Origin of the sequence: Salmonella sp. SAL4457 (assembly GCF_046548235.1) — a bacterium.
GTDB lineage: Bacteria > Pseudomonadota > Gammaproteobacteria > Enterobacterales > Enterobacteriaceae > Salmonella > Salmonella enterica.
Genome location: NZ_JBGDZO010000001.1, coordinates 975,859 through 1,032,377, shown reverse-complemented (window position 1 = coordinate 1,032,377; position 56,519 = coordinate 975,859). Strand labels below are relative to the sequence as shown.

Annotated in this window: 58 protein-coding genes, 1 pseudogene and 1 other annotated feature (2 of these 60 only partly in view); of the genes and pseudogenes, 40 read left to right on the top strand and 19 right to left on the bottom strand. The window is 51.0% G+C overall.

Translation table 11 applies throughout. From position 1 onward, the window contains the following. Positions 1-14, bottom strand: the 5' portion of a protein-coding gene (gene gapA / locus ACLJNW_RS05305) for a glyceraldehyde-3-phosphate dehydrogenase (protein ID WP_000153505.1). Its footprint begins 982 nt before the window's first position; 14 of the gene's 996 nt are visible here — the first part of the coding sequence; its start codon is at positions 12-14; its stop codon lies off the left edge, out of view. A 341-nt stretch (positions 15-355) separates the two neighbouring features. Between gapA and msrB the strand changes: the two genes are divergently transcribed. Continuing rightward, complete coding sequence (gene msrB, locus ACLJNW_RS05300; protein ID WP_001519539.1) at positions 356-769, top strand: peptide-methionine (R)-S-oxide reductase MsrB; 414 nt, start codon at positions 356-358, stop codon at positions 767-769. A gap of 41 nt (positions 770-810) precedes the next feature. Then, positions 811-1,089, top strand: a complete 279-nt coding sequence (locus ACLJNW_RS05295; RefSeq protein WP_001046864.1) for a YeaC family protein — start codon at positions 811-813, stop codon at positions 1,087-1,089. Positions 1,090-1,264: 175 nt separating this feature from the next. Here the strand turns inward: ACLJNW_RS05295 and ACLJNW_RS05290 are convergent. Next, a pseudogene (locus tag ACLJNW_RS05290) lies at positions 1,265-1,686 on the bottom strand (glycosyl hydrolase family 18 protein); the annotation flags it as partial. 295 nt (positions 1,687-1,981) lie between these two features. Here ACLJNW_RS05290 and ACLJNW_RS05285 point away from each other — a divergent pair. The 8 genes from ACLJNW_RS05285 to ACLJNW_RS05250 all read left to right on the top strand — a co-directional run bounded on the left by ACLJNW_RS05285 (position 1,982) and on the right by ACLJNW_RS05250 (position 10,703). Further along, entirely contained in the window at positions 1,982-3,058 is a 1,077-nt protein-coding gene (locus ACLJNW_RS05285; RefSeq protein WP_000645180.1) for a zinc-binding dehydrogenase, read from the top strand. 26 nt (positions 3,059-3,084) lie between these two features. Further along, positions 3,085-4,464, top strand: coding sequence for an MFS transporter (locus tag ACLJNW_RS05280; protein ID WP_000435326.1), 1,380 nt, complete (start codon positions 3,085-3,087; stop codon positions 4,462-4,464). A 10-nt stretch (positions 4,465-4,474) separates the two neighbouring features. Then, positions 4,475-5,518: an NAD(P)-dependent alcohol dehydrogenase gene (locus ACLJNW_RS05275; RefSeq protein WP_001624385.1), complete on the top strand. Its 1,044-nt coding sequence runs from the start codon at positions 4,475-4,477 to the stop codon at positions 5,516-5,518. A gap of 21 nt (positions 5,519-5,539) precedes the next feature. Beyond that, on the top strand, positions 5,540-6,376 hold the full coding sequence (locus ACLJNW_RS05270; RefSeq protein ID WP_024154530.1) for a ketose-bisphosphate aldolase: 837 nt from the start codon (positions 5,540-5,542) through the stop codon (positions 6,374-6,376). A 4-nt stretch (positions 6,377-6,380) separates the two neighbouring features. Further along, entirely contained in the window at positions 6,381-7,328 is a 948-nt protein-coding gene (locus ACLJNW_RS05265) for a sugar kinase (protein ID WP_000343332.1), read from the top strand. A gap of 9 nt (positions 7,329-7,337) precedes the next feature. Next, entirely contained in the window at positions 7,338-8,321 is a 984-nt protein-coding gene (locus ACLJNW_RS05260) for an aldo/keto reductase (protein ID WP_000782142.1), read from the top strand. A gap of 129 nt (positions 8,322-8,450) precedes the next feature. Beyond that, entirely contained in the window at positions 8,451-9,209 is a 759-nt protein-coding gene (locus ACLJNW_RS05255) for a DeoR/GlpR family DNA-binding transcription regulator (RefSeq protein WP_000719104.1), read from the top strand. A gap of 135 nt (positions 9,210-9,344) precedes the next feature. Beyond that, positions 9,345-10,703, top strand: coding sequence for an MFS transporter (locus tag ACLJNW_RS05250; RefSeq protein ID WP_000389924.1), 1,359 nt, complete (start codon positions 9,345-9,347; stop codon positions 10,701-10,703). Between the two features lie 102 nt (positions 10,704-10,805). On the opposite strand, the gene pncA is transcribed toward ACLJNW_RS05250, so the two are convergent. The 3 genes from pncA to sppA form a co-directional block, all read right to left on the bottom strand. Beyond that, positions 10,806-11,462 (bottom strand): bifunctional nicotinamidase/pyrazinamidase, encoded by a 657-nt coding sequence (pncA, locus tag ACLJNW_RS05245; RefSeq protein ID WP_024154529.1) that lies wholly within the window; start codon positions 11,460-11,462, stop codon positions 10,806-10,808. Positions 11,463-11,488: 26 nt separating this feature from the next. Continuing rightward, positions 11,489-12,505 carry an asparaginase gene (gene ansA / locus ACLJNW_RS05240; protein WP_224475876.1) on the bottom strand — a complete coding sequence of 339 codons (1,017 nt, stop codon included), beginning with the start codon at positions 12,503-12,505 and terminating at the stop codon, positions 11,489-11,491. Positions 12,506-12,600: 95 nt separating this feature from the next. Beyond that, positions 12,601-14,457: a signal peptide peptidase SppA gene (sppA, locus tag ACLJNW_RS05235; RefSeq protein ID WP_024154528.1), complete on the bottom strand. Its 1,857-nt coding sequence runs from the start codon at positions 14,455-14,457 to the stop codon at positions 12,601-12,603. 173 nt (positions 14,458-14,630) lie between these two features. Between sppA and ACLJNW_RS05230 the strand changes: the two genes are divergently transcribed. The 3 genes from ACLJNW_RS05230 (at position 14,631) to topB (ending at position 18,297) form a co-directional block, all read left to right on the top strand. Then, positions 14,631-15,182, top strand: a complete 552-nt coding sequence (locus tag ACLJNW_RS05230) for an NAD(P)H nitroreductase (protein ID WP_000339313.1) — start codon at positions 14,631-14,633, stop codon at positions 15,180-15,182. Positions 15,183-15,299: 117 nt separating this feature from the next. After that, positions 15,300-16,343 carry a selenide, water dikinase SelD gene (selD, locus tag ACLJNW_RS05225; RefSeq protein ID WP_024154527.1) on the top strand — a complete coding sequence of 348 codons (1,044 nt, stop codon included), beginning with the start codon at positions 15,300-15,302 and terminating at the stop codon, positions 16,341-16,343. Positions 16,344-16,347: 4 nt separating this feature from the next. After that, positions 16,348-18,297, top strand: a complete 1,950-nt coding sequence (gene topB, locus ACLJNW_RS05220) for a DNA topoisomerase III (RefSeq protein WP_001235866.1) — start codon at positions 16,348-16,350, stop codon at positions 18,295-18,297. A 29-nt stretch (positions 18,298-18,326) separates the two neighbouring features. Here topB and gdhA read toward each other — a convergent pair whose 3' ends face one another. Then, positions 18,327-19,670 carry an NADP-specific glutamate dehydrogenase gene (gene gdhA / locus ACLJNW_RS05215; protein ID WP_000372873.1) on the bottom strand — a complete coding sequence of 448 codons (1,344 nt, stop codon included), beginning with the start codon at positions 19,668-19,670 and terminating at the stop codon, positions 18,327-18,329. A 238-nt stretch (positions 19,671-19,908) separates the two neighbouring features. Here gdhA and ACLJNW_RS05210 point away from each other — a divergent pair, with 238 nt between their 5' ends. Beyond that, positions 19,909-20,184 (top strand): YnjH family protein, encoded by a 276-nt coding sequence (locus tag ACLJNW_RS05210; protein ID WP_001254682.1) that lies wholly within the window; start codon positions 19,909-19,911, stop codon positions 20,182-20,184. Here ACLJNW_RS05210 and ACLJNW_RS05205 read toward each other — a convergent pair. Both ACLJNW_RS05205 and xthA read right to left on the bottom strand, forming a co-directional pair. Then, complete coding sequence (locus tag ACLJNW_RS05205) at positions 20,144-20,560, bottom strand: pyrimidine (deoxy)nucleoside triphosphate diphosphatase (protein WP_000592135.1); 417 nt, start codon at positions 20,558-20,560, stop codon at positions 20,144-20,146. The genes ACLJNW_RS05210 and ACLJNW_RS05205 overlap by 41 nt on opposite strands. Positions 20,561-20,632: 72 nt before the next feature. Next, positions 20,633-21,439 carry an exodeoxyribonuclease III gene (gene xthA / locus ACLJNW_RS05200; RefSeq protein WP_000673954.1) on the bottom strand — a complete coding sequence of 269 codons (807 nt, stop codon included), beginning with the start codon at positions 21,437-21,439 and terminating at the stop codon, positions 20,633-20,635. Between the two features lie 445 nt (positions 21,440-21,884). Between xthA and ACLJNW_RS05195 the strand changes: the two genes are divergently transcribed. The 6 genes from ACLJNW_RS05195 (at position 21,885) to spy (ending at position 28,733) form a co-directional block, all read left to right on the top strand. Further along, entirely contained in the window at positions 21,885-23,111 is a 1,227-nt protein-coding gene (locus tag ACLJNW_RS05195) for an aspartate aminotransferase family protein (protein WP_023204089.1), read from the top strand. Continuing rightward, positions 23,102-24,136 carry an arginine N-succinyltransferase gene (gene astA / locus ACLJNW_RS05190; protein WP_024154526.1) on the top strand — a complete coding sequence of 345 codons (1,035 nt, stop codon included), beginning with the start codon at positions 23,102-23,104 and terminating at the stop codon, positions 24,134-24,136. Before ACLJNW_RS05195 ends, astA begins: the two co-directional genes overlap by 10 nt. Continuing rightward, the gene (gene astD / locus ACLJNW_RS05185) at positions 24,133-25,611 is read left to right on the top strand and encodes a succinylglutamate-semialdehyde dehydrogenase (protein WP_000177277.1); all 1,479 of its coding nucleotides are present in this window, start codon (positions 24,133-24,135) and stop codon (positions 25,609-25,611) included. The genes astA and astD overlap by 4 nt, the downstream gene beginning before the upstream one ends. Further along, positions 25,608-26,951: an N-succinylarginine dihydrolase gene (gene astB / locus ACLJNW_RS05180; protein WP_023203746.1), complete on the top strand. Its 1,344-nt coding sequence runs from the start codon at positions 25,608-25,610 to the stop codon at positions 26,949-26,951. The genes astD and astB overlap by 4 nt, the downstream gene beginning before the upstream one ends. After that, positions 26,944-27,912 (top strand): succinylglutamate desuccinylase, encoded by a 969-nt coding sequence (gene astE, locus ACLJNW_RS05175; RefSeq protein ID WP_023209899.1) that lies wholly within the window; start codon positions 26,944-26,946, stop codon positions 27,910-27,912. The genes astB and astE overlap by 8 nt, the downstream gene beginning before the upstream one ends. A 335-nt stretch (positions 27,913-28,247) precedes the next feature. Continuing rightward, a complete protein-coding gene (gene spy, locus ACLJNW_RS05170; RefSeq protein WP_001229001.1) occupies positions 28,248-28,733 on the top strand; it encodes an ATP-independent periplasmic protein-refolding chaperone Spy in 486 nt (161 codons plus the stop codon). Positions 28,734-28,807: 74 nt separating this feature from the next. On the opposite strand, the gene cho is transcribed toward spy, so the two are convergent. Next, on the bottom strand, positions 28,808-29,689 hold the full coding sequence (gene cho / locus ACLJNW_RS05165) for an excinuclease Cho (protein ID WP_023204674.1): 882 nt from the start codon (positions 29,687-29,689) through the stop codon (positions 28,808-28,810). A gap of 120 nt (positions 29,690-29,809) precedes the next feature. Next, positions 29,810-30,637 carry an ammonia-dependent NAD(+) synthetase gene (gene nadE, locus ACLJNW_RS05160; RefSeq protein WP_000174981.1) on the bottom strand — a complete coding sequence of 276 codons (828 nt, stop codon included), beginning with the start codon at positions 30,635-30,637 and terminating at the stop codon, positions 29,810-29,812. 218 nt (positions 30,638-30,855) lie between these two features. On the opposite strand from nadE, the gene osmE reads away from it, so the two are divergent. From osmE to chbG, 7 genes are all read left to right on the top strand, one after another. After that, complete coding sequence (osmE, locus tag ACLJNW_RS05155; protein ID WP_001039301.1) at positions 30,856-31,197, top strand: osmotically-inducible lipoprotein OsmE; 342 nt, start codon at positions 30,856-30,858, stop codon at positions 31,195-31,197. A gap of 300 nt (positions 31,198-31,497) precedes the next feature. Beyond that, positions 31,498-31,818: a PTS N,N'-diacetylchitobiose transporter subunit IIB gene (chbB, locus tag ACLJNW_RS05150; RefSeq protein WP_000412161.1), complete on the top strand. Its 321-nt coding sequence runs from the start codon at positions 31,498-31,500 to the stop codon at positions 31,816-31,818. Positions 31,819-31,900: 82 nt separating this feature from the next. Continuing rightward, positions 31,901-33,259 carry a PTS N,N'-diacetylchitobiose transporter subunit IIC gene (chbC, locus tag ACLJNW_RS05145; protein ID WP_000073064.1) on the top strand — a complete coding sequence of 453 codons (1,359 nt, stop codon included), beginning with the start codon at positions 31,901-31,903 and terminating at the stop codon, positions 33,257-33,259. Between the two features lie 50 nt (positions 33,260-33,309). Next, positions 33,310-33,657, top strand: coding sequence for a PTS N,N'-diacetylchitobiose transporter subunit IIA (chbA, locus tag ACLJNW_RS05140; RefSeq protein ID WP_000459883.1), 348 nt, complete (start codon positions 33,310-33,312; stop codon positions 33,655-33,657). Positions 33,658-33,667: 10 nt separating this feature from the next. Continuing rightward, positions 33,668-34,510 carry a transcriptional regulator ChbR gene (gene chbR, locus ACLJNW_RS05135; protein WP_000983393.1) on the top strand — a complete coding sequence of 281 codons (843 nt, stop codon included), beginning with the start codon at positions 33,668-33,670 and terminating at the stop codon, positions 34,508-34,510. Between the two features lie 124 nt (positions 34,511-34,634). Next, entirely contained in the window at positions 34,635-35,990 is a 1,356-nt protein-coding gene (locus ACLJNW_RS05130; protein ID WP_000078778.1) for a 6-phospho-beta-glucosidase, read from the top strand. A gap of 12 nt (positions 35,991-36,002) precedes the next feature. After that, positions 36,003-36,761 (top strand): chitin disaccharide deacetylase, encoded by a 759-nt coding sequence (gene chbG, locus ACLJNW_RS05125; RefSeq protein WP_023204675.1) that lies wholly within the window; start codon positions 36,003-36,005, stop codon positions 36,759-36,761. Positions 36,762-36,804: 43 nt separating this feature from the next. On the opposite strand, the gene katE is transcribed toward chbG, so the two are convergent. Continuing rightward, complete coding sequence (gene katE, locus ACLJNW_RS05120) at positions 36,805-39,057, bottom strand: catalase HPII (RefSeq protein ID WP_023204676.1); 2,253 nt, start codon at positions 39,055-39,057, stop codon at positions 36,805-36,807. A 364-nt stretch (positions 39,058-39,421) separates the two neighbouring features. On the opposite strand from katE, the gene cedA reads away from it, so the two are divergent. Next, complete coding sequence (gene cedA, locus ACLJNW_RS05115; protein ID WP_000977510.1) at positions 39,422-39,664, top strand: cell division activator CedA; 243 nt, start codon at positions 39,422-39,424, stop codon at positions 39,662-39,664. Positions 39,665-39,765: 101 nt separating this feature from the next. Here cedA and tcyP read toward each other — a convergent pair whose 3' ends face one another. The 3 genes from tcyP to hxpB form a co-directional block, all read right to left on the bottom strand. Next, positions 39,766-41,157: a cystine/sulfocysteine:cation symporter gene (gene tcyP, locus ACLJNW_RS05110; RefSeq protein ID WP_024154525.1), complete on the bottom strand. Its 1,392-nt coding sequence runs from the start codon at positions 41,155-41,157 to the stop codon at positions 39,766-39,768. Between the two features lie 136 nt (positions 41,158-41,293). After that, the gene (locus ACLJNW_RS05105; protein ID WP_000505804.1) at positions 41,294-41,893 is read right to left on the bottom strand and encodes a metal-dependent hydrolase; all 600 of its coding nucleotides are present in this window, start codon (positions 41,891-41,893) and stop codon (positions 41,294-41,296) included. A gap of 137 nt (positions 41,894-42,030) precedes the next feature. Next, positions 42,031-42,699, bottom strand: a complete 669-nt coding sequence (gene hxpB, locus ACLJNW_RS05100; protein WP_000106854.1) for a hexitol phosphatase HxpB — start codon at positions 42,697-42,699, stop codon at positions 42,031-42,033. A 148-nt stretch (positions 42,700-42,847) separates the two neighbouring features. Between hxpB and ACLJNW_RS05095 the strand changes: the two genes are divergently transcribed. After that, entirely contained in the window at positions 42,848-43,384 is a 537-nt protein-coding gene (locus tag ACLJNW_RS05095; RefSeq protein WP_000222158.1) for a YniB family protein, read from the top strand. Positions 43,385-43,426: 42 nt separating this feature from the next. Here ACLJNW_RS05095 and ACLJNW_RS05090 read toward each other — a convergent pair whose 3' ends face one another. From ACLJNW_RS05090 to pfkB, 3 genes are all read right to left on the bottom strand, one after another. Continuing rightward, positions 43,427-44,287, bottom strand: coding sequence for a fructosamine kinase family protein (locus ACLJNW_RS05090; RefSeq protein ID WP_000267686.1), 861 nt, complete (start codon positions 44,285-44,287; stop codon positions 43,427-43,429). Between the two features lie 106 nt (positions 44,288-44,393). Continuing rightward, entirely contained in the window at positions 44,394-44,684 is a 291-nt protein-coding gene (ghoS, locus tag ACLJNW_RS05085) for a type V toxin-antitoxin system endoribonuclease antitoxin GhoS (protein WP_000253438.1), read from the bottom strand. Between the two features lie 96 nt (positions 44,685-44,780). Then, on the bottom strand, positions 44,781-45,713 hold the full coding sequence (gene pfkB / locus ACLJNW_RS05080) for a 6-phosphofructokinase II (RefSeq protein WP_024154523.1): 933 nt from the start codon (positions 45,711-45,713) through the stop codon (positions 44,781-44,783). A gap of 288 nt (positions 45,714-46,001) precedes the next feature. Between pfkB and ACLJNW_RS05075 the strand changes: the two genes are divergently transcribed. Next, positions 46,002-46,760 carry a YdiY family protein gene (locus ACLJNW_RS05075; RefSeq protein ID WP_000770981.1) on the top strand — a complete coding sequence of 253 codons (759 nt, stop codon included), beginning with the start codon at positions 46,002-46,004 and terminating at the stop codon, positions 46,758-46,760. A gap of 48 nt (positions 46,761-46,808) precedes the next feature. Here ACLJNW_RS05075 and ACLJNW_RS05070 read toward each other — a convergent pair whose 3' ends face one another. Further along, complete coding sequence (locus ACLJNW_RS05070; RefSeq protein WP_001046438.1) at positions 46,809-47,768, bottom strand: lipid A deacylase LpxR family protein; 960 nt, start codon at positions 47,766-47,768, stop codon at positions 46,809-46,811. A 142-nt stretch (positions 47,769-47,910) separates the two neighbouring features. Between ACLJNW_RS05070 and ACLJNW_RS05065 the strand changes: the two genes are divergently transcribed. The 3 genes from ACLJNW_RS05065 to ACLJNW_RS05055 all read left to right on the top strand — a co-directional run bounded on the left by ACLJNW_RS05065 (position 47,911) and on the right by ACLJNW_RS05055 (position 49,455). Next, positions 47,911-48,225, top strand: a complete 315-nt coding sequence (locus ACLJNW_RS05065; RefSeq protein WP_000916616.1) for a hypothetical protein — start codon at positions 47,911-47,913, stop codon at positions 48,223-48,225. Next, on the top strand, positions 48,222-49,076 hold the full coding sequence (locus ACLJNW_RS05060) for a DNA/RNA non-specific endonuclease (protein ID WP_001044093.1): 855 nt from the start codon (positions 48,222-48,224) through the stop codon (positions 49,074-49,076). The genes ACLJNW_RS05065 and ACLJNW_RS05060 overlap by 4 nt, the downstream gene beginning before the upstream one ends. Positions 49,077-49,248: 172 nt before the next feature. Next, positions 49,249-49,455 (top strand): hypothetical protein, encoded by a 207-nt coding sequence (locus tag ACLJNW_RS05055; RefSeq protein ID WP_011233063.1) that lies wholly within the window; start codon positions 49,249-49,251, stop codon positions 49,453-49,455. Positions 49,456-49,776: 321 nt separating this feature from the next. Here the strand turns inward: ACLJNW_RS05055 and rfc are convergent, their stop codons facing one another. Next, positions 49,777-51,000, bottom strand: a complete 1,224-nt coding sequence (gene rfc, locus ACLJNW_RS05050) for an O-antigen polymerase Rfc (RefSeq protein WP_000905563.1) — start codon at positions 50,998-51,000, stop codon at positions 49,777-49,779. A gap of 891 nt (positions 51,001-51,891) precedes the next feature. Here rfc and thrS point away from each other — a divergent pair. From thrS to pheT, 7 genes are all read left to right on the top strand, one after another. After that, positions 51,892-53,820, top strand: a complete 1,929-nt coding sequence (gene thrS, locus ACLJNW_RS05045) for a threonine--tRNA ligase (RefSeq protein WP_001144226.1) — start codon at positions 51,892-51,894, stop codon at positions 53,818-53,820. A 3-nt stretch (positions 53,821-53,823) separates the two neighbouring features. Next, positions 53,824-54,366 carry a translation initiation factor IF-3 gene (gene infC, locus ACLJNW_RS05040; protein WP_001574431.1) on the top strand — a complete coding sequence of 181 codons (543 nt, stop codon included), beginning with the start codon at positions 53,824-53,826 and terminating at the stop codon, positions 54,364-54,366. Positions 54,367-54,461: 95 nt separating this feature from the next. Beyond that, the gene (rpmI, locus tag ACLJNW_RS05035; protein WP_001124225.1) at positions 54,462-54,659 is read left to right on the top strand and encodes a 50S ribosomal protein L35; all 198 of its coding nucleotides are present in this window, start codon (positions 54,462-54,464) and stop codon (positions 54,657-54,659) included. 50 nt (positions 54,660-54,709) lie between these two features. After that, on the top strand, positions 54,710-55,066 hold the full coding sequence (rplT, locus tag ACLJNW_RS05030; protein WP_000124850.1) for a 50S ribosomal protein L20: 357 nt from the start codon (positions 54,710-54,712) through the stop codon (positions 55,064-55,066). Positions 55,067-55,181: 115 nt separating this feature from the next. Continuing rightward, positions 55,182-55,305, top strand: a sequence feature (Phe leader region). Further along, positions 55,187-55,231 carry a pheST operon leader peptide PheM gene (pheM, locus tag ACLJNW_RS05025; RefSeq protein ID WP_001386830.1) on the top strand — a complete coding sequence of 15 codons (45 nt, stop codon included), beginning with the start codon at positions 55,187-55,189 and terminating at the stop codon, positions 55,229-55,231. It overlaps the preceding feature by 45 nt. 62 nt (positions 55,306-55,367) lie before the next feature. Beyond that, positions 55,368-56,351 (top strand): phenylalanine--tRNA ligase subunit alpha, encoded by a 984-nt coding sequence (pheS, locus tag ACLJNW_RS05020; RefSeq protein ID WP_000018570.1) that lies wholly within the window; start codon positions 55,368-55,370, stop codon positions 56,349-56,351. 15 nt (positions 56,352-56,366) lie between these two features. After that, positions 56,367-56,519 carry the 5' end (the start) of a phenylalanine--tRNA ligase subunit beta gene (pheT, locus tag ACLJNW_RS05015; RefSeq protein WP_000672402.1) on the top strand. 2,235 nt of this gene lie beyond the right edge of the window, so 153 of the gene's 2,388 nt are visible here — the first part of the coding sequence; the start codon lies at positions 56,367-56,369; its stop codon lies off the right edge, out of view.

Here is a 56,519-nt window from a genome sequence, read left to right as displayed (position 1 = left end):
ACTTTGATAGTCATATATTCCACCAGCTATTTGTTAGTGAATAAAAGGTTGCCTGTAAAATTACAAAAACCTTACGCAGCGTCAAGCGGAATCGTGTCAATCATTGCGACAAATCAATCCTCTGCACAACCTTTGCGCGGCTGATTCGCCTCACTCTTCCTTTCGGCTTGAAACCACATGGGGGCGCCGCCCCGAATTTTAAAGGGCAACCGAGATAATAATGTGACATCAGTCACGATTCGTGAGCCGCCATTTCGCAATGATCAAGTTTAGAACAAAAGTTGGTACTGAGGTGTTAATGTTTTGTTAGAATCGGTCAGGCAATGTGAGCACGTTTAAAGTGAGATGTGAGCAAATGGCTAACCAACCTTCAGCAGAAGAACTCAAGAAAAAATTGTCCGAAATGCAATTCTATGTGACGCAGGATCGTGGCACAGAACCGCCATTTACCGGACGCCTGCTACATAATAAACGCGATGGGGTTTATCACTGCCTGGTCTGTGATACGCCGCTTTTTCACTCCCACACCAAATACGATTCAGGTTGCGGCTGGCCTAGCTTTTACCAGCCTGTCAGCGAAGAGGCGATTCGTTACATAGACGATTTTTCTCATGGAATGCAGCGTGTCGAAATTCGTTGCGGTAACTGCGATGCGCATCTCGGACACGTTTTCCCGGACGGGCCGCAGCCAACCGGTGAGCGCTATTGCGTTAACTCGGCCTCGCTGGCCTTTTCTGACGAGAAAAACGGCGATCAACTGAAAGGCTGAAAAAACGATTCAGCAAATTATTCCACAGGAGCGGACACATCATGAATCTTGATGAGATCATTAACAGCATGACGCCGGAAGTGTATCAACGTTTATCCACCGCCGTTGAGCTGGGTAAGTGGCCGGATGGCGTGGCGTTGACGCCGGAACAGAAAGAAAACAGCCTGCAACTGGTGATGCTATGGCAGGCGCGGCACAATACCGAAGCGCAACATATGACGATCGATACTCACGGTCAGATGGTGATGAAAAGCAAGCAGCAGCTCAAAGCGGATTTCGGTATTACGTCAAAGCCGATTGCGACATTGAAAATGCAGTAACGGCAGCCGGATAAGAGGTAGCCGCCATCCGGCGGTTTCATTGCCAATGCGTTGTGCTTACCGGGCCTGCTCATTGCTGCCAGGCACAGGCCCGCCATATTTTTACCCATTAACGCTTAATGTACATCGAGTCCGCCAACTGTTTCGCTAACTGATTATTGTCATCGGCGGCCTATTCCCAGAACTTGCGCCAGCCAGCCCGCGCTTTTTAATCTGGTCCGCGTTGATCGCCACCGAGCGCGGATTTTCATAAGGGAGGGCAAACAGCGCTTTCCCCCGGCAGACTTCACTGACAGCAGCAGGCCAGGCGTTTGAGTCATACGGATTGGCGTTGAAATACTGCGTGCCGTAGGCCATGTCGTAAGTCATCAAATTGATAAAGTCGAGCTACGGGGCTATAGCTTTCACGTCCAGCCAGCTTTTCGGACTTTCCGCATTCGCGCCGACGGCGAGGGTGACCCGTTTTTGGGGCCTATTAGCTGACGAAGCGCTTTTAAATGCGACGTTAAACGAATATTCCCAGTCAAGATCGATCCCATCGAGACCATATTTGTCGACAATCTTCTGCGCCGGTTTAATAAACACCGCGCGGGCTTCTTTAACGATCCTCTTCGACATCTAAAACAGAAACACGCCACAGAATGGAGTGACGAAAAAATAACCGCAGCAGATTAGCGTCTTCATCCATGGAAACCTGCGCAGGCGTTCACGCCGTCTTTCGCGATACGGCTTCCATCTTTTTGGTTTTATCGCCGTTTGTTTCGTTGAGTTTGTGATCTTGGTTGGTAAATACAGATCATTATCTGTGTTTTAAAGATTTATCGTTGACCTTAAAGATTTTATGGTTAAGTATGATGAGCATTGATGCACACCAAACACAAAGGAAGATGCAATGAAAGCACTGGCGAGATTTGGCAAGGCCTTTGGCGGCTACAAAATGATTGATGTCCCGGAGCCGGTATGCGGTCCGGAAGACGTGATTATCGAAATCAAAGCGGCGGCGATCTGCGGCGCGGATATGAAGCACTATAACGTTGACAGCGGGTCCGACGAATTTAACTCCGTTCGCGGTCATGAATTCGCCGGACGTATCGCGCGGGTGGGCGAAAAAGTGAAAGACTGGAAAGTCGGCCAGCGCGTGGTTTCTGACAACAGCGGACACGTTTGCGGCGTTTGCCCTGCCTGTGAACAAGGCGATTTTCTGTGTTGTGCAGAAAAAGTGAATCTGGGTCTGGATAACAACACCTGGGGCGGTGGATTTTCCAAATACTGCCTGGTTCCGGGAGAAATCCTGAAAATCCATCGCCATGCCCTGTGGGAGATCCCGGAAGGCGTGGATTACGAGGAAGCCGCAGTACTGGACCCTATCTGCAACGCCTATAAATCTATCGCCCAGCAATCCAAATTTTTACCCGGCCAGGACGTGGTAGTCATCGGCACCGGTCCGTTAGGTCTGTTTTCGGTCCAAATGGCCCGCATTATGGGGGCGGTAAATATCGTGGTGGTTGGCCTGGATGAGGATGTTCCTGTCCGTTTCCCTGTGGCCAAAGAACTCGGCGCGACGGCGTTTGTTAACGGCTCCACGGAAGATGTCGTCGCACGCTGCCGGGAGATTTGCGGTAAAGACAACCTCGGTCTGGTGATCGAATGCTCCGGTGCCAACATTGCGCTTAAACAGGCCATCGACATGCTACGGCCAAATGGTGAAGTGGTTCGCGTCGGTATGGGATTTAAGCCGCTCGATTTCTCCATTAACGACATTACTTCCTGGAACAAAAGCATCATTGGGCATATGGCCTATGACTCCACATCCTGGCGCAATGCGATTCGCCTGCTTGCCAGCGGCGCTATCAAAGTAAAACCAATGATCACCCATCGTATCGGTCTTTCTCAGTGGCGCGAAGGGTTTGACGCAATGGTCGATAAGACAGCCATTAAAGTGATCATGACCTACGACTTTGATGAATAACCCTTCTGCTAAAGGAACGTTATCGCATGGAACAGATAACAAAACCGCACTGCGGCGCCCGGCTGGATCGCCTGCCAGATTGCCGCTGGCATTCATCAATGTTTGCCGTCGTCGCCTTTGGTCTGCTTGTTTGCTGGAGTAATGCCGTCGGCGGATTAATTCTTGCCCAGCTTAAGGAGTTAGGCTGGACCGATAATTCCACGACAGCCACCTTTTCCGCCATTACTACGGCGGGGATGTTTCTCGGCGCGCTGGTGGGCGGCATTATCGGCGATAAAACCGGACGCAGGAACGCCTTTATTCTTTATGAAGCGATTCACATTGCCTCGATGGTCGTGGGCGCATTTTCACCGAATATGATGTTCCTGATTGCCTGTCGTTTTGTGATGGGCGTGGGATTAGGGGCACTACTGGTCACGCTGTTCGCTGGTTTTACCGAATATATGCCGGGCAGAAATCGCGGCACCTGGTCGAGTCGTGTTTCGTTTATTGGCAATTGGTCATATCCATTGTGTTCCCTGATTGCAATGGGGCTGACGCCGCTAATTAGCGCGGAATGGAACTGGCGCGTGCAGTTACTGATCCCGGCTGTGCTGTCGCTGATTGCTACCGCGCTTGCCTGGCGATACTTCCCTGAATCTCCCCGCTGGCTGGAATCGCGCGGGCGTTATCAGGAAGCCGAAAAGGTTATGCAGGCCATTGAAGCAGGCATCGAACGTCAGACAGGAAAACCGCTGCCGCCGGTTGTTATTGAAAGCAGCGGCAAGCCGCCGCGTTCCGTGCCGTATTCAGCGTTGCTCACTGGCGTATTACTGAAACGCGTTATTTTGGGTTCCTGCGTGCTGATTGCCATGAACGTTGTGCAATACACGTTAATTAACTGGCTGCCCACCATCTTTATGACACAGGGCATCAACCTCAAAGATTCGATCGTTTTAAATACCATGAGTATGTTCGGCGCACCGTTTGGCATATTTATCGCTATGCTGGTAATGGATAAAATTCCGCGCAAAACCATGGGTGTCGGTTTATTAATTCTGATTGCCGTGCTGGGATATATTTATTCGCTGCAAACCAGCATGTTGCTCATCACCTTAATTGGCTTTTTCCTGATTACCTTTGTCTATATGTATGTCTGTTATGCCTCGGCGGTCTATGTGCCGGAGATCTGGCCAACAGAAGCGAAACTTCGCGGTTCCGGCCTGGCGAACGCTGTCGGCAGAATCAGCGGTATCGCTGCCCCCTATGCGGTGGCGGTATTACTCAACGGTTATGGCGTGACGGGCGTTTTCGTCCTGCTGGGCGCTGTCTCGATTATCGTCGCCGTCGCAATAGCGACTATCGGAATCGAGACCAAGGGTGTTTCGGTCGAAAGTCTGGGCATTGATAAGGTCACGAGTAAATAAAGGAATAAAAATGAAAAATTCAAAAGCGATATTAAAAACGCCGGGCACCATGAAAATTATCGCAGCGGATATTCCGGTGCCAAAAGATAACGAGGTGCTGATCAAAGTGGAATATGTCGGTATTTGCGGTTCAGATGTTCACGGTTTTGAATCCGGGCCATTCATTCCGCCGAAGGATCCAAATCAGGAAATTGGCCTGGGGCATGAGTGTGCCGGAACGGTCATTGCGGTCGGCAATCGGGTAAGCAAATTTAAGCCAGGCGATCGGGTTAATATCGAGCCGGGCGTGCCGTGCGGCCACTGCCGCTATTGTCTGGAAGGAAAATACAATATTTGTCCGGATGTTGATTTTATGGCGACGCAGCCGAATTATCGCGGGGCCTTAACGCACTATCTGTGCCATCCGGAAAGTTTTACGTACAAGCTTCCGGACAATATGGACACTATGGAAGGTGCGCTGGTGGAACCTGCTGCTGTTGGAATGCACGCGGCAATGCTGGCGGATGTTAAACCGGGTAAGAAAATCGTCATTCTCGGCGCGGGCTGCATTGGTTTAATGACCCTGCAAGCGTGTAAGTGTCTGGGGGCGACCAATATCGCGGTAGTGGATGTGTTGGAAAAACGGCTGGCAATGGCTGAACGACTGGGAGCGACAACCGTTATCAATGGGGCGAAAGAAGATACTGTCGCGCGCTGCCAGCAGTTCACCGACGATATGGGCGCCGATATTGTGTTTGAAACCGCTGGTTCCGCCGTCACTACTCAGCAAGCGCCGTATCTGGTCATGCGCGGCGGGAAGATCATGATTGTCGGCACTGTCGCGGGAGATTCAGCGATTAATTTCCTCAAAATTAACCGTGAAGTCTCCATCCAGACGGTATTCCGCTATGCCAACCGCTATCCGGTGACTATTGATGCCATCTCCTCCGGGCGTTTCGATGTGAAATCAATGGTGACGCATATTTACGATTACAAAGACGTGCAACGTGCATTTGAAGAATCGGTGAATAACAAACGCGACATTATTAAAGGCGTTATTAAAGTTTGCGATTAATAAAAAACGGGAGAAACAGCGATGTTGGCAGATATAAAATATTGGGAAAATGATGCACAAAATGAACATTACGCGATTGCGCACTTTAACGTGTGGAATGCGGAAATGTTGATGGGAGTGATTGATGCGGCGGAAGAGGCAAATTCGCCGGTTATTATCTCCTTTGGTACCGGATTTGTGGGCAATACTTCATTTGAAGACTTCTCTCATATGATGGTTTCCATGGCTAAAAAAGCCTCTGTGCCGGTAATTACCCACTGGGATCATGGACGTAGCATGGACATTATCCATAATGCCTGGGCGCACGGCATGAACTCGCTGATGCGTGACGCTTCATCCTTTGATTTTGAAGAAAATATTCGCCTGACCAAAGAAGCCGTTGATTTCTTTCATCCGCTGGGTATTCCGGTAGAGGCGGAGTTAGGGCACGTAGGGAACGAAACGGTGTATGAAGAGGCGTTGGCGGGGTATCACTATACCGACCCGGATCAGGCGGCGGAATTTGTAGCGCGCACCGGTTGTGACTCGCTGGCGGTCGCCATTGGCAACCAGCATGGCGTGTACACCTCTGAACCAAAACTGAATTTTGAGGTCGTGGAGCGCGTGCGCCAGGCAGTTTCCGTACCGCTAGTGTTACACGGCGCTTCCGGTATTAGCGACGCGGATATCAAAAAAGCCATTTCGCTGGGCATCTCGAAAATCAATATCCACACCGAACTGTGTCAGGCCGCGATGGTAGCTGTAAAAGAGAATCAGGATCAGCCGTTCCTGCATCTGGAACGCGAAGTACGCAAAGCGGTAAAAGCCCGTGCACTGGAAAAAATCAAACTGTTTGGTTCAGATGGTAAAGCGGAATGATGATATGGACGAAATCGAAGTTCTTTGCATAGGGGCGGCCATTGTCGACATTCCTTTGCAACCGGTTAGTAAAAATATCTTTGATGTCGATTCGTATCCATTAGAACGAATTGCCATGACCACAGGGGGAGATGCGATTAATGAAGCCACGATTATTTCGCGTCTCGGGCATCGCACTGCGCTAATGAGTCGCGTTGGCGACGATGCGGCAGGATATTTTATTCTCGACCACTGTCGGAAGGAGAATATCGATATTCAGAGCCTGAAGCAGGATGCTGATATTGATACCTCAATTAATGTTGGGCTGGTGACTGATGATGGTGAGCGCACCTTTGTCACTAACCGTAACGGCAGTCTGTGGAAGCTAAATATTAACGATGTCGATTTTGACCGTTTTTCTCAGGTCAGGCTGTTATCACTGGCAAGTATCTTTAACAGCCCGCTGCTGGATGGCAAAGCATTAACGGCTATTTTTACGCAGGCGAAAGCGCATCAACTGGTTATCTGCGCTGACATGATCAAACCGCGGCTGAATGAAACTCTGGACGATATTCGCGAAGCGCTAAGTTTTGTCGATTATCTGTTTCCTAATATTGATGAAGCCAAAAAGCTGACCGGGAAAGAGACGCTGGATGATATTGCCGATTGTTTTTTGCAATGTGGCGTAAAAACGGTGGTGATTAAAACTGGCAAGAAAGGCTGCTTTATCAAAAGCGCCGATATAAAAATGGAGGTGCCTGCGGTGGCAGGCATTACCGCCATCGACACTATTGGCGCCGGCGATAATTTTGCATCGGGATTTATCGCCGCGCTGCTGGAGGGAAAAACGCTGCGTGAATGCGCACGGTTCGCCAATGCGACGGCCGCGATATCGGTACTCAGCGTGGGCGCCACAACGGGCGTGAAAAACAGAATGCTAGTGGAACAACTCCTGAATGAATACGAAGGGTAATAGCGGCAGATGAAAATGATACCTTTAGGTAATACAGATATAGCGCTTTCCCGTATGGGACTCGGCACCTGGGCTATCGGCGGCGGTCCGGCATGGAATGGCAACCTCGATATGCAGGTTTGCATCGATACTATCGTTGAGGCGCACCGTTGCGGTATTAACCTGATTGATACGGCGCCGGGCTATAACTTTGGCAATAGCGAAGTGATTGTCGGCCAGGCGCTGAAAAAATTACCGCGTAACGAGATGGTGGTGGAGACCAAATGCGGGATCGTCTGGGAGCGGGAAGGGAGCCTGTTCAATAAAGTCGGCGATCGCCAGCTTTATAAAAATCTTTCTCCGGACTCTATTCGTAAAGAAGTTGATGCCAGTCTCCAGCGACTAGGGATTGATTATATCGATATCTATATGACCCACTGGCAGTCGGTACCGCCGTTTTTTACGCCGATTGCGGAAACCGTTGGCGTGCTCAATGAGCTGAAAGCAGAGGGGAAAATCCGTTCTATCGGGGCGGCGAATGTAGATGTCAGCCATATCCGCGAATACCTTAAACATGGCGAGCTGGACATCATACAGGCGAAATACAGCATTCTTGACCGGGCGCTGGAAACGGAGCTGCTGCCGCTATGCCGCGAGCACGGCATCGTGGTACAGGTTTATTCGCCACTGGAGCAGGGATTGTTAACCGGCACCATTACCCGTGACTATGTTCCCGGCGGGGCGCGCGCGAATAAACTCTGGTTCCAGCGTGAGAATATGTTGCGGGTTATTGATATGCTGGAGCAATGGCAGCCACTGTGCGACAAATATCATTGCGCCGTCCCGACGCTGGCGCTGGCGTGGATATTGCGACAAAGCGAACTGATTTCAATACTGAGCGGCGCCACGTCGCCGGAGCAGGTACGAGAGAATATCGCTGCGCTGTCCATCACCTTAACGGATGACGATGCGTTATTGATGAGACAAATGGCGGAAGCGCTGGACAATCCATAAGCAATACATTACACCTCTTTTTTGGCGAAATACAGATAAAATCTGTTATTCAAACGGCTTATTTTGAAAGTAAACATAGTCTGTGAGATACTCAACGTTTATCATGACGTCGAAAACAGAGGTGTAATCGTGGCGGCGAAAGACAGGATTCAGGCGATCAAACAAATGGTCGCTAATGATAAAAAAGTAACAGTCTCTAACTTGAGTTCAATTTTTCAGGTAACCGAAGAGACAATTCGACGCGATCTGGAAAAACTCGAAGATGAAGGCTTTTTGACTCGAACTTATGGCGGTGCGGTATTAAATTCGGCGGTGCTGGCTGACAATATCCATTTTTATAAGCGTGCAAAATCGTTCTATGAAGAGAAGCAAATTATAGCCCGTAATACGCTTCCGTTTATTAAAAACAAAACAACGATGGCCGCCGACTCCAGCAGTACGGTAATGGAATTGCTAAAACTGCTGAAAGACCGAAACGATCTTACTTTGTTAACTAATTCAGCGGAAGCTTTCCATGAACTGGCGCAATCGGACATTAATCTTGTTTCTACGGGCGGTGAGTTAAATAAAAATACGCTATCGCTGCAGGGGCGTATCACTAAAGAAATAATCAGCCGTTATCATGTTGATATTATGGTAATGAGTTGTAAAGGGCTGGATATGGCGAGCGGGGCGCTTGATTCTAACGAGGCGGAAGCTGAAATCAAAAAAACGATGATTCGCCAGGCCACAGAGGTGGCGTTATTGGTGGACCATTCAAAATTTGATCGCAAAGCGTTCGTGCGGTTGGTCGATTTTAGTCATATCCATTACCTGATAACGAATAAAACGCCAGGTGATGAATGGATCGCATTTTGCGATAAAAATAATATCCAGCTTGTCTATTAATCGATAGATTATCCTTGCCTGGATTGTTTTCGCCTGGACTATGCCAAAAAAAACGGCAGATGATAGCAAGTGCGGCAAATACCCCTTTGCCGCGAGACAATAATTTATTATTTTGCTGCGTTAGAGGCCATCCAGATGGAAGACAATGATCATATCGGCGCCAGACTAGACCGCTTACCTTTATCCCGGTTTCATTTTCGTATTTTTGGAATAATTAGTTTTGGCCTGCTATTAACGGGGTTTTTGAGTTACTCAGGAAATGTGGTTCTGGCCAAATTGATAAACAATGGCTGGTCGAATAATTATCTTAATGCCGCGTTCACATCGGCACTGATGCTTGGCTATTTTATTGGTTCGCTTACCGGCGGTTTTATTGGGGATTACCTGGGGCGTCGAAAAGCGTTTCGCATTAATTTGTTGCTTGTGGGCATCTCCGCAACGGCTGCCGCATTTGTTCCCAACATGTACTGGCTGATTTTCTTTCGTTGTCTGATGGGGACAGGCATGGGAGCATTGATTATGGTTGGGTATGCTTCTTTTACCGAGTTTATCCCTCCCATTGTACGAGGAAAATGGTCCGCGCGTCTCTCTTTTGTAGGGAACTGGTCACCGATGCTGTCTGCGGGAATTGGCGTAGTGGTCATTGCGTTTTTAAGCTGGCGGATGATGTTTCTTCTTGGTGGGATAGGGATGCTGCTGGCGTGGTCTCTTTCGGGGAAGTACTTTATCGAATCGCCCAGGTGGTTAGCAGGTAAAGGGCGGCAACGCGAGGCTGAACAGCAGCTTCTCATGATTGAATCGCAAATAGAAAAAGAAAAAAGTATTGTTTTGCCGCCGCATCAGGAAAGCAATAAATCCACGGAATCGCGCTTTGAAAACGGTACATTCTGGCTCTTATTCAAAGGACAAATGTTGCGGCGCACGTTAGTGGCGATCACTGTATTGATTGCGATGAACATTTCGCTTTATACCATTACGGTATGGATCCCGACAATTTTTGTTAATTCAGGAATTGATGTTACAAAATCCATTTTCATGACCGCCATCATTATGATTGGCGCGCCGGTGGGCATATTTATCGCCGCGCTCATTATTGATCATTTCCCCAGACGGTTATTTGGTTCGCTGTTGCTTATCGTTATTGCGGTAGTAGGATATTTTTACTCAATACAGACTGAGGAATGGGCCATTCTGGTTTATGGACTAGTCATGATTTCCTTTCTGTATATGTACGTCTGCTTCGCCTCGGCGGTTTACGTTCCCGAATTATGGCCTACGCACCTTAGACTACGTGGATCGGGTTTTGTGAATGCGGTAGGGCGGATCGTCGCTGTCTTTACCCCCTACGGCGTGGCGGTTTTATTGACCCGCTATGGATCTGTCACCGTTTTTGTTGTGCTGGGTATGCTGCTGGCGGCGTGCGCGCTGATATTATTTTGTTTTGGCATTGAAACGAGAAGAGTTTCGTTAGAAGCGCTCTCCAGCCTGCGTTGAGCTTTGCCTGGTAGCGGCGCTGACGTGACGTATCCGGCCCAAAGATCTATGCAATGGTCTCACCGTTGCGTGATGTATTGACCGGATACGATACCTGCTCCGCTACCTGGCGACAGCCTGGCCCTGCGTCTCTTCCCTGTCTGCCAGCGTATACAGCGTCGCGCCTGCCGCCGCCATCTCCATAAACGCGTGTGCGCTATCCTGCGGGTGAATATTCACGCCGCGACAGCCATCGGTGATAACGTTAACGGCATAGCCCAACTCTAGCGCATCCAGCACCGTAAATTTTACGCAGTAATCGGTCGCCAACCCCATCACGATAAGCTCGGTAACGTCATGCTCGCGAAGCCAGGTATCAAGGGTAGTTTTCTGCCGATGTTCGTTGTCAAAAAACGCGCTGTAGCTATCAATCAGCGGGTTTTCACCCTTATAGATACAGGCGTCAATCGCATGTTGGTTAAGCAGGGGATGTAACGCCGCACCGTCGGTATGTTGAACGCAGTGATCCGGCCAGAGCGTTTGCGGCAGCCCGTCCAGCTTTCCCTGACTATAGGGTTCCGCCTGATGCTGGCTGGCGAAGCTGCCATGCTGCGCGGGATGCCAGTCCTGGCTGGCCAGCACCGGAATCTGCCGGGGCTGGCACCAGTCAATAAGAGCGTTGGCGATGTCGATGGTGCTGTCGCCTTCCGCTACAGCCAGCGCGCCGCCGGCGCAAAAGTCATTTTGCAAGTCGACCAGTAATAAGGCCCGGTTTGTCATTATCTTCTCCTTGTCGTCGGGATTTTTTAATCATCCGGCGTCAATTCACCACGCAAGTTTTGCGCCATCGCGCTACGAATCGCCTGAGTGTCCAGACCCTGGCTTAACAAATAATGCAGTTTGGTTAAGGTGGCTTCGACGGTCATATCGGCACCGCCAATCACGCCAGCGTGCGCCAGCGCATTACCGGTAGCGTACCCGCCCATATTGACTCGCCCTGACATGCATTGCGTCAGGTTAACCACCACGATGCCGCGCGAACTGGCCTCTTTCAGCTCCTGTAAAAACGCTTTATTTTGCGGCGCGTTGCCTACGCCATAAGAGCGCAGAATCAGCGCTTTTACCGGCTGATGCAGAAAGTTACGTACTACCTCGGCGGAAATCCCCGGATAAATCGTCACTACGCCTATCGGCTGCGGCGTAATAGGGTGAACGATTAATTCACCAGAACCGTAGGGCGCGGGAGGCGTATTTAAACGGCGAATGTGAATTCCTGCTTCCAGCAAGGGCGGCAGATTGGGAGAGGCAAAAGCGTCAAACCCATCCGCATGGGCTTTGGTCGTGCGATTACCGCGGAACAGACGATTATTAAAAAACAGCGTTACTTCATTAATAGGGTAGTTGGCGGCGACATAAAGCGCATTCAGCAAATTAATTTGCCCGTCGGAGCGCAGCTCAGCCAGCGGAATTTGTGACCCTGTCACAATAACCGGTTTACCCAGATTTTCCAGCATGAAAGAGAGCGCCGATGCGGTAAACGCCATCGTGTCGGTGCCGTGCAGAATAACAAAACCGTCATACTCATCGTAGTGCGCTTTGATATCTGCAGCGATATGCTGCCAGTCTTCCGGCGTCATATCTGATGAATCCATCAGCGGGGCATATTCATGGATGGTAAAATCCGGCATCTCCGGGCGGTGGAATTCCGGCATCAGCGCCAGCTGCCGCTGAAGGTGCCCGGACACCGGGATATACCCTTTATCTGAGCGCTGCATACCGATAGTACCGCCGGTATAGGCAACGTAAATTGATTTCTTTTGCATGATAATGTTCAGTCGTGTCGCGAAGGACGTATTAATGATTATCGGATGGCGGCTATGAGCAGACGCCGCCATCCGGTATGGCTATTGATGAAGCATTAGCGAACGTTCGCGCAAGTCAAACAGAACGCATAACGGTTTTGCGGATCGTTAAATGCCGCCAGTTTATCCCCCTCGGCCTTCACCGTGTTGGCGGCGGAAACGAGCGGCGCCGGGAGCATCGCCTGAATGGTCTCCGGCAGCATGGCGCGTACTGATCCGGTCATACTGTCCATGACCATATCAAGGACCGTCGGTTCGTCCTGATAGTAATCAAGATGCCACTGTTTCAGTTTCGCCAGCTCCGCCGCTTTGGCGACGGCGTCGTCAAAGTCGCCGAGACTGTCCACCAGACCATTGGCTTTCGCGTCTTCTCCGGTCCAGACATGGCCTTGCGCGATTTTATCAATCTGCTCCGGCGTACGCTTACGCGCGTCTGCCACCAGTGTGATAAAGCGTTTGTAGCCGTACTCAATACTGAGTTGCATCATCTGCTGCACTTCCGGTGACAGCGCTTTGGTCATCGAAATATCCGCCAGCGGCGAGGTGGAAACGCCGTCGCTGTGTACGCCAATCGACGACAGGCTGTTTTCTACCGTATTGATGACGCCGAAGATGCCAATTGAACCCGTCAGCGTGCTGGGGCTGGCCACGATATAGTTTGCCGGCGTAGAGATCCAGTAACCGCCGGAGGCCGCTATGCCGCCCATTGAGACCACCACCGGTTTGCCAGCCGCTCTTGCCGCCGCCAGTTCGGCACGGATAACTTCGGAGGCGTTGACGCTACCGCCTGGGCTATTGACGCGCAGCACAATCGCTTTCACTTTAGGATCAAGGCGTGCGTCGCGGATCTGCGATGCCGTAGTGTCGCCGCCGACATTCCCTGGCGTTTCTTCGCCATCCATAATCGCGCCATTGGCGAAAATAACCGCAATAGTACCGCCGGTATCCGCAGGCGTTTTCAGCGAATAATCGTAATAGCTGATCGCGCGATAGTTATTTTCGGTTTTGCTCCAGCCAAACTGCTTCGTCAGCGCTTTTTCAACATCTGCGCTGGAGGCGAGGGCGTCCACCAGTTTATGGTCGAGCGCATATTTGGCGGTGTCGCCGCCCACGCTGGTTAACCCGTCGATAATAGCCTGCGCGCCGGGGAAGAGTTGTTGCGGCGAAATCTGGCGATTGGCGGAAACGGTATGCAGGTAGTTCTGCCACAGTTCGCCTATCCAGCGGCTGTCGGCCTCGCGGGCGGCGGGCGACATATCGTCGCGGATAAACGGCTCGACGGCGGATTTATAGGTGCCGACCCGGAAAACGTGGGTAGAGACTTTCAGTTTATCCAGCAGCGTTTTGTAGTACAGGCCATTCGTAGCGAAGCCGTGAAGATCTACCTGACCCTGTGGGGAAAGCCAAATTTTATTAGCGAAACTGGCGAGATAATACTGACCCTGGCTGTAGTTTTCACCCACGGCGAAAACCGGTTTGCCGCTGTCGCGGAATTCGCGCAGCGCTTTACCGATATAGCGCATTGATGGTTGATCGGCGCCGGTGAAGTTTTTCAGATCCAGAACGATACCCGTGATGTTACGGTCATCTTTCGCCTGACGAATAGCGTTGACGATGTCAAACAGGGAGTTTTCCTGCAGACGGTCGGAGCTGGCGCCAAATAACTGGCGACCCAGCGCGCCCAGACGATGATTGGTGGACGGTTTATCCACAATGACGCCGGAAATATCCAGCAGCAGAGCGCCGCGCGCGGTTTGCTCACTGTTGTTGCCGTTACCGATCTGCATCCAGATCCCAACGCCCACTAGGACCAGAAAAATAAAGAACAGGTTGAGTACCATTTCACGGACGAAGTTCAACACTCGCCACGTCCATTTAAAAAATCCGGCAATAAATCGCCACAGGGTTCGCATGTATTCTCCCTATCTGAGTAACAACGCTTATACCTTGGTGAGGATAAAGCATTAAGATGTGGCTATCGTAATGACCCATCAGGCAGTTGTCAGCAGGAATCACTGCCTGCGCTGTAACAAAATCCGCTCCCGTGTTAATTTTGTGAATAAATATCATTGCTGGAGTTAATCAAATGGATGCACTAGAACTGCTGGTCAACCGTCGTAGCGCCTCTCGTCTCGCAGAACCGGCGCCTGTCGGAGAGCAATTACAGAACATTCTGCGGGCGGGAATGCGTGTTCCCGATCATAAATCTCTACAGCCGTGGCGTTTTTTTGTGATTGAAGGAGAGGGGCGCGACCGCTTCAGCGCCGTGCTTGAACAAGGCGCTGTCGCTGCCGGGGGCGATGAGAAAGCGATCGAAAAAGCGCGTAATGCGCCGTTTCGCGCACCGCTGATCATTACCGTGGTGGCGAAATGCGAAGAAAACCATAAGGTTCCGGTGTGGGAACAGGAGATGTCTGCCGGATGCGCGGTGATGGCGATGCAAATGGCGGCGATTGCGCAAGGGTTTAATGGTATCTGGCGTAGCGGCGCATTAACGGAGAGCGCTATCGTGCGGGAAGCCTTTGAGTGCCGCCCGCAGGATAAAATTGTTGGTTTTCTCTATCTCGGCACGCCGCAGCTCAAAGCGTCAACGACGATCAGTACCCCCGACCCCACGCCGTTTGTGCGTTATTTCTGACGCTGAGGGATAAAACTGTCTGGATTCTGAGCAAAGGCGCGGTAATTCAGACAGTGATACTTACCACATCAGGGAATGAGCGCTACCATAGCGCGAATGCAATGACAGGAGATGTCCATGAGCGAGCAAGCCATTCGTTTAACGCAATACAGCCACGGCGCTGGTTGCGGTTGTAAAATTTCCCCTAAAGTGCTGGAGACTATCCTGCATAGCGAGCAGGCGAAGTTCGTCGACCCGAATCTGCTGGTGGGTAATGAAACCCGCGATGATGCGGCGGTTTACGATCTGGGTAATGGCACCAGTATCATCAGCACCACCGACTTCTTTATGCCGATAGTCGACAACCCGTTTGATTTTGGCCGCATTGCGGCAACAAACGCCATCAGCGATATTTTTGCGATGGGCGGCAAACCGATTATGGCGATCGCGATCCTTGGCTGGCCGATTAACACCCTGTCGCCCGATATTGCGCGTGAAGTGACCGAGGGGGGGCGCTTTGCCTGCCGTCAGGCCGGTATCGCGCTGGCGGGCGGACACTCTATTGACGCCCCGGAGCCGATCTTTGGTCTCGCGGTCACAGGCGTAGTGCCGACCGAACGGGTGAAGAAAAACAGTACCGCGCAGGCGGGATGCAAACTCTTTCTGACCAAACCGTTGGGGATTGGCGTGTTGACCACCGCCGAGAAAAAATCGCTGCTTAAACCTGAACATCAGGGGCTGGCGACGGAAGTCATGTGTCGGATGAACGTTGCTGGCGCGGCGTTTGCCAATATCGACGGCGTAAAAGCTATGACTGACGTTACCGGTTTTGGCCTGCTGGGGCACCTGAGCGAGATGTGCCAGGGCGCAGGCGTGCAGGCGCTGCTTTGCTATCAGGACATCCCTAAACTGCCGGGCGTGGAAGAGTATATTGCTCTGGGCGCCGTACCGGGCGGCACAGAGCGCAACTTCGCCAGCTATGGTCATCTGATGGGCGACATGTCGCGTGAAGTTCGTAACCTGCTGTGCGATCCGCAAACGTCAGGCGGTCTGTTGTTGGCGGTAACGCCGGACGCCGAAGACGATGTTAAAGCCACCGCGGCGGAATTTGGTATCGATCTGACCGCGATTGGCGAACTGGTCGAGGCCCGCGGCGGTCGCGCTATGGTTGAGATTCGTTAACCTGATGCGGTTGTTTATTGCCGAAAAACCGAGTCTGGGGCGCGCCATTGCGGATGTGCTGCCAAAACCGCACCGTAAAGGCGATGGTTTTATTGAGTGCGGAAACGGGCAGGTCGTCACCTGGTGTATTGGTCATTTGCTGGAACAGGCGCAGCCGGATGCGTATGACAGCCGTTATGCGCGCTGGAATCTGGCTGACCTGCCTATCGTGCCGGAAAAATGGCAGCTTCAGCCTCGTCCTTCCGTCACCAAACAGCTCAATGTGATTAAGCGCTTTTTGCATCAAGCCGGTGAAATTATTCACGCCGGCGACCCGGATCGCGAAGGGCAGCTTCTGGTTGATGAAGTGCTGGATTATCTCCAGCTTCCTGCCGAAAAGCGCCAGCAGGTGCGGCGTTGTCTGATAAACGACCTTAACCCGCAGGCGGTCGAGCGTGCTATCGACAGGCTGCGAGCGAACAGCGACTTCGTGCCGCTGTGCGTATCCGCGCTGGCGCGAGCGCGAGCGGACTGGCTGTATGGCATTAATATGACCCGCGCTTACACGATCCTGGGCCGGAATGCCGGCTATCAGGGCGTGTTATCCGTGGGACGCGTGCAGACGCCGGTACTGGGGCTGGTGGTGCGGCGAGACGAAGAGATTGAGAACTTCGTCGCCAAAGACTTCTTTGAAGTGAAGGCGCACATCGTTACGCCTGCCGACGAGCGTTTTACCGCTATCTGGCAGCCGAGCGAGGCGTGCGAACCTTATCAGGATGAAGAGGGGCGCTTGCTTCATCGTCCGCTGGCGGAGCATGTAGTGAACCGAATCAACGGTCAGCCCGCGCTGGTAACCAGTTATAATGATAAACGGGAATCAGAATCCGCGCCGCTGCCGTTTTCGCTCTCGACGCTACAGATTGAAGCCGCCAAACGCTTTGGCCTGAGCGCGCAAAACGTGCTTGATATTTGTCAGAAGCTATATGAAACCCACAAACTGATTACCTATCCGCGTTCCGACTGCCGTTATCTGCCGGAAGAACACTTTGCCGGACGGCAGGCGGTCATGAACGCGATTAGCGTCCACGCCCCGGATTTACTGCCGCAGCCTGTGGTTAATCCTGATACGCGCAATCGCTGCTGGGATGACAAAAAAGTGGATGCGCACCACGCGATTATCCCGACGGCGCGCAGTTCTTCTGTCCATCTGACGGAAAACGAAGCGAAAGTGTACACCCTGATTGCGCGTCAGTATCTGATGCAGTTCTGCCCGGACGCGGTGTTTCGTAAATGCGTTATTGAACTGGAAATCGCCAAAGGGAAATTTGTCGCCAAAGCGCGTTTTCTGGCGGAGGCCGGTTGGCGGACGTTACTGGGCAGTAAAGAGCGCGACGAGGAAAACGACGGTACGCCGCTGCCGGTTGTCGCCAAAGGTGATGAGTTGCTGTGTGAAAAGGGGGAAGTGGTCGAGCGCCAAACCCAGCCGCCGCGTCATTTTACTGATGCGACATTGCTTTCCGCGATGACCGGAATTGCCCGCTTCGTGCAGGATAAAGATCTGAAAAAGATCCTGCGCGCGACCGATGGGCTGGGGACGGAAGCCACGCGCGCCGGGATTATCGAGCTGCTGTTCAAACGTAGCTTTCTGACCAAAAAAGGGCGCTACATTCATTCTACCGATGCTGGCAAAGCGTTAATACATTCGCTGCCGGAAATGGCGGCCCGTCCAGATATGACCGCGCACTGGGAATCTGTTTTGACGCAAATCAGCGAAAAGCAGTGCCGTTACCAGGATTTCATGCAACCGCTGGTCGGCACGTTATATCAGCTGATCGAGCAGGCTAAGCGCACGCCGGTGAAGCGCTTCAGAGGGATAGTCGCGCCAGGCGGTGGAGACAAGAAAAAGAGCGCGCCGCGTAAGCGAGCGGGCAAAAAAAGCCCGCCTGCTGAGGAGACAGGCCGTCAGACCGAATAAGCGTAAAGCTATCTGGCCTGACGACGGGATTAAATGACGCCCTGCGCCAGCATGGCGTCGGCGACTTTCACGAAACCGGCGATGTTGGCGCCCTGAACGTAGTTGGTATGCTTATTGTCGCCGCCGTACTCGACACAGGCGTGGTGGATATCCAGCATAATGTGATGCAGACGGGCGTCCACTTTCTCGGCTTTCCAGCTCAACCGCGCGGCGTTCTGCGCCATTTCCAGCCCCGATGTCGCCACGCCGCCCGCGTTGGCGGCTTTACCCGGCGCAAACAGTACGCCCGCTTCAAGGAAGAGATCGGTCGCTTCAATCGTGGTTGGCATATTTGCCCCTTCCGCCACGGCTTTTACGCCATTGGCAATCAGTACGCGCGCGGCGTCAACGTCCAGTTCGTTCTGCGTCGCGCATGGCAGGGCGATATCCACCGGTACGCTCCAGGGCTGCTGGCCTTCCAGATAGGTTAAGCCAAACTCACGGGCGTAGTCAGCGACGCGCCCGTCACGGCTGGCTTTAATTTCACACAGACGCGCCAGCTTCTCTGGCGTGAAGCCACTTTCATCGACCACCGTCCCGCTCGAATCCGACGCGGTAACCACGCGCGCGCCAAAGGCCATCGCTTTCTCAATGGCGTATTGCGCTACGTTGCCGGAGCCGGACACGGCGACGCGCATCCCTTCGAAACCGAGACCATGACGTTTAAGCATCGCTTCGGTAAAGTAGACCAGGCCATAGCCCGTCGCCTCCGGGCGAATCAGGCTGCCGCCGAAGGAAAGCCCTTTGCCGGTGAAGACGCAGGAGCTGTTATTGGAAAGCTTGCGCATCATTCCCGCCATAAAGCCCACTTCGCGCCCGCCCACGCCGATATCCCCGGCAGGCACGTCGGTATCCGGCCCTAAATGGCGATACAGTTCAGTCATCAGCGCCTGGCAGAAACGCATCACTTCGCCTTCGCTTTTCCCTTTCGGATCGAAATCGCTGCCGCCTTTACCGCCGCCCATCGGCAACGTGGTGAGGGCATTTTTAAAGGTTTGCTCAAAGCCGAGGAACTTAAGGATGGAAAGGTTTACCGAAGGATGGAAGCGCATACCGCCTTTATAGGGGCCGATAGCAGAGTTGAACTGCACGCGCCAGGCGCGATTTACCTGCACCTGGTTTTTGTCGTCCAGCCACACTACGCGAAACTGGATTACGCGCTCTGGTTCAACCAAACGTTCCAGTAAAGACATGTGGCGGTAACGGGGGGTTTGTTCAAGAAACGGCCACAGGGTGGTCATGACTTCACGGACGGCTTGCGCGAACTCGGTTTGATGCGGGTCGCGCTTTTGTACATGGTTGAGGAACGATTCCAGAGAACATGTCTGATCCATAGATATAAAAACCTCTTATATATTAATGTGGTTGTATTTGCGTTTTATCAGAATATGTATTTGCAGTTTTCGACTATACCATCAGCAATGTGACGGTAAGCAAGAAAAAAATGACGCTGCTAAGTAAATTCATAACGGGGCGAGGGTCATAACTAAAAGCGATGACAAAAGAGGATTAAAGTTTTCACGGCGGCTTACCGTTATACTGAGAATATACCTGGAAAAATAAGGAAATCCTATGCGCCGAAGCCTCGTGGTCGCCGTGATGGCGATAATGCCAATGGTCGGGCTGGCAAACCAAAACAGTCGTCCTGATATTCAGGTGAATGTCCCGCCGGAAGTTTTCAGCACGCGCGGTCAGTCATCCCAGCCATGCATTCAGTGCTGCGTTTACCAGGATCAGAATTACTCCGAAGGCGCGGTAATAAAAGTGGAAGGCGTCTTGCTCCAGTGCCAGCGTGACGAAAAAACCATCAGCACGAATCCGTTAGTCTGGCGTCGCGTAAAGCCATAAACGCCTGCAATAGCGGAATATCCGCCGGGGCGAGGGGGTATTCCAGCGCCTCTTCCGGCGTACACCAGGCTAAGGCCTGATGTTCCAACGCACGTATCAGACCGTTAAACGCAGGCACATGCCAGGCGTGCAAATGAATCCGTCGGCCAGATACGTCGCGTTGATGGCTGGCGATATAGACGCCGGGCGTGGCGTCAATCCCTAACTCTTCGCGTAGCTCGCGGATAAGCGCCTGCGGCTGGGTTTCGCCGGGTTCGACTTTACCGCCGGCAAACTCCCAAAAACCAGCTTGATCCGCATGAGCTGGGCGCTGGGCCAGCAGTATTTTGCCGTCGCGTTCAATGATGGCGGCAACAACATCGAGTTTTTTTATCATTGTCGTTAAGGTCGTTATTCCTGCCGGGAAGCGTCGCGCTATCCCGGCCTTACGGTTAATCAGATAGCGGAATCAAACACGAAACGTCGCCCAGACCGGCGCATGGTCGGAGGGTTTTTCCATACTGCGAATGTCGTAGTCTATACCGGTTTCTGCGCAACGTTCCGCCAGCGGAGCGCTTGCCAGCAAGAGGTCAATGCGCAGTCCGCGATTATCCACGAAACCTTTTGAGCGGTAATCAAACCACGAAAATTTATCCATCGTTTGCGGATTCGCCTGACGGAACGTATCCACTAATCCCCACTTCAGTAACCGTGACATCCATTCACGCTCCTCCGGCAGGAAGGAGCATTTACCGGTACGCAGCCAGCGTTTGCGGTTCTCTTCGCCGATGCCAATATCCAGATCGGTCGGGCTGATATTCATGTCGCCCATAATTAATACCGGATTATCGCACTTGAGTTCCGTTTCAAGATAGTTTTGCAAGTTCTGATAAAACTGCGCTTTCGCGGGGAACTTCAACGGATGATCCCGGCTTTCCCCCTGCGGGAAATAGCCGTTAATGACGGTGATATTACCCAGCGGCGAGGGGATTTCCGCCATGATAATGCGGCGTTGCGCCTCTTCGCCATCATCCGGGAAACCGCGTCTGACGGAAATGGGCGTGGCTTTTGTTAGCAGCGCGACGCCGTAATGGCCCTTTTGTCCATGATAGAAAACGTTATAGCCCAGCTTCGCGACCTCTTCGAGCGGGAACATTTCGTCGTGGACTTTTGTCTCCTGTAGACCGATCACATCGGGCTGGTGTTTTTCGACAATCGCTTCAAGCTGATGGGGACGGGCGCGCAGGCCGTTGATATTAAAAGAGACAAATTTCATAGTCACTGCCACTTTGCAAGGTGAATCGTGTTGGGATGGTAACAGAAATTTTACCGGGTGACTGCCACTCATCGTCAGATTCGGCCAATGGAAGCGTATGGTGTTTTCTATAGCGCGAAAATGGCACGGTTTGCGTGCAGATGCGCCAGAACGGGGCGGTAATTTCCAGTAAATTTCGTATAAGATCACAATTCCAGAATTATATTTGGCAACTGAATAATATTTCGCTTTTTCCTCTTTTTAGCCACCGATTATGCGGAAATATTCACTTTTCATGCAGTAAAAGTGAATATCGCTACGCTGTAACCCATTGATTTACCGTTTATCACTTCTGTTTATGCAATGTTAACGCTGGCTGGCACGAATGCTGCAATCTACATTTACAGCGCAAACACTCATATTAATTAACATATAAATAACTTTATTTTTACCAAAAGAGGTCGCTATGTCTCTGTCAGTTACGCGCGAAAACTTTGATGAATGGATGGTGCCGGTATATGTTCCCGCGCCTTTTATTCCTGTACGCGGAGAAGGCTCACGCCTGTGGGATCAGCAGGGGAAAGAGTACATTGATTTTGCTGGCGGGATCGCGGTCAACGCATTGGGACATGCGCATCCGGCGCTGCGCGAGGCGTTAAATGAACAGGCGAATCGCTTCTGGCATACCGGGAACGGTTACACCAATGAACCGGCGCTGCGACTGGCGAAAAAACTGATCGACGCGACCTTCGCCGAACGCGTTTTCTTTTGTAATTCAGGCGCTGAAGCAAATGAAGCTGCATTAAAACTGGCGCGCAAATATGCCCACGATCGTGTCGGCAACCATAAAAGCGGCATTGTGGCCTTTAAAAACGCGTTCCATGGCCGCACGCTCTTTACCGTCAGCGCTGGCGGTCAACCCACCTATTCACAGGACTTTGCGCCGCTGCCGCCGGATATTCGTCATGCAGCCTATAACGATCTGAACTCCGCCAGCGCGCTCATTGATGACAATACCTGCGCCGTGATCGTAGAACCGGTGCAGGGCGAGGGCGGCGTGATCCCCGCCACGAAAGCTTTTTTGCAGGGGCTGCGTGAATTGTGCGACCGGCATCAGGCGTTACTGATTTTTGATGAGGTGCAGACGGGCGTTGGACGTACCGGCGAACTGTATGCATATATGCATTATGGTGTTACGCCCGATATCCTGACGACTGCTAAAGCGTTGGGTGGGGGCTTCCCGATCGGCGCGATGCTGACCACGCAAGACTATGCCAGCGTTATGACGCCAGGCACGCATGGCACCACCTACGGCGGTAATCCGCTGGCGACGGCAGTTGCCGGAAAAGTACTGGATATCATCAATACGCCGGAGATGCAAAACGGCGTCAGACAGCGCCACGATGCGTTTATTGAGCGCCTAAATACCATTAATGCACGTTTTGGCATGTTCAGTGAAATTCGCGGTCTGGGGCTACTGCTTGGTTGTGTGCTACAGACGGAGTTTGCCGGAAAAGCCAAACTCATCGCCCAGGAAGCGGCAAAAGCAGGCGTGATGGTGCTCATTGCCGGTGGCGACGTGGTGCGTTTTGCGCCAGCGTTAAATGTGAGCGACGAGGAGATAGCCACCGGGCTTGATCGTTTTGCCATGGCGTGCGAACGCCTTCAGACGGGAGGCGCATCATGCGGGTGATTCGTCCTGTCGAACATGCGGATATCGCCGCGCTGATGCAGCTTGCAGGCAAAACGGGCGGCGGCTTAACCTCGCTACCGGCAAATGAAGCGACGCTGGTGGCCCGCATTGAACGCGCGCTAAAAACCTGGTCCGGCGAGCTGCCAAAAGGCGAACAAGGGTATGTATTCGTTCTCGAGGACAGTGAAACGGGTGAGGTCGGCGGGATCTGCGCCATTGAGGTCGCGGTCGGCCTTAACGACCCCTGGTATAACTATCGTGTCGGTACGCTGGTTCATGCCTCCAAAGAGCTGAATGTATATAACGCGTTGCCAACATTATTCCTGAGTAATGATCATACCGGCAGCAGTGAGCTTTGCACGCTGTTTCTCGATCCCGAATGGCGTAAAGAGGGTAACGGCTACCTGTTGTCAAAATCGCGCTTTATGTTTATGGCCGCGTTTCGCGATAAATTCAATGAGAAAGTGGTGGCGGAAATGCGCGGCGTTATTGACGAGCACGGTTATTCTCCCTTCTGGCAAAGTCTCGGCAAACGCTTTTTTTCTATGGATTTCAGCCGGGCGGATTTTTTATGCGGTACCGGGCAAAAAGCGTTTATCGCCGAGCTGATGCCCAAACATCCTATTTATACCCACTTCTTATCTGAAGAGGCACAGGCCGTGATTGGCGAAGTCCACCCGCAAACGGCGCCAGCCCGCGCGGTGCTGGAAAAGGAAGGCTTTCGCTATCGCCACTATATCGACATCTTCGACGGCGGGCCGACGCTGGAGTGTGATATTGACCGCGTGCGGGCCATTCGTAAAAGCCGACTGGTGGAAGTCGCGGAAGGGCAACCCGCGCTTGGCGACTATCCGGCATGTCTGGTCGCCAATGAAAACTATCACCACTTTCGGGCCGCGCTGGTGCGTGCCGATCCACAGACTTCACGACTTGTACTTACCGCCGCGCAGTTGGATGCGCTGAAATGTCGCGCGGGCGACCACGTTCGGCTGGTACGCCTTTGCGCTGAGGAGAAAACCGTATGACGCTATGGATAAACGGCGACTGGATAACCGGTCAGGGCGAACGCCGCCGCAAAACGAACCCGGTGAGCGCGGAGATACTTTGGCAGGGGAATGACGCTAATGCGGCACAGGTCGCCGAGGCCTGTCAGGCGGCGCGTGCGGCGTTTCCTCGTTGGGCCAGACAGCCTTTTACGGCACGACAGGCTATCGTAGAGAAATTTGCCGCCCTGCTGGAGGCGCATAAAGCCGAGCTCACGGAGGTCATCGCACGTGAAACCGGTAAACCGCGCTGGGAGGCGGAAACGGAAGTGACGGCGATGATCAATAAGATTGCCATCTCGATTAAGGCTTACCACGCCAGAACAGGCGAACAAAAAAGCGAACTTGTCGATGGCGCCGCGACGTTGCGCCATCGTCCTCACGGTGTGCTGGCGGTATTCGGCCCTTATAACTTTCCCGGCCATTTACCGAATGGCCATATTGTGCCCGCGTTGCTGGCAGGCAATACGCTGATCTTCAAACCTAGCGAGCTAACGCCATGGACCGGGGAAACGGTAATAAAACTCTGGGAACGGGCGGGGCTACCGGCAGGCGTTCTTAATCTGGTGCAGGGCGGCCGGGAGACCGGACAAGCGCTAAGTTCGCTCGACGATCTCGACGGACTGCTGTTTACCGGCAGCGCCAGTACCGGATATCAGCTTCATCGCCAGCTATCCGGCCAGCCGGAAAAAATCCTGGCTCTTGAAATGGGCGGAAACAACCCGCTCATTATTGAGGATGTGGCAAATATAGATGCGGCGGTACATCTGACGCTGCAATCGGCGTTTATTACCGCCGGACAGCGCTGTACCTGCGCGCGACGCCTTCTGGTAAAACAGGGTGCGCAGGGAGATGCATTTCTGGCGCGGCTGGTTGACGTCGCCGGACGTCTGCAGCCCGGCAGATGGGACGACGATCCGCAGCCGTTTATCGGCGGACTGATTTCAGCGCAGGCGGCACAGCATGTGATGGAGGCCTGGCGTCAACGAGAGGCATTAGGCGGTCGCACGCTACTGGCGCCGCGGAAGGTCAAAGAGGGAACCTCTCTGCTGACGCCTGGCATCATTGAGCTGACGGGCGTCGCGGATGTGCCGGATGAAGAGGTGTTTGGTCCGCTGCTGAACGTCTGGCGTTATGCGCATTTCGATGAAGCGATTCGTCTGGCGAATAATACCCGTTTTGGTCTGTCGTGTGGGCTGGTGTCGACGGATCGCGCGCAGTTCGAACAGCTCTTGCTGGAGGCGCGGGCTGGGATCGTTAACTGGAATAAACCGCTCACCGGGGCAGCGAGTACCGCGCCGTTTGGTGGTATCGGCGCGTCTGGCAACCATCGGCCCAGCGCCTGGTATGCCGCCGATTATTGCGCCTGGCCGATGGCCAGTCTGGAATCTCCCGAACTGACGTTGCCTGCGACATTAAGCCCTGGCCTCGACTTTTCTCGCAGGGAGGCGGTATGACGGCGCATGAAGTTAATTTTGACGGGCTGGTGGGGCTTACGCACCATTATGCCGGGCTATCCTTCGGCAATGAGGCATCGACCCGCCACCGTTTTCAGATGTCGAATCCTCGTCTGGCGGTAAAGCAGGGGCTGCTAAAGATGAAGGCTTTGGCGGATGCCGGCTTTCCCCAGGCGGTGATCCCGCCGCATGAGCGGCCTTTTATTCCGGCGTTGCGTCAGCTTGGCTTCACGGGTAGCGATGAGCAGATTCTGGATAAGGTTGCGCGTCAGGCGCCACGCTGGCTTTCCAGCGTGAGTTCCGCGTCGCCAATGTGGGTTGCGAATGCGGCGACGGTTTGCCCATCGGCAGACGCGCTGGACGGGAAAGTTCACCTGACGGTGGCGAATTTAAACAATAAATTTCATCGCGCTCTTGAGGCGCCTGTTACCGAAGCGCTGCTACGCGCCATATTTCGCGATGAAAGTCAGTTTTCAGTGCATAGCGCGTTACCGCAGGTCGCATTATTGGGAGATGAAGGCGCGGCGAATCATAACCGTCTTGGCGGCGAGTATGGTTCGGCAGGCGTGCAGCTTTTTGTCTATGGGCGCGAAGAGGAGAATGAAATACGACCCGCTCGTTATCCGGCGCGCCAGAGCCGCGAAGCCAGCGAGGCCGTGGCGCGTCTTAATCAGGTGAATCCGCAACAGGTTATCTTCGCTCAGCAAAACCCGGAGGTCATCGATCAAGGCGTATTCCATAATGATGTTATCGCCGTTTCGAATCGACAGGTATTGTTTTGTCACGAAGCGGCGTTTGCCCGGCAGAAAGTGCTCATTAATCAGTTGCGTACGCGCGTTGACGGTTTTATGGCGATAGAGGTGCCCGCCGGCGAGGTTTCTGTATCAGATGCTGTGGCGACTTACCTGTTTAATAGTCAGTTGCTAAGCCGTAACGACGGCTCAATGCTGTTAGTGTTGCCGCGGGAATGTCAGGACCATGTCGGCGTCTGGCGCTATCTGAATAAGCTGGTGGCGGAGGATAACCCCATCAGCGCGATGCAGGTGTTTGATTTGCGAGAAAGTATGGCCAACGGCGGCGGCCCGGCCTGTCTGCGATTACGCGTGGTGTTAACAGAAGCAGAACGACGGGCGGTGAATCCAGCGGTAATGATGAATGACGCTCTGTTTACGGCCCTTAACGCGTGGGCGGATCGTTATTATCGCGATCGCCTGACCGCCGCCGATCTGGCCGATCCGTTATTATTGCGAGAAGGCCGGGAGGCGCTGGATGTGTTAACGCGTCTGCTGGATTTGGGGTCGGTTTATCCTTTCCAGCAAACGGGGGCAGCTGATGGATAACTTTCTGGCGTTGACGCTAAGCGGCACGACACCTCGGGTGACGCAGGGGAAGGGCGCGGGTTTTCGCTGGCGCTGGTTAGGCCATGGTCTGCTTGAACTCACGCCCGATGCGCCGGTCGACCGCGCGTTAATTCTTTCTGCGGGGATACACGGCAATGAAACCGCGCCGGTCGAGATGCTGGATAAGCTGCTGTCGGCGCTGTATTCAGGCAGCTTGACGTTAACGTGGCGAGTGCTGGTGGTACTCGGCAATCCGCAGGCGCTGGCGGCGGGAATACGCTATTGTCACAGCGATATGAACCGTATGTTTGGCGGGCGTTGGCAGTCCTTTGCCGAAAGCGATGAAACGCGGCGGGCGCGTGAGCTGGAGCTAAGTCTGGATACCTTCTTTTCATCTGGCCAGGCGCGGGTACGCTGGCATCTGGATCTGCATACCGCCATTCGTGGCTCGCATCATTTGCGTTTTGGCGTATTGCCGCAGCGCGACCGCCCGTGGGAGGCGGATTTTCTGGCGTGGCTGGGCGCGGCAGGACTGGAGGCGTTGGTATTTCATCAGGCGCCAGGCGGTACGTTTACGCACTTTAGCTCTGAACATTTCGGCGCGCTTTCCTGTACGCTGGAGTTGGGAAAGGCGTTGCCGTTTGGGCAAAACGATCTGACGCAGTTCAGCGTAACCTCGCAGGCGTTGTCGGCGTTGCTGAGCGGTGTCGAAACGTCAACCTCGTTTTCGCCGCCGCTACGCTATCGGGTGGTGTCGCAAATCACGCGTCACAGCGACAAGTTCGCGCTTTATATGGATGCGCAAACGCTGAATTTTACTGCCTTTGCGAAGGGAACGTTGCTGGCCGAGGAGGGGGATAAGCGCGTGACGGTGACGCATGACGTTGAATATGTTCTTTTTCCTAATCCCGCTGTCGCCTGCGGATTGCGGGCTGGATTAATGCTGGAAAGACTGCCCTGATAAATGTCCCTGTAAGCTCACGTTAGGATTACAGGAATGATTTGGGATACAGTTTCATGCTATTACGGATTATTCCTGGAGAATTGCTTTATTAATAAGCGTTGCTGCGTTATAGTTCTGCATAATTTCTGCTATATCATGCTGTTGTATATTTCTCTTTCAACTCTGCGCAATTTATTCTTTTTTTCTTCACAATTGGCGAAAAAGTGTTTTTTATACTTTCATTGTTTTACCGTTGTTCTGACTAATTGACGCTAAGACGGTTAAAGTTAATCACGACAACACGGCGCTGTTTTAAATATGCCGTAAAAATAACTGAAAGGAAGGATGGAAATATGCGTAAACTGACTGCTCTATTTGTTGCCTCTACCCTGGCGATGGGTGCTGCGAATCTGGCTCATGCCGCTGAGACTACCACCGCCGCGCCAGCGGATGCGAAGCCAATGATGCAGCATAAAGGTAAATTTGGCCCACATCACGATATGATGTTTAAAAACCTGAACCTGACGGACGCACAGAAGCAACAAATTCGCGACATTATGAAAGCGCAGCGCGAGCAAATGAAACGTCCGCCGCTGGAAGAGCGTCGCGCCATGCATGATATTATCGCCAGCGATACCTTCGATAAAGCCAAAGCCGAAGCGCAAATTACGAAAATGGAAGCGCAGCGCAAGGCCAATATGCTGGCGCATATGGAAACCCAGAATAAAATTTATAACGTTCTGACGCCGGAGCAGAAAAAGCAATATAACGCTAATTTTGAGAAGCGTCTGACAGAACGCCCGGCGCAAGAAGGTAAAATGCCTGCTGCGGCAGAATAACTTTCCGCATAATTTAAGACCGCCGGTCTTGTCGACAACACAATCGTTGAGGTGGACAGGATCGGCGGTTTTCTTTATGACTGGCGACAGTCGGTGTGCAGTTCAATGATCTCATATTGACCTGACATTAGTGGCTTACAGAGAATTTTATAGCCATCCTGATCAAAGCCCGCAGGGGTGCGCACCAGGGTGGCGGCCTCATCCAGCGAGGGGACCGCCCCCAGCCATAACCAGTTGTTGATAATGTGGAACTGGGTCATTTGTGGGCGGCTCTCTTTTAACGCGATAGCGCCTTTCCAGGGCCAGCAAACCACACGTAACCGTTCCAGCGAGGCCTGCAGACGAAGAAAATGCGCCTGCGGGGTTTCTTGCCCACAGCATGCGCCAGCGCAGCGCTTCAGAGCGAAACGAAAACAGGCGCGCCCACGGCTTACCGGTTCAAGCCCCAGCAGGCCATAACACAATTTTTGTTCATCGGCGAGGTTCTGTAAGCTTTGCAGCGTCGCCCGACGGTTGGCGAAGAGGCCAAACAGGTTTGGCTCATGGGAAAAATCGACGCTGCGGGCGGAAACGACCTCAATCTTTTGTTCGCTCAACTGTAGAGAGCAAAGCTGGCGATTACGACGTAACCGCTTGTTAAACAGCGGCTGTTGTTCTTTGATCAGCCGTGCCTCCAGCAGCAACGCGCCCATTTCCCCAGCGGTGCAGATCCAGCTTATCCGCCGCGCCTGTCGCAGCATAGTGGCCTCGTCAGGCGTTCGCAGATGTGAAAGCACCCGGCTGCGAATATTTACGCTTTTACCGATATAAAGCGGCAGCGTATCGCTTTCGCTATGAAATACATAGACGCCCGGTAAGGCTGGCAATTCGCTGAGGAAAGGACGTAAATGTTCTGGATATTCGTAAATGGCCGCCGCTTCAAACTCAAGGCGGGGGGCTGATTGACGCCGTACCACAGTGATCTCCGTTAACTGGTTATTCATCCAGTATAACAGCGGATGGGTGATTAAAAAAGAGGCTGGGAAGAGAGGAGGCCGGATAGACGAGCGATATCCGGCACAACAGTAGAAGTACGCTTACCTTTTCCAAAAGTCGTCGAATACCGTAATCGGTAAACGGCGCTTATGTTCAGTTTTTACATACCAGCCTTCGATAGTTTTAGCGATGGCGGGGTCCAGCGTTTTGCCTTCCAGGTAATCGTCAATATTGTCATACGTTACGCCCAGCGCGGCTTCATCAGGCAGTGAAGGGCGGTCGTCTTCCAAATCGGCAGTGGGGACTTTTTTATACAGATGCTCAGGACAGCCCAGCGCTGCGAGAAGCTGTTTGCCCTGGCGTTTGTTAAGGCGATGAAGCGGGTTAATATCGGTACCGCCGTCGCCATATTTGGTGAAGAACCCGGTTATCGCTTCCGCCGCATGGTCGGTGCCTACCACGACGCCGTGAGTCATACCGGCGATGCTATATTGCGCTTTCATTCGCTCACGCGCTTTTTCATTGCCGCGAACAAAATCGCTCAGCTCAATTCCCGCTTCGCGCAGCGCCTGTTCGCTGGCGAGGACGGCGCCTTTAATATTGACGGTGAGTACTCTGTCCGGCTGAATAAAAGCAATGGCGTCCTGGCAATCCTGTTCATCGGCCTGTACGCCATAAGGCAGACGAACGGCGATAAACTGCAGCGCATTATCACCGGTCTCTTCTCGCAATTCGGCGATAGCCATCTGGCTGAGTTTCCCGGCCAGCGTCGAATCCTGCCCGCCGCTGATGCCTAACACCAGCGATTTCAAAAAGGGATAGGTTTTCAGGTACGCTTTAAGAAAATCCACGCTGCGGCGAATTTCTTCTTCAGGGTTGATATGCGGTTTCGCGCCAAGCGCCTGGATTATCTCTTGCTGCAGAGTCATTTAACCCCCTTCGACATTAAAAAAATGAATCTTTACCCTGTTAAAGCTAACCCTTCGCCGCTGAAACAACAAGGTTTGGCGGGCTAAGCGGTGTTTAAAACAACATGTCGCTGCGTTAGAGAATTTTCCGAAAGACTTTTTGTGGCGGGTCGCGGCTTGAAAAATATTCTGATGTATTCCAGGCTTACATAACACGCTGATAAACAAGAGGACGGAAAATGAACAAGAACGTAGCAGGAATTTTAAGCGCAGCGGCGGTAATGACTATGCTGGCAGGCTGTACGGCGTATGATCGTACAAAAGACCAATTTGTTGAGCCTGTCGTTAAAGATGTTAAAAAAGGAATGAGCAGGGCGCAAGTTGCGCAGATTGCGGGCAAACCGTCATCTGAAGTGAGTATGATTCATGCGCGCGGTACCTGTCAGACCTACATCCTGGGTCAACGTGATGGTAAAGCGGAAACCTACTTTGTTGCGCTGGATGATACCGGGCACGTGATTAACTCCGGCTACCAGACCTGTGCGGAGTACGACACTGACCCACAGGCGCCGAAGCAGTAACAACTGTACATTGCCTGAACATTCAAGGAAACCGGCCTGCGAGCCGGTTTTTTTGTGCCTGCCATAACCTTATTTATTATCGCGAATTATTTGCCCGAAATGTGAGGGGGGTCATAACGCCAGGTCAATGAGAGACAATTTAGTGGGTCAAGGAAATACCATCCGGCGGTCCGATCCCGTATACTCATTTCAGCCACCTAAAAAAGTAAATCCGGTTACGCAAGTCGCCCAGAGTATGGATGCAGGTTGAGGCTTGCGGCGTATCTGGTTGACAGATAATCGCACATGAGGAAGGTTTTTATGGAAAAGAAACACATTTATCTGTTTTGTTCTGCGGGCATGTCAACATCGTTACTGGTATCAAAAATGCGCGCTCAGGCTGAAAAATATGAAGTGCCGGTGATTATTGAAGCATTCCCTGAAACCCTGGCCGGTGAAAAAGGCCCGGCAGCGGACGTCGTGTTATTAGGCCCGCAAATTGCTTATATGCTCCCCGAAATTCAGCGTTTATTACCCGGTAAACCGGTAGAAGTCATTGATTCAATGTTGTACGGCAAGGTAGATGGCTTAGGCGTGCTTAAAGCTGCGGTAGCGGCAATTAAAAAAGCCGCCGCGAATTAATTATTTTTTAATTTTTCCCGTCAAAGAGTTATTTCATACACTAACCGCAATATTTTATTGCGGTATTTAAGGGTATTTTTCTATGAGTAACGTTATTGCTTCACTTGAAAAGGTACTCCTTCCTTTTGCTGTAAAAATAGGAAAGCAGCCACACGTTAATGCAATCAAGAACGGCTTTATTCGTTTAATGCCATTAACCCTTGCGGGGGCGATGTTTGTATTAATTAATAACGTTTTCCTGAGCTTTGGGGAGGGGTCGTTTTTTTATTCCATGGGCATTCGGCTTGATGCCTCAACCATTGAAACACTTAATGGATTGAAAGGCATCGGCGGGAACGTCTATAACGGCACATTAGGCATTATGTCGCTCATGGCGCCATTTTTTATCGGCATGGCGCTGGCGGAAGAGCGCAAGGTTGATGCGCTGGCCGCCGGATTGCTTTCCGTGGCGGCATTTATGACCGTAACGCCGTATAGTGTCGGCGAGGCCTATGCCGTAGGCGCTAACTGGCTGGGTGGTGCAAATATTATCTCCGGTATTATTATTGGCCTGGTGGTCGCGGAGATGTTTACATTTATTGTCCGGCGCAACTGGGTGATTAAGCTACCGGACAGCGTACCGGCTTCGGTGTCTCGTTCATTCTCAGCATTAATTCCCGGCTTTATTATTCTCTCTATTATGGGGATTATTTCCTGGGCGCTGTCTAATTACGGTTCTAACTTCCATCAGATTATTATGGACACTATCTCTACGCCGCTGGCATCGCTGGGTAGCGTGGTAGGGTGGGCATATGTCATTTTTGTACCGCTGCTGTGGTTCTTTGGTATTCATGGTTCGCTGGCGCTGACCGCGCTGGACAGCGGCATCATGACGCCCTGGGCGCTGGAAAACATCTCTATTTACCAGCAGTATGGCTCCGTCGATGCGGCGCTGGAAGCCGGTAAAACGTTCCATATCTGGGCGAAACCGATGCTGGATTCTTATATCTTCCTCGGTGGTAGCGGCGCAACGCTGGGTCTGATCATCGCTATCTTCCTGGCATCCCGTCGCGCGGACTATCGCCAGGTGGCAAAACTGGCGCTGCCGTCAGGTATCTTCCAGATTAACGAACCCATCCTGTTTGGCCTGCCGATTATTATGAACCCGGTGATGTTTATCCCCTTCATTCTGGTACAGCCGATTCTGGCGGCGATTACGCTGGTGGCTTACTATTTGGGTATTATTCCGCCGATTACCAATATTGCGCCGTGGACCATGCCAACCGGGCTGGGGGCGTTCTTTAACACCAACGGCAGCGTTGCCGCATTACTGGTTGCGTTATTTAACCTGGCGGTCGCTACCCTGATTTATCTCCCCTTCGTGGTGGTGGCTAACAAAGCGCAGAACGCCATTGAGCAGGAAGAAAGCGAAGAAGATATCGCTAACGCACTGAAATTCTAAACTCCGCGTCGGCATGGGATGCCATGCCGGGCTGAATCAGAGGAAAGACTATGTTTGATCTTGAAAATGTTGTAGATAACCAGACAGCGGCTGAGGAACTCGAAGAAGTCGTTATGGGGCTTATCATCAATTCTGGTCAGGCGCGCAGCCTGGCATATGGCGCGCTCAGAAAAGCGAAAGAAGGCGATTTTGAGGCGGCGAAAGCGATGATGGACCAGTCGCGCATAGCGCTCAATGAAGCGCATCTTGTGCAGACAAAACTCATCGAAGGCGATCAGGGCGAAGGCAAAATGAAAGTCAGTCTGGTCCTGGTTCACGCTCAGGATCATTTGATGACCTCAATGCTGGCTCGTGAACTGATCGCTGAGTTGATTGAGCTCCATGAGAAACTGAAATAACAGGGGGCGGATGATGCAGCTACAGGTTAACGCAACGGAAATCAAAACGGTTTATGAGCAGCAGCTCTTCAATGGCAAAAATTTCCATGTGTTTATCTATAACAAGACGGAAAGCGTCACCGGGCTGCATCAGCACGACTATTATGAATTTACCCTGGTATTGACCGGACGTTATTACCAGGAGATTAACGGGAAGCGTGTGCTGCTGGAACGTGGAGATTTTGTTTTTATCCCGGTGGGGTCGAATCACCAAAGTTTCTATGAGTTTGGCGCAACGCGTATTCTGAACGTAGGAATTAGTAAACGTTTTTTTGAACAGCATTATCTTCCGTTACTGCCGTTTTGTTTTGTGGCATCGCAGGTATACAGGGCGAATAGCACCTTCCTTACCTATATTGAAACGGTGATTGCGTCGTTGAATTTTCGCGGCAATGGGCTCGACGAATTTATCGAAGTGGTGACATTTTATATTATAAACCGCTTACGTCATTACCGCGAAGAGCAGGTTTATGATGATATTCCACAATGGCTGAAAGCAACCGTGGAGATAATGCATGATAAAACGCAGTTTGGCGAACATGCGCTGGAAAATATGGTGCGCCTGTCGGCAAAATCCCAGGAGTATCTGACGCGCGCCACCCGACGTTATTACAGCAAAACGCCGATGCAAATCATTAATGAGATTCGCATTAATTTTGCCAAGAAACAGTTGGAAATGACCAACTATTCGGTTACGGATATTGCTTATGAAGCCGGGTATAGCAGTCCAAGTTTGTTTATTAAAACGTTTAAGAAGATGACCTCATTTACGCCGAATAGTTATCGGAAGCGATTGACGGAAATTAATGAGTAACGGTTTGCATTGCTCGATTAATTACATTTCACGCTTGCCCCAATAGCGCGGGGAACGTCACGCTATTTCTTACGAGCGGGCATAGCGTAATACATATCAGTGTTATACACTGAAGGGAGATATTATGAGCCAGAAATTAAAAGTCGTCACTATTGGTGGCGGGAGCAGCTACACCCCTGAATTACTTGAAGGCTTTATTAAACGCTACCATGAATTACCTGTCACCGAATTATGGCTGGTTGACGTTGAAGACGGGAAAGAGAAGCTGGGCATTATTTATGATCTCTGCCAGCGAATGATTGATAAAGCAGGCGTTCCGCTAAAATTGTATAAAACGCTGGATCGCCGGGAAGCGCTGAAAGACGCTAATTTTGTCACTACCCAGCTACGCGTTGGTCAACTCAAAGCCCGTGAACTGGACGAGCGTATCCCGCTTAGCCACGGCTATCTGGGGCAAGAAACCAACGGCGCTGGCGGTTTATTTAAAGGGTTGCGTACCATTCCGGTTATTTTTGACATTATTAAGGATGTTGAAGAATTATGTCCGAATGCGTGGGTCATTAACTTTACTAACCCGGCGGGGATGGTGACGGAAGCGGTTTATCGTCATACCAACTTTAAAAAATTCATCGGCGTATGTAATATTCCTGTCGGCATGAAAATGTTTATTCATGACGTGCTGGCGCTGAATGAGAATGACGATCTTTCCATTGACCTGTTTGGTCTAAACCATATGGTCTTTATTAAAGATGTGCTGGTGAATGGCACCTCACGGTTCGCAGAATTACTGGATGGCGTGGCGTCCGGTCAGTTGAAAGCGTCAACCGTAAAAAATATCTTTGATCTGCCGTTTAGTGAAGGATTGATTCGCTCGCTGAACATGCTGCCGTGCTCTTATTTGTTGTATTACTTCAAGCAAAAAGAGATGCTGGCGATTGAAATGGGCGAATATTACAAAGGCGGCGCGCGCGCTCAGGTCGTACAAAAAGTGGAGAAACAACTCTTCGACTTGTACAAAAATCCTGAGCTAAACGTGAAGCCGAAAGAGCTTGAGCAACGCGGCGGCGCTTATTATTCCGATGCCGCTTGTGAAGTCATTAACGCTATTTATAATGACAAGCAGACTGAGCATTACGTTAATATTCCACATCATGGGCATGTCGAGAATATCCCGGCGGACTGGGCGGTGGAAATGACCTGCATTCTGGGACGCAATGGCGCGACGCCGCACCCGCGTATCACCCGTTTTGACGAAAAAGTGCTGGGGCTTATCCACACTATTAAAGGATTTGAGGTCGCGGCCAGCAATGCGGCGCTGAGCGGAAACTTTAATGATGTGCTGCTGGCGCTTAACCTGAGTCCGCTGGTGCATTCCGACCGCGACGCAGAAGTCCTGGCGCGTGAACTCATTCTGGCGCATGAAAAATGGCTGCCTAATTTTGCCGCTTGCATCGAAGCGCTTAAAGGTAAGCACCACTGACAGAGGTAGGCTATGGAACGCGTGTTGATTGTGAATGCCGATGATTTTGGCCTGAGTAAAGGGCAAAATTACGGCATTGTTGAAGCATATCGCAACGGCGTTGTGACCTCCACGACGGCGCTGGTCAATGGCGAGGCTATTGACCATGCGGCGCAGCTTAGCCGCGAGCTGCCTGCGCTTGGGGTGGGAATGCATTTTGTTTTGACGTTAGGCAAACCGGTGTCAGAGATGCCGGGCCTGACGCGAGACGGCCTGTTGGGGAAATGGATCTGGCAAATGGCGGAGGAGGATACGCTTCCGCTGGATGAAATTGCGCATGAACTGGCGTGTCAGTATCAGCGTTTCATCGACGTATTTGGCCGCGAGCCAACGCATCTCGACAGTCACCATCATGTGCATATGTTCCCGCAAATTTTCCCCATCGTCGCCTGCTTTGCGGCGCAGCGCGGGATTGCGTTACGTATTGACCGCCAGACGGTGTTGAACGCCGACGATCTGCCGTCGGATTTGCGCAGCACTCAAGGATTTAGTAGTGAATTTTACGGCGAGGAGATCACCGAAGCGTGCTTTTTACGCATTCTGGATGCCTCGGCGCATCGAGGAGAGGCCTCTCTGGAGGTGATGTGTCATCCGGCGTTTGTGGACAACATTATTCGCCAGAGCGCCTATTGTTACCCCCGCTTAACTGAACTGGAGGTGTTGACGTCTGCGTCACTCAAGGCAGCGATTGCGGAACGTGGATATCGTCCTGGCAGTTTTCTTGATATTTAGCTCCTGAGTTTGCGGCGCAAGAATGCGCCGCATTTTTTGCCGTTTATGCAGGAATCGCGTTAATTTTCCCCGCACGCGACCAGACACGGTGTGCCGCCATCAGCGTCAGCAGAGTGTCCATAAAGTAGTGGTCAACGTTATCGGCCTCAGCAAGTCCTTCTTCCCCCTGGCTATCAATGTTTAAAAGCGCCTTAAACCGTCGGGCGTCGCCTGCCAGTGCGATGGGCTTCAGATGTTTGTAGGCTTCCAGAAGGTAGTAACGGGCATCGCCGCAACTCTCGATATCGGCAATATTGCCGCACGGTACTATTACCGCATCGACCGTTAGCGACGGCGCGCCGGCAAAGGTTGCCGCAATAGTTAATGTTGAACCGTCATCAGCCGTTACTTCACCCATCCGTGAATAGAGCAGTTTTGCGTGGACGCCTTTAGCTTTTAAAGCCTGCAAAATGGTCAGCAGATCGGCGGCGTTAACCTTGTCGTTCAGCAGGATAGCGACCACGCGGCCTTTAACATCGCCGTCCGGCACCGCATACAGGCTGAGCGCCGGATCTTTTTTCAGACCGTTGACATCAGGAGGCGGGGCAATTTGCGTTTGCTCATGGGTGAGTGCAAAACCGAGATTATGCGCGACGCCCTCAGCCAGCGTAACATCAATATGCGCTAACTGATCGACCACCCGCTCCCGAATATACGCGCGGGCGACTTTACCCAGTTCAAAGCTGAACGCGTCAATAATATGCTGCTGTTCTATCGGCGTCTGACTGAGCCAGAACAGGCGAGGATGCGAGTAATATTCACCGAAAGAGGGGCTGCGTTCGCGGATTTTATTGCCATCCACGCGTTCCTGGTATGATTCGAAGCCGCCGCGTTTTGGCGCTGGCGGCGTTTCGCGTGGCCAGTTGTCATTAATGGAGTTTGGTTCATAGTTCGCCGGATTGGTGTCGATATCCATCCGGTGCATACCGTCACGCTGGAAGTTATGGTAGGGGCAGGTAGGGCGGTTAATCGGAATTTCGTGGAAGTTTGGCCCGCCCAGACGACTGATTTGCGTGTCGGTATAAGAGAACAGACGCCCCTGTAACAGCGGATCGTTGGTAAAATCAATGCCGGGAACAATATGCCCTGGATGAAATGCCGCCTGTTCGTTTTCAGCGAAAAAGTTATCCGGATTACGGTTTAACACCATTTTGCCGACGCGTTGTACTGGCACCAACTCTTCCGGAATCAGTTTGGTCGGATCGAGCAGATCAAAATCGAATTTAAATTCATCCTCTTCGGCAATGAGTTGTAGGCCCAGCTCGTATTCCGGGAAATCGCCCGCTTCGATGGCCTCCCACAGATCCCGGCGGTGAAAATCCGGATCGCGACCGGTCAGTTTTTGTGACTCATCCCATACCAGCGAGGCTTTACCTGCCAACGGTTTCCAGTGGAAACGGACAAAGGTCGCTTTCCCTTGTGCATTGATCAGACGGAAGGTGTGAATGCCGAACCCTTCCATCGTCCGATAACTGCGTGGAATACCGCGATCCGACATTGCCCACATGACGTTGTGCAGCGTCTCAGGCTGTAAGGAAACATAGTCCCAGAAGGTGTCGTGCGCGCTCTGTCCTTGCGGAATAGCCCAATGAGGTTCGGGCTTAACGGCGTGCACAAAATCTGGAAACTTATGCGCATCCTGGATAAAAAAGATCGGCGTGTTATTACCGACGAGATCGAAAATTCCCTCTTCGGTATAAAATTTGGTCGCAAAACCGCGGATATCACGTACGGTATCAGCAGACCCCGCGCCGCCCTGTACTGTCGAAAAGCGAACAAAGACCGGGGTAATTTTCTGTGGAGCGCACAGAAACGCGGCTTTCGTGATGTCGCTCAGGTCTTTATATGGCTGGAAATAGCCGTGCGCTGCAGATCCGCGGGCGTGAACGATCCTCTCCGGGATACGCTCATGGTCAAAGTGGGTAATTTTCTCGCGCAGGATAAAATCTTCCAACAGCGTAGGGCCACGGCTGCCGGCGCGAAGAGAATTTTGATCGTCGGCGATGCGCACGCCCTGATTGGTGGTCAGCGCATAATTTTCGCTGCCTTTACGAAAGGCGTCGAGGGCGGTGAGCTTATCATTCGCGGTCTCGGGCGCTTTTAAGCTGCCGGGGGCCGTCGGTTGCGCGCCCGGCGGCGTCGGTTCTGGCGTGGGGCGATGTGAACCGTCTGACGGCGCCAGGGAGTCCAGGCCGGGCTGTGATTCACGGGTATCATGCACGGGGGACTGATGGGGGGATTTCTCATTATGCGACATTGAACTCGTCTCCTGCTTTCATCACTGAAATGGGCGTGGTAGTAGTCAAAATCACTCTAACTATAGAACATTTCAGCAATTATGCCGGGGGAGAGCGGAACGGCAGACAAGGCTCAATAGGGAAATCGCACGCGCGGAACAGGACGTCGGGGGCGAAGATCGGCTAAAATAGTGTTTTTCTGATTTTTAGCCTTAGAGCCTATCCCAGTAGGCGTTATTGGCGCAGCCAGTTTGGACACGGACAGCGCGCAAAAACCGGAGCGTACACGTAGTACGTGAGGATTTTGAGCACTGCCCAGGACCAAAATGGCAAGTAAAATAGCCCTAATGGGATAGGCTCTTAGCCTCTTTTAGTGAAGCATTAATGATGAAACCTCTTCGCCAGCAAAATCGCCAGATTATTAGCTATATTCCGCGTGTTGAACCCGCGCCGCCGGAACATGCGATAAAAATGGATACGTTTCGCGACGTCTGGATACTGCGCGGTAAATATGTTGCCTTTGTTCTGACGGGGGAGTCATTTCAACGGTCGCCCGCCTTTAGCGTGCCAGAATCGGCGCAACGTTGGGCGAATCAGGTTCGCCAGGAAAACGAAATCGCTGACTAAGAAAAAACAAAACGCCGGTACTGGAGACCGGCGTTTTTAGTGACAGACATTTTGAGTTGCCGATCGTCGTGTCTCAGACGATGTGAACTCCCGATAATGTATTATCGATGCGCCAGTTCAGCGTCTTCTTCGCTATCGAGAATGGTTTTATCGGTCTGCTTCAGCCACTGGCTGGTCAGCGTACCCGCGGTCATTGAGCCACTCACGTTCAGCGCGGTACGGCCCATATCAATCAACGGTTCGACGGAGATTAACAGCGCGACCAGCGTGACCGGTAAGCCCATGGCAGGCAGCACAATCAGCGCGGCGAAGGTCGCGCCGCCGCCAACGCCGGCAACACCCGCCGAACTTACAGTAACGATACCCACCAGCGTGGCTATCCATACGGGGTCTAAGGGGTTGATGCCGACCGTCGGCGCAACCATTACCGCCAACATCGCAGGATAAAGACCGGCACAACCGTTTTGGCCGATGGTCGCGCCAAAAGAGGCAGCAAAGCTGGCGATGGACTCCGGCACGCCCAGGCGGCGGGTTTGCGCTTCGACATTAAGTGGAATGGAGGCGGCGCTGGAGCGGCTGGTAAAGGCAAATGTCAGCACCGGCCACACCTTGCGGAAATATTTCAGCGGGCTAATCCCGTTCACGCCCAATAGTATGCCGTGAACCACAAATATTATCGCCAGACCAAGATATGACGCTACCACGAAGCTTCCAAGCTTAATGATGTCCTGCAAATTAGAGCCGGCAACCACTTTCGTCATCAGCGCCAGTACGCCGTAAGGCGTAAGTTGCATCACCAGACGCACCAGCTTCATCACCCAGCTTTGCAGGGTATCGATAGCAACAAGCACACGCTCGCCTTTTGGCGCATCATCTTTCAGCAGTTTAAGCGCGGCCACGCCCAGGAATGCGGCGAAAATCACCACGCTGATAATAGACGTAGGATTTGCGCCAGTCAGATCCGCAAACGGATTTTTCGGTACAAAAGACAGCACCAGTTGCGGCACGCTGAGATCGGCCACTTTGCCGACATAGCTCGTCTCAATGGCATTCAGACGCGCGGTTTCCGCGCCGCCCTGAACCAGACCTTCCGCCGTCAGTCCGAACAGATTGGTGACCAGCACGCCCACCAGCGCTGCGATAAGGGTAGTAAACAGCAGCGTGCCGATAGTCAGAAAACTGATTTTCCCCAATTGAGAGGCGTTATGCAGTCGTGCCACGGCGCTTAAAATAGAGGCGAATACCAGCGGCATCACAATCATTTGTAGCAATTGCACATAGCCGTTGCCGACAATATTGAACCACTGAATGGAGTCTTTTAACACCTGACTGTCAGCGCCATAAATGGTGTGCAGGGCCAGACCAAAGACCACGCCCATCACAAGGCCGACAAGCACTTTTTTAGCCAGACTCCACTGTTTATGACGGGCCTGCGCCAGTACAAACAGCAGAATGACGAACACCGCAATGTTCGCAATTAATGGAAAATTCATCCCCGTTCTCCTGATTTTTTTATTATGAAGCGCTGTGTTTTAGCGATTCTGTTCGCGCAAGATTAGCAGAACTGTGAGCTGGCTCTTATATTCAAATGGAATGGTTTATACCAAAAATGATTTTGGCGTTGATTTACTAATCAATCTGGTGATTTATAAAACGATTGAACTGCATTTGCAGGATAGTAATCATCTGCGAAGACCAGCGTATGACGTTGTTTTCCGGCATGGACTGTGGCATCCACACCGCCCAGGCAAACAACGCCATGCATAAAAATCGCTCCAGTTGATTGCCTTTGCGCGGCGCCAGAATAGGCAGGCGGAAACGCCAGCGGCACGGCCACAGTAAGGGAACGCCTGCGGGGGTGAGCATATCCGCGACGATATGGCTTAAATAGCCAAGTACCATGCCTTGCAGCGCATCCGCCGGGATAATCCACGTATCCGGTACCTTGAGATAAAAGGTCGCCAGTAGGGCAAAGACCGCCAGCAGACTATGGGTAAACCCCCGGTGACCAAACGCGCGGGCGATCGGTTTCGATACCCATTTCAGGCGCTGGCCAAGAAAAGATTTGGGGTGGTCGATATCCGGCAGCAGACAGGTCAAAATAGCCGAAGGAATAATATGCCACCAGTCGCCGTGCGCAAGGACGGGCGTTAACTCGGCATTCTTGGCGAAAACCGCGCTGGCTATAGAAAAAAGAAGATGTCCTTCCGCCGTCATGATAAAACCCATTAAACTGTCAATTCATACAGTATAGGGTTTTTATACAGTAGGCGGAAGTGGTGACGTTGTAACTCTTTGTCTCTGTCAAAGCCGCTTGCCGTCTGGCTCAGCGGCTAATTGCCCGTTGACTTTGTTTCGGAAACATCTTAACCGAGTAGATGCGCCGCCGTCAGCTCTGTCAGTGAGTTAAGTTTGACATTCGCCAGCGCAAAGCGCGGATCATGCTGGTTTTCTTCTGCTGGCACCACAATGGCGCGCATTCGCGCCGCCTTTGCCGCGATTAAACCATTCACCGAATCCTCCAGCGCCACGCAGGTTAATGGATCAACGCCTAATTTGGCCGCACAATCCAGATAGACCTGCGGGTGCGGTTTGCTGTAGGGCAATTTTTCCGCAGAGGCCAGCGCGTCAAAACTGTCGCGCAGTTCAAACATGGTGAGCACTTTTTCCAGCATATGCAGCGGCGATGCCGAGGCAAGCCCCACTAATAGCCCCTGCGCTTTACACAGCGCCACGGCCTCGCGCACACCCGGTAAAAGAGGGCGCGTCTCTTCGATAAGCGTAATCGCGCGGGCAATAACACGGTTTGTCACTTCCTGGCGATCGGGGCCGCTCCATGGTTGCTGCGCAAACCAGAGATCGACAACCATATCAATGCGTAGCCCAAGCGTGTCTGGTAACTCATGGCGCCGAGTAATATCTACGCCTAAACTTGCCATCACGTCCAGTTCAGCGCGATCCCAGAGCGGTTCGGAATCGATCAGTAGTCCATCCATATCGAAAATTGCAGCAAGAATTTGACGTGGGGTTGACATCACAACCTCTCCTGTTGAGATTAAAAAATAACGAATTAAGCGTTCATTATGACCATGTTCTTAGTATATCGCCCTTAAAGATCAGGCGAAAACGGGAATCAACAGGTAGACTTAGGCCAAAACGACGCGTCTTTATCAAGGGGAACTCATGACGTATCAACAAGCTGGACGCATTGCAATCCTAAAAAGAGTTGTTGGGTGGGTTATTTTTATTCCGGCACTGCTTTCCACGCTCATCTCAGTCCTTAAATTTATGTATGCGCACAGTGAAAAGCAGGAGGGGATAAATGCGGTAATGCTGGATTTTACCCACGTAATGATAGACATGATGCGCGTGAATACGCCGTTTCTGAATGTTTTTTGGTACAACTCGCCGACGCCGAATTTTCAGGGAAGCCTGAATATCGGTTTCTGGCTCATTTTTATTCTGATTTTTGTCGGGCTGGCGATGCAGGATTCCGGCGCCAGAATGAGCCGCCAGTCACGTTTTTTACGTGAAGGCGTGGAAGATCAGTTGATCCTGGAAAAAGCAAAAGGCGCGGAAGGACTAACGCGTGAGCAGATAGAGTCACGTATCGTGGTGCCGCACCATACCATCTTTTTACAGTTTTTCCCGCTCTATATTTTGCCGGTCATTATTATCGTGCTCGGCTACTTTTTCTTTTCCTTGTTAGGTTTCATGTAAACTGAAAAATGCCGGATAGCGCGTATCCGGCATGGGCTGTACCTATACCGCAAGCAGCCGATCCATCGCTTTTTGCGCAGTGGCCAGGTGCTGACCGCCAAACAGCCTTGCCCGATTAAGCAGAGTGTAGAGCTGGTAAATCGGCTGCCTGTCGAGAAAATCCAGCGGTAGCGGCGAAACGGACTGATAGCCATCATAAATCTGCGGTGGCTGATCGGTATGCAGCGGTAGCATCGCCAGATCGCATTCTCTGTCGCCCCAATAGCAGGCTGGATCGAAGATATAGGGGCCGTCAGGGCCAAGCGCGCAGTTCGCCGACCATAGATCGCCATGCAAAAGAGAAGGCTGCGGTTGATGCGACGCCAGACGTTGCTGAACATGTTCAACAATGGCGTCAATATTACCAAAGGTAATGCCTTTTTCCGCGGCGAGTTCAAGTTGCCAGCCAATGCGCTGTTCGGCGAAAAAAGTCGACCAACGGCGTTGCCAGGTATTCGGCTGCGGCGTGGTAGAGAGCGCGTTGTCAAAATCGAGGCCGAATTGAGGTTGGTCGCTCCATTGGTGCAGGCGCGCCAGCTGTTGCCCAAGAATAAACGCATTATGGGCATCCAGCGGGCGGGGCGAGAGGTAGTCCATGACTAAAAAGCTGTAATCCCGATCCGAACCTACCGCCCATACCTTAGGCACAACAACGGTTTTACTGCGGGAGAGCAGCTCCAGCTGATCGGCTTCTGCGGTAAAACCGCGAAGCATTTCTCGTTCATCGCACTTCACGAAAAAATCATGGCCTGCATAACGTAAATGCCATGCGGCATGAACTTCTCCGCCTGGCAGTTCATTACGCAGTTCGATTTCGCCTTCACCGACTTGCTCGCTTAAAAGACGACTGATAGCTTGCCACATAATGTCTCTCCCCACGTTGTCTGCCAGATCATAAGGTTAGCGCAAAAATGCGGTTAAAAAATACGAACTAACGCACATCGCGGACGCGCCGCGGCGGGAATGGCACTTATTGTGCGTTTTTACTCCACGCCTCCCAGGTCGCCACGGTAATGTCGACATCCTTATCTAACGCGCTTTTCGCAAGTCCGGCGACAAGCGCTTTGATTTCATCAGCGCTCTGAGCGCTAACAAAGCCAAACGTATTGGTGCCGAGCTCATGCACATTCCCTTCATCGTCCGTTAATGTCAGCAAAAAACCGCTGCGCGTCAGATGATTATTGAGTTCGTTAATCTCGGTCAGGGAATCTTCATGGAAGGTTACGGTAATAACATAACGGGTAATATCGCCACTGACCATCGTTCACCTCGTTGGGAGCAACTGTGTTTTTAACAGCGGCGGATGCGCTGCCCGTTAACCGATTTTCCGGTATCCCCCTCGGCGAGGGGGAAACGATTATTGCGCGGAAAGATAGGCGTATATTTTTTGGGTATCGTCACGAGAACACAGACGCGTACCTTGATTGAGCGTAGCAGCGCTGCCTGCCGCCACACCGAAGCGCACCATCTTTTCCAGCGACGCGTCTTGCGCCAGTTTTAACGTCATCGCGCCTACCATACTGTCGCCTGCGCCGACAGTACTTTGACTTTTCACCGGGGGAGGAACAACCTGGATGCAATTCTCACTGTCTATGCCCAGCGCCCCTTGCGGCCCCAGAGAGACCACTACCCGGCGAGCCTTGCCGCTTTGCACTAATTCCTGGGCCGCTTTACGCACATCATCAGGCTGCGTCAGATCGCGATTAACCAACGCGCTCAATTCTTTCAGGTTAGGTTTCACCAGTTCGATATCGCCAAGCGCCAGCGCGGCGGTGAGCGCGTCGCCAGAGCTATCAATAATGCAGCGAATGCCTTGCTTCTGTGCGGCGGAAATCAGTTGCGTGAGTTTCTCGACCTTAACGCCGGGCGGAAGGCTGCCGCTGATAACCAGAATTGCCCCGGATTCAATTTCCAGTACCTGTTCTTCAAGCTGGCGAAATTCGTCATCGTCCAGCGTGGCGCCGGGCATAACAAAACGATACTGTTCGCCGCTGGACTCGACGTGGACGTGCAGGTTCTGACGCGTCCAGTCCTTCGCATCGACGGTAGACACGGGGACATTTTCATCAGCCAGTAGTGCGACCAGATGTTCGCCGGTAGCGCCGCCAGCCGGGAAAATTGCGGTCGCGGTGCCGCCAAGATGCGCAATGGCGCGAGCGACATTAATACCCCCGCCGCCGGGTTCGAATACCGGCGCGGAGCACCGCAGTTTACCTTCGGGATAAATTTGCGGCGTGATTGTTGCGCTATCGAGAGAGGGCGCAAGCGTCAACGTATAGATACGTACCATCGTTACCTCCTGTTAGGCTGATTTCAGTCTGGCACTTAATCCCCGGAAAGTGAAGGAATTAACAATATGATTTTCCGGATCTTTATTTAAAGAAGTGCGATGTAAAGTTATATAAATAAATGAATGCTTCGGGAGGGTTCTTATTCAAAAAATGAAATAGTAATTGATTGCTATGTTATTCGGGGCTTCTTATAATTCGCTACCTTTCCAGGGGCGTTTGTCATTGATCCCTATGAAAGTTTCCGGGACCGTCGTGGTCTCTTTTTTAGTTGTACGGACTCTATATAAATGAAGCTTTTGAAGGCAGTACCCGCTGTAGTTATGCTGGCGGGTGGCGTGTTCGCGTCTCTGTATGCCGCCGCCGATGATTCCGTTTTTACTGTCATGGATGATCCCTCCACCGCGAAAAAACCTTTTGAAGGTAATCTGAATGCGGGCTACCTTGCTCAGTCAGGCAATACTAAAAGTTCTTCCTTAACGGCTGACACGGCGATGACCTGGTATGGACAACGTACCGCCTGGTCATTATGGGGCAATGCCAGCAATACCTCCTCTAATGATGAACGCTCTTCAGAAAAATATGCGGTAGGCGCGCGTAACCGTTTTAATATGACGGATTATGATTATACCTTTGGCCAGGCCAGTTGGCTGACAGACCGTTTCAACGGTTATCGTCAGCGCGACGTACTGACCGCCGGTTACGGGCGGCAGTTCCTTAATGGTCCAGTGCACAGCTTCCGTTTTGAATTCGGTCCTGGGGTTCGCTATGACGAACATACGGACGATACTACTGAAACGCAGCCGTTGGGTTATGCTTCCGGCAGCTATGCCTGGCAGTTAACTGACAATGCTAAGTTTACACAGGGGGTGTCAGTATTTGGCGCAGAAGACACCACACTAAATTCGGAAACAGCCCTCAATGTCGCCATTAACGAACATTTTGGTCTAAAGGTGGGGTATAATTTAACGTGGAACTCGCAGCCGCCTGAATCAGCGCCTGAACATACCGATCGCCGCACTACGGTAACGCTGGGCTATAAGATGTAATATTGCGCCGGGTTACGTTACGTAACCCGGTTATTCCGTGGTGACGCCTCAGAAGAAGAAGGTGATGTCGCCGTTGATATAAGAATAGTCGTCTCCGGTGCGAAATTCCGACGTGACTTTGTTTAAAGAAAGAGAAAATGCGACGGGAGAATAGCCGATGGTGGCACCGACGCGATATTCATCCACGGTTTTATTAATATCCACCGTTTCCATTTTTGTTTGCAGCGTTTTCCCCTGTAACGTGTAGTTTTTATCAACTTCCCTGCGCTCAACGCCAGCAAATACCTTATAGATCAATCCCTCTTTTTGAGTGTGTATTAACCCTCGGCGGGACAGTAACCCAAACCCATTATCAGAGTTGAAGGTCTTATCATTTCCCAGCGCAACGGTTGCGCCGTACCCTAAATACTGGAAGAGATTGCCGCCGACAGCAGAGACTTCTGGATAGAAGCCCACATTGACGCCCAGAATATCAATAGCTGGCGTAAGGGACACCATTCCTTTTGCTGTATAACCATAACGGTTTTCAATTTGATCCTGCCAGGCAGGGTATTTTTCTGCGCCTATTATTCGATGCGCCCGATTCTGAACCTCCTGACCACCTGCGTCAGGACCAATAACACCGATATCGGTACCTAAACGATAACGTAACCAATTGGTGGCTAATGAATTCCACTCCAGTCCGGTATGAAGAAAGGCGCTGAACGCGCGGTCGCCTTTGACGGCTTCAGGCTTTCTCTTATTGGCGCCTGATGGAGAATAAATATCTTGCGCGATATGAAAAGAGAGTTGACTGGCGTCAGTGAGATCGTGGCTGTAGCCTAAAAAGAGCCCGGCAGTATAATCACCCCGGTCTGCAGCCGGGTGCCCATAAAGGGCATTTAAGGATGGTTGAAATATACCTGCATCATCATTCGCCACTGAAATAGCAAGGCTACTGGCATTGGCCATTGTGGTCGTACTGAGTATGGCGGCAATCATCGTTGCGCAATAGCTGTATTTGTTCACTTTTTACCCCTGAATATGAAAGTGAATACTCTTATTTTTACAAAGTAATAAGCACAGCAGCATGATGCGCAGTGCCTATTAAACCTTTAAATATAACTAAACTCCTGCCAGCAGCGAGTCATTGAGAGGATACGTTGCCTTAATGTTGAAAAATGGTGTTAAAAAACATGCGCCAGATATTATTGAATATCCATTTTTCATTCGCTATCTGAGTGCGAGAAATTATTGGCTTCACGATTATGCATATAATACGATGTTTTTTGGTATCAATATGAATATCATGTTGTATTCTTTTGAGCTCATTTTCTATGATGGCTTCGATGTTTATCTGTTATTAATTTTTACCGTGATAGTGTTGTCTTTAATGATGAGCGCATCTAACGGCTGGCAGGGTAATATAACCAAATTATTGCTACCTGAATTATTAGGGCGGTTATTATTAAGAAAGAAAAAATGAATAAAACCATTAATCTGCTAAAATTACTGCCCGTAGTATTATTAAGCGCATGTACTACATCGTATCCTCCCCAGGATACAACATCGGCACCCGAGTTACCCCATCGTAACGTACTCGTTCAGCAACCTGATAACTGTAGCGTTGGCTGTCCTCAAGGAGGAAGTCAACAAACAATCTATCGCCATGTCTATACGCTCAATAATAATAGCGCCACGAAATTTGCCAACTGGGTTGCCTATAGCGTGACAAAGACCAGCCAGGCAAGCGGTCGCCCGCGGAACTGGGCGCAGGACCCCGATTTACCGCCCTCGGATACGTTGGCCCCTTCGGCCTATAAAAATGCCCATACGCTATTAAAAGTCGACAGGGGACACCAGGCGCCGTTGGCAGGATTGGGCGGCGTTTCGGACTGGCCGTCGTTAAATTATTTATCGAATATTACGCCGCAGAAATCCGCCCTGAACCAGGGAGCATGGGCTGCACTGGAAAACCGGGTGCGCGAACTTGCCAAACAGGCTGATGTATCTGTAGTGCACGTAGTGACCGGCCCCCTTTTTGAGCGGCATATCGCCACATTGCCAGAAGATGCGACGGTAGAAATTCCCAGCGGGTACTGGAAGGTTTTATTCACCGGAACGGCGCCGTCAAAAAGTGAAGGAAATTACGCTGCGTTTATTATGGATCAGAATACACCCCGTTCGGCGAATTTTTGCGACTATCAGGTTACCGTGGAGGCTATCGAACATAAAACGAAGCCAGTGCTGACGCTGTGGTCTGCCTTGCCTGAAGCGGTAGCCAGCGAGGTGAAAACGACAAAGGGGAGTCTGGCGCAGAAGTTAGGTTGTCGATGAGAAGCGCTATACGGCGCGTGGAAAGATAATGGAGAAACTCTGTCAAGGGCCTTGATTTGCTACAGAGTGATGCAATCTCCCTTTTTTTAGTGTTACCATCGTCATGCCGGACGAAAATAGCGATTTTCGTCTGTGTCGAAGGTTGTGCGCCAATTTAGCAATGGTTGGCTAGATGGATACACAACTCACTGTCAATAAATTCATTTTCTCTTTGTATGTGATCTTGCGTAATAAGTACAATCCTTCATTCACATCCATTCTCGTTCGTTTAAACCTGTTTCACCAGTTCCGCGTCATTACTGGTAATAGCGGATATATATGTTTCATACCGTTTTACATTGATCCCTTTCGCGCCGTAAGATGTACGTACCTAATCTAACTTAAGCAGGGAACTGTCATTCATAACACAGAGTTTATTGGTATCAATGGTAGATTATATTACGGTGACAATCTCGGGATGATCCGCATATGAGTAGATGTGGATTAGGGCGGAGTAGCGGCAGGACTAATAATAACCGGCGGCGAGAAATACATAATTGAGGGGCTATCATAAATCATCATCTAGAAACGCAAGCACTATCATGAATATATCATAAGTAATTTACGTTGGTAATGATGGCTCAGCAAACCCAACAAGCTTTACAGGAACAATTTTTACGCTTCAGAGCCAAATAAAACGGCGGCATTGCCGCCGTATAACTTATTTATTGTTTCTTAGTAAAACGAATCTTATATGCTCTGAAAAAACAAAGGAAGATGCAATGTATACCATAAAAGCAATCATCAAATGCTCAGGGAACAACCATCCCATGCTAACAGGAATCACACTTATTCCAATGCAAAATAGGAACATTATGAAATAATGCGCTGACTTTGTTTCCTGAGTTTTATTGGAGAAATACTTAGCTAGGACGCCTTTAAATACTCCAGATATAACTAACCAAACTGGTGTAAAAAGCCCGAAATCTGCGTATAGTTCACCATACCCGAAAGCAGGAGCGCCCTGATTTCTGTAGAATGCATCAGGGAAAAATACTTTTGCCAGATACAATGCGCCAAAATCTTCAGGCTTATCAGGCCAAATAGCCCTCGGAATCCTCGAGTAAACCTCGCTCTCCATTAGTAATTTTCCGTACATAAAGTCAAAGTTTGAGGAAGCAACAAGAACAGCATTACGGGTATAATCCGAGTAATTCGCCATATTTTCTATCGGATTCCCATCAGTAAACGTATATGCAAAGAATGCCGTTACAATGACTGCTATAACAGCAAACGATTTTACCAGGAACATAAATTTAATTTTTTTATTTTCAATATATGAAAGGTAAAGGATGAATGCTATAAATATACTAAATATTGGTCCTTTGTTACCATGCAAGAAAATAAGTATACAGTTAAATAAAACTATGGAAATACAAAATAACTTTGATTTTTTGTATGTAAAGAACGCGCAAATAGAAGCGACAAGAGAAAACATTAATGAAGGATAGAAGTATATACCATACCCTGTTCTGGTTAATTCGTATATTCTTCTTGGGCTAAGTATATACTCTCTGAACTCCATCAACACTGGAAGGTAAATGATAAAAGCAAGGAAGGTGAATAACAATGAAGTAAACACATACCTTGGTTTATTTTTCGTGTTTGATTTGTTGTATATGGGTTTTCTTTGTGTGTAAAGATAAGAAATAACAAATGATGCTATGTATGTTATATAGCAAGTATAGAAAAACAAATATTCTACTGTATAATTCTGCACCTCTGAGAGGTATACAAATATACCTTCAAACACGTACAGTGTAGGGACTGTTATTATCAGGTATGGGACCATTACATTTATTATTTTTCCCTCAATTCTTACGGAAAGAGTATAGAGATAAACTATAAATAATAAGCATAATGCAATGTATGAAATTATAAGCATATAGAGCCTTTAGAAAAAATGCTTAGTATTAAAAATATTACCATCAGGCAAATAAGGTGTGGTACGGAAAATCTTCTGGCAAGATATTCTGAATCTGGTAGTCTATAATCATTACTCATCACTATCTTCCCGATATCAAAACCGTGTTATTGACATATTAACACTCATTAACACTCCTATCTACTGCGCCTCCGATAGCATGAAGCTATCAAGCATTTGCAGCACAAACATCAAACAATGTAAATGCTTTTGATAATTACACATGATTGTTACTGTGTTTATATACAGTGGCATTCGAAGATTCATCATGAGGTTCCCGAGTCCTGTAAAAGACTATACAGAGAAAGAGCTATCACTCGACGAGTAATTCATCTCACATCGTGCCGCGACATACTTCAAGCAACACAGACGAATTACAAGTACGGCATCATAAGTGAGACGTTGCTAGTTATAGAAGCTTCATAGCAGCATGTAATGGCTCTTTGCTGGTATGTGCTTTGGAAAGTGGGTTTCGTATTGTGCGTTATCGCATGCTGCCAGGTCCCCATCTGGAGAATATAGATAGCGGTCGTCGTGAAAAGCTATCTGATGTGAATGCCTCATACGGTGGCAGTAAGCCGAGACTCAGAGTGACCATGTACATCATTAACGATACGCGTGCCGGGTAGTGTGTTGGGATTCAGGTTCTGTAGAACAGAAAGATGCAATCTCCCTTTTTTTAGTGTTACCATCATCATGCCGGACGAAAATAGCGATTTTCGTCTGTGTCGAAGGTTGTGCGCCAATTTAGCAATGGTTGGCTAGATGGATACACAACTCACTGTCAATAAATTCATTTTCTCTTTGTATGTGATCTTGCGTATGGGTCACCACTGCAAATAAGGATATAACATGCCTGTTATTACTCTTCCTGATGGCAGCCAACGCCATTATGACCACCCTGTAAGCCCGATGGATGTTGCGCTGGACATTGGTCCAGGCCTGGCGAAAGCCACCATTGCGGGCCGTGTGAATGGCGAGCTGGTTGATGCTTCCGATCTGATTGAAAATGATGCGACGCTTTCCATCATCACCGCAAAAGATGAAGAGGGTCTGGAGATCATTCGTCACTCTTGCGCGCATCTGTTAGGTCACGCTATCAAGCAACTTTGGCCGCACACGAAAATGGCGATCGGCCCGGTTGTCGACAACGGTTTTTACTATGACGTTGATCTTGACCGCACGCTAACTCAGGAAGATGTCGAAGCGCTCGAAAAGCGGATGCATGAGCTCGCCGAGAAAAATTACGACGTTATCAAGAAGAAAGTCAGCTGGCACGAAGCGCGTGAAACCTTCGTGAAGCGTGGTGAAAGCTACAAAGTTTCCATTCTTGATGAAAACATTGCTCATGATGACAAGCCAGGCTTGTACCATCATGAAGAATATGTCGACATGTGTCGTGGTCCGCACGTGCCGAATATGCGTTTCTGCCATCACTTTAAACTGATGAAAACTGCCGGCGCATACTGGCGCGGTGACAGCAATAATAAGATGTTGCAGCGTATTTACGGTACGGCATGGGCAGATAAAAAAGCCCTGAACGCTTATCTGCAGCGCCTGGAAGAGGCCGCAAAACGCGACCACCGTAAAATTGGTAAGCAGCTCGACCTGTATCATATGCAGGAAGAAGCGCCGGGCATGGTGTTCTGGCATAACGACGGCTGGACTATCTTCCGCGAGCTGGAAGTCTTTGTTCGTTCTAAACTCAAAGAGTACCAGTATCAAGAAGTTAAAGGCCCGTTCATGATGGACCGTGTGCTGTGGGAAAAAACCGGGCACTGGGACAACTATAAAGATGCGATGTTCACCACATCCTCAGAAAACCGCGAATATTGCATCAAGCCGATGAACTGCCCGGGCCACGTTCAGATCTTTAACCAGGGTCTGAAATCCTATCGTGATTTGCCGCTGCGTATGGCGGAATTCGGTAGCTGCCACCGTAACGAGCCATCAGGCGCGCTGCATGGTCTGATGCGCGTACGCGGCTTTACGCAGGATGATGCGCATATCTTCTGCACCGAAGAGCAGATCCGCGATGAAGTTAACGCTTGTATTCGTATGGTCTACGATATGTACAGCACCTTTGGCTTCGAGAAGATCGTCGTCAAGCTTTCCACTCGTCCTGACAAGCGTATCGGCAGCGATGAGATGTGGGATCGTGCTGAGGCGGATCTGGCGGTTGCGCTGGAAGAAAATAATATCCCGTTTGAGTATCAACTGGGTGAAGGCGCATTCTACGGTCCGAAAATTGAATTTACCTTATATGACTGCCTCGATCGTGCATGGCAGTGCGGTACAGTACAGCTGGACTTCTCCTTACCGTCTCGTCTGAGCGCCTCCTATGTAGGCGAAGACAACGAGCGTAAGGTGCCGGTAATGATTCACCGTGCGATTCTTGGGTCGATGGAGCGCTTCATCGGTATCCTGACCGAAGAGTTCGCTGGTTTCTTCCCGACATGGCTCGCGCCTGTTCAGGTAGTCGTGATGAATATTACCGATTCGCAGTCTGAATACGTTAACGAATTGACGCAGAAACTACAAAATGCGGGCATTCGTGTAAAAGCAGACTTGAGAAATGAGAAGATTGGCTTTAAAATCCGCGAGCACACTTTACGTCGTGTCCCTTATATGTTGGTCTGTGGTGATAAAGAGGTGGAAGCAGGCAAAGTTGCCGTTCGCACCCGCCGCGGTAAAGACCTGGGCAGCCTGGACGTAAATGACGTGATTGAGAAGCTGCAACAAGAGATTCGCAGCCGCAGTCTTCAACAACTGGAGGAATAAAGTATTAAAGGCGGAAAACGAGTTCAAACGGCGCGTCCGAATCGTATTAATAGCGAAATTCGCGCGCAAGAAGTTCGCTTAACAGGTCTGGAAGGCGAGCAGCTTGGTATTGTGAGTCTGAGAGAAGCTCTGGAAAAAGCTGAAGAAGCCGGAGTAGACTTAGTCGAAATCAGCCCTAACGCCGAGCCGCCGGTTTGTCGTATAATGGATTACGGCAAATTCCTCTATGAAAAGAGTAAGTCTTCTAAGGAACAGAAGAAAAAGCAAAAAGTTATCCAGGTGAAGGAAATTAAATTCCGTCCTGGGACAGATGAAGGCGACTATCAGGTAAAACTCCGCAGCCTGATTCGCTTTCTCGAAGAGGGCGATAAGGCCAAAATCACGCTGCGTTTCCGCGGTCGTGAAATGGCCCACCAGCAAATCGGTATGGAAGTGCTTAATCGCGTGAAAGACGATTTGCAAGAACTGGCAGTGGTCGAATCCTTCCCAACGAAGATCGAAGGCCGTCAGATGATCATGGTGCTTGCTCCTAAGAAGAAACAGTAAGGCCTTCAAGTAACAATTCTGTGAAGCCTTCGGGCTTCACAGGTTTTGTTCGCCTATGTTTCGTTTATTAACAATGCGAAGTGGAAGTTATTAAAATGCCAAAAATTAAGACCGTACGCGGTGCTGCTAAGCGCTTCAAAAAAACCGGTAAAGGTGGTTTTAAGCACAAGCACGCTAACCTGCGTCACATTCTGACCAAAAAAGCGACTAAACGTAAACGTCACCTGCGTCCGAAAGCCATGGTTTCTAAAGGCGATCTGGGCCTGGTTATCGCGTGCCTGCCGTACGCATAAGCCGTTAACGTTTTTAACTTTTTAATTAGAATAGATACAGGAGAGCACATATGGCTCGCGTAAAACGTGGTGTAATTGCACGCGCACGTCACAAGAAAATTTTGAAACAAGCCAAAGGCTACTACGGTGCGCGTTCTCGCGTATACCGCGTTGCCTTCCAGGCAGTTATCAAAGCTGGTCAGTATGCTTACCGTGACCGTCGTCAACGTAAGCGTCAGTTCCGTCAACTGTGGATTGCGCGTATCAACGCAGCAGCACGTCAGAACGGTATTTCTTACAGCAAATTCATCAACGGCCTGAAAAAAGCCTCTGTTGAAATCGACCGTAAGATCCTGGCTGATATCGCCGTATTCGACAAAGTCGCGTTCACCGCGCTGGTTGAAAAAGCGAAAGCAGCTCTGGCATAAGCCAGTGAAAAGAGGGAGCCTGGCTCCCTCTCTTTTATTGACTGTTCAGTGAGTTGACAATTGACCTGTAACCCTTTTCAATAAAGGATATTCGGTTTTACCACATAAGGTAACGCAAGCATGAACGCTGCTATTTTCCGTTTCTTTTTTTACTTTAGCACCTGATTCCAGGAGGCTAGCGCGTGAAAAACGAAACGAAAAACAGCGCAAAAAAGCCTCCTGATGGAGGCTTTTTTTGTATCTGAAATCGAGAGATTACGTCCAATGAACCGGTGTCTTCACCGACACAATGAGGAAAACCATGTCACATCTCGCAGAGCTGGTTGCCAATGCAGCGGCCGCCATTAACCAGGCGTCAGATGTTGCCGCGTTAGACAATGTACGCGTCGAATATTTGGGCAAGAAAGGGCATTTAACCCTTCAGATGACGACCCTACGCGATCTGCCGCCGGAAGAGCGTCCGGCAGCCGGGGCAGTCATTAACGCCGCGAAAGAGCAGGTACAACAGGCTCTTAACGCGCGTAAAGCCGAGCTGGAAAGCGCAGCGCTTAACGCCCGTCTGGCCGCTGAAACCATCGATATCTCCCTGCCGGGGCGCCGTATTGAGAACGGCGGTCTGCATCCGGTCACTCGTACCATTGACCGTATTGAAAGTTTCTTCGGCGAGCTTGGTTTTACCGTGGCGACTGGCCCGGAAATCGAAGATGACTACCATAACTTCGATGCGTTAAACATTCCGGGTCATCATCCGGCCCGCGCCGATCATGATACCTTCTGGTTTGACGCGACCCGTCTGCTGCGGACCCAGACGTCTGGCGTCCAGATCCGGACGATGAAAGCGCAGCAACCGCCGATCCGTATTATTGCGCCGGGCCGTGTATACCGTAATGACTACGACCAGACGCATACTCCGATGTTCCATCAGATGGAAGGTCTGATTGTTGATACCAACATCAGCTTCACCAACCTCAAAGGTACGCTGCACGACTTCCTGCGTAATTTCTTTGAGGAGGATCTGCAGATTCGCTTCCGTCCTTCTTATTTTCCGTTTACCGAACCTTCTGCGGAAGTGGATGTGATGGGTAAAAACGGTAAATGGCTGGAGGTGCTGGGCTGCGGGATGGTGCATCCGAATGTGCTGCGTAATGTCGGTATCGATCCGGAAATCTATTCTGGCTTCGCTTTTGGTATGGGGATGGAACGTCTGACCATGTTGCGTTACGGCGTCACCGACCTGCGTTCATTCTTCGAAAACGATCTGCGTTTCCTTAAACAGTTTAAATAAAGGCAGGATAAAACAATGAAATTCAGCGAACTGTGGTTACGCGAGTGGGTTAACCCGGCAATTGATAGCGATGCGTTGGCTAACCAGATTACGATGGCTGGCCTGGAAGTAGACGGCGTTGAGCCGGTCGCGGGAAGCTTCAATGGCGTTGTGGTTGGGGAAGTGGTT

Excerpts from the sequence above, each read along its gene's own strand:
- msrB (WP_001519539.1), top strand. The coding sequence starts at position 356 with ATGGCTAACCAACCTTCAGCAGAAGAACTCAAGAAAAAATTGTCCGAA.
- ACLJNW_RS05295 (WP_001046864.1), top strand. The coding sequence starts at position 811 with ATGAATCTTGATGAGATCATTAACAGCATGACGCCGGAAGTGTATCAA.
- ACLJNW_RS05285 (WP_000645180.1), top strand. The coding sequence starts at position 1,982 with ATGAAAGCACTGGCGAGATTTGGCAAGGCCTTTGGCGGCTACAAAATG.
- ACLJNW_RS05280 (WP_000435326.1), top strand. The coding sequence starts at position 3,085 with ATGGAACAGATAACAAAACCGCACTGCGGCGCCCGGCTGGATCGCCTG.
- ACLJNW_RS05275 (WP_001624385.1), top strand. The coding sequence starts at position 4,475 with ATGAAAAATTCAAAAGCGATATTAAAAACGCCGGGCACCATGAAAATT.
- ACLJNW_RS05270 (WP_024154530.1), top strand. The coding sequence starts at position 5,540 with ATGTTGGCAGATATAAAATATTGGGAAAATGATGCACAAAATGAACAT.
- ACLJNW_RS05265 (WP_000343332.1), top strand. The coding sequence starts at position 6,381 with ATGGACGAAATCGAAGTTCTTTGCATAGGGGCGGCCATTGTCGACATT.
- ACLJNW_RS05260 (WP_000782142.1), top strand. The coding sequence starts at position 7,338 with ATGAAAATGATACCTTTAGGTAATACAGATATAGCGCTTTCCCGTATG.
- ACLJNW_RS05250 (WP_000389924.1), top strand. The coding sequence starts at position 9,345 with ATGGAAGACAATGATCATATCGGCGCCAGACTAGACCGCTTACCTTTA.
- pncA (WP_024154529.1), bottom strand. The coding sequence starts at position 11,462 with ATGACAAACCGGGCCTTATTACTGGTCGACTTGCAAAATGACTTTTGC.
- ansA (WP_224475876.1), bottom strand. The coding sequence starts at position 12,505 with ATGCAAAAGAAATCAATTTACGTTGCCTATACCGGCGGTACTATCGGT.
- sppA (WP_024154528.1), bottom strand. The coding sequence starts at position 14,457 with ATGCGAACCCTGTGGCGATTTATTGCCGGATTTTTTAAATGGACGTGG.
- ACLJNW_RS05230 (WP_000339313.1), top strand. The coding sequence starts at position 14,631 with ATGGATGCACTAGAACTGCTGGTCAACCGTCGTAGCGCCTCTCGTCTC.
- selD (WP_024154527.1), top strand. The coding sequence starts at position 15,300 with ATGAGCGAGCAAGCCATTCGTTTAACGCAATACAGCCACGGCGCTGGT.
- topB (WP_001235866.1), top strand. The coding sequence starts at position 16,348 with ATGCGGTTGTTTATTGCCGAAAAACCGAGTCTGGGGCGCGCCATTGCG.
- gdhA (WP_000372873.1), bottom strand. The coding sequence starts at position 19,670 with ATGGATCAGACATGTTCTCTGGAATCGTTCCTCAACCATGTACAAAAG.
- ACLJNW_RS05210 (WP_001254682.1), top strand. The coding sequence starts at position 19,909 with ATGCGCCGAAGCCTCGTGGTCGCCGTGATGGCGATAATGCCAATGGTC.
- ACLJNW_RS05205 (WP_000592135.1), bottom strand. The coding sequence starts at position 20,560 with ATGATAAAAAAACTCGATGTTGTTGCCGCCATCATTGAACGCGACGGC.
- xthA (WP_000673954.1), bottom strand. The coding sequence starts at position 21,439 with ATGAAATTTGTCTCTTTTAATATCAACGGCCTGCGCGCCCGTCCCCAT.
- ACLJNW_RS05195 (WP_023204089.1), top strand. The coding sequence starts at position 21,885 with ATGTCTCTGTCAGTTACGCGCGAAAACTTTGATGAATGGATGGTGCCG.
- astA (WP_024154526.1), top strand. The coding sequence starts at position 23,102 with ATGCGGGTGATTCGTCCTGTCGAACATGCGGATATCGCCGCGCTGATG.
- astD (WP_000177277.1), top strand. The coding sequence starts at position 24,133 with ATGACGCTATGGATAAACGGCGACTGGATAACCGGTCAGGGCGAACGC.
- astB (WP_023203746.1), top strand. The coding sequence starts at position 25,608 with ATGACGGCGCATGAAGTTAATTTTGACGGGCTGGTGGGGCTTACGCAC.
- astE (WP_023209899.1), top strand. The coding sequence starts at position 26,944 with ATGGATAACTTTCTGGCGTTGACGCTAAGCGGCACGACACCTCGGGTG.
- spy (WP_001229001.1), top strand. The coding sequence starts at position 28,248 with ATGCGTAAACTGACTGCTCTATTTGTTGCCTCTACCCTGGCGATGGGT.
- nadE (WP_000174981.1), bottom strand. The coding sequence starts at position 30,637 with ATGACTCTGCAGCAAGAGATAATCCAGGCGCTTGGCGCGAAACCGCAT.
- osmE (WP_001039301.1), top strand. The coding sequence starts at position 30,856 with ATGAACAAGAACGTAGCAGGAATTTTAAGCGCAGCGGCGGTAATGACT.
- chbB (WP_000412161.1), top strand. The coding sequence starts at position 31,498 with ATGGAAAAGAAACACATTTATCTGTTTTGTTCTGCGGGCATGTCAACA.
- chbC (WP_000073064.1), top strand. The coding sequence starts at position 31,901 with ATGAGTAACGTTATTGCTTCACTTGAAAAGGTACTCCTTCCTTTTGCT.
- chbA (WP_000459883.1), top strand. The coding sequence starts at position 33,310 with ATGTTTGATCTTGAAAATGTTGTAGATAACCAGACAGCGGCTGAGGAA.
- chbR (WP_000983393.1), top strand. The coding sequence starts at position 33,668 with ATGATGCAGCTACAGGTTAACGCAACGGAAATCAAAACGGTTTATGAG.
- ACLJNW_RS05130 (WP_000078778.1), top strand. The coding sequence starts at position 34,635 with ATGAGCCAGAAATTAAAAGTCGTCACTATTGGTGGCGGGAGCAGCTAC.
- chbG (WP_023204675.1), top strand. The coding sequence starts at position 36,003 with ATGGAACGCGTGTTGATTGTGAATGCCGATGATTTTGGCCTGAGTAAA.
- katE (WP_023204676.1), bottom strand. The coding sequence starts at position 39,057 with ATGTCGCATAATGAGAAATCCCCCCATCAGTCCCCCGTGCATGATACC.
- cedA (WP_000977510.1), top strand. The coding sequence starts at position 39,422 with ATGATGAAACCTCTTCGCCAGCAAAATCGCCAGATTATTAGCTATATT.
- tcyP (WP_024154525.1), bottom strand. The coding sequence starts at position 41,157 with ATGAATTTTCCATTAATTGCGAACATTGCGGTGTTCGTCATTCTGCTG.
- ACLJNW_RS05105 (WP_000505804.1), bottom strand. The coding sequence starts at position 41,893 with ATGGGTTTTATCATGACGGCGGAAGGACATCTTCTTTTTTCTATAGCC.
- hxpB (WP_000106854.1), bottom strand. The coding sequence starts at position 42,699 with ATGTCAACCCCACGTCAAATTCTTGCTGCAATTTTCGATATGGATGGA.
- ACLJNW_RS05095 (WP_000222158.1), top strand. The coding sequence starts at position 42,848 with ATGACGTATCAACAAGCTGGACGCATTGCAATCCTAAAAAGAGTTGTT.
- ACLJNW_RS05090 (WP_000267686.1), bottom strand. The coding sequence starts at position 44,287 with ATGTGGCAAGCTATCAGTCGTCTTTTAAGCGAGCAAGTCGGTGAAGGC.
- ghoS (WP_000253438.1), bottom strand. The coding sequence starts at position 44,684 with ATGGTCAGTGGCGATATTACCCGTTATGTTATTACCGTAACCTTCCAT.
- pfkB (WP_024154523.1), bottom strand. The coding sequence starts at position 45,713 with ATGGTACGTATCTATACGTTGACGCTTGCGCCCTCTCTCGATAGCGCA.
- ACLJNW_RS05075 (WP_000770981.1), top strand. The coding sequence starts at position 46,002 with ATGAAGCTTTTGAAGGCAGTACCCGCTGTAGTTATGCTGGCGGGTGGC.
- ACLJNW_RS05065 (WP_000916616.1), top strand. The coding sequence starts at position 47,911 with ATGTTGAAAAATGGTGTTAAAAAACATGCGCCAGATATTATTGAATAT.
- ACLJNW_RS05060 (WP_001044093.1), top strand. The coding sequence starts at position 48,222 with ATGAATAAAACCATTAATCTGCTAAAATTACTGCCCGTAGTATTATTA.
- ACLJNW_RS05055 (WP_011233063.1), top strand. The coding sequence starts at position 49,249 with ATGGATACACAACTCACTGTCAATAAATTCATTTTCTCTTTGTATGTG.
- rfc (WP_000905563.1), bottom strand. The coding sequence starts at position 51,000 with ATGCTTATAATTTCATACATTGCATTATGCTTATTATTTATAGTTTAT.
- thrS (WP_001144226.1), top strand. The coding sequence starts at position 51,892 with ATGCCTGTTATTACTCTTCCTGATGGCAGCCAACGCCATTATGACCAC.
- rpmI (WP_001124225.1), top strand. The coding sequence starts at position 54,462 with ATGCCAAAAATTAAGACCGTACGCGGTGCTGCTAAGCGCTTCAAAAAA.
- rplT (WP_000124850.1), top strand. The coding sequence starts at position 54,710 with ATGGCTCGCGTAAAACGTGGTGTAATTGCACGCGCACGTCACAAGAAA.
- pheS (WP_000018570.1), top strand. The coding sequence starts at position 55,368 with ATGTCACATCTCGCAGAGCTGGTTGCCAATGCAGCGGCCGCCATTAAC.